Source organism: Campylobacter sp. 107 (genome assembly GCF_002383835.1).
GTDB classification, from domain to species: domain Bacteria; phylum Campylobacterota; class Campylobacteria; order Campylobacterales; family Campylobacteraceae; genus Campylobacter_D; species Campylobacter_D jejuni.
In genome coordinates this window covers 1-57283 of sequence record NZ_NXBA01000042.1, presented here as the reverse complement: position 1 = coordinate 57283, position 57283 = coordinate 1, and the positions used below count along the sequence as shown (strand labels likewise).

The 57283-nt window shown below is 30.3% G+C and carries 63 protein-coding genes and 2 pseudogenes; 53 read left to right on the top strand and 12 right to left on the bottom strand.

Going from position 1 to position 57283, the window contains the following annotated elements; genetic code table 11:
- The first annotated feature begins 118 nt into the window (after positions 1–118).
- From BGS40_RS06045 to cydB, 3 genes are read left to right on the top strand one after another with little or no spacing between them, the layout of a single operon-like run.
- Positions 119–352 (top strand): DUF4492 domain-containing protein, encoded by a 234-nt coding sequence (locus tag BGS40_RS06045; RefSeq protein ID WP_002851632.1) that lies wholly within the window; start codon positions 119–121, stop codon positions 350–352.
- Positions 353–1915, top strand: a complete 1563-nt coding sequence (locus tag BGS40_RS06040) for a cytochrome ubiquinol oxidase subunit I (protein ID WP_069176487.1) — start codon at positions 353–355, stop codon at positions 1913–1915. It begins immediately after the preceding gene.
- Positions 1915–3039, top strand: a complete 1125-nt coding sequence (gene cydB / locus BGS40_RS06035) for a cytochrome d ubiquinol oxidase subunit II (RefSeq protein WP_052794145.1) — start codon at positions 1915–1917, stop codon at positions 3037–3039. Before BGS40_RS06040 ends, cydB begins: the two co-directional genes overlap by 1 nt.
- A gap of 193 nt (positions 3040–3232) precedes the next feature.
- Here cydB and BGS40_RS06030 read toward each other — a convergent pair whose 3' ends face one another.
- A complete protein-coding gene (locus BGS40_RS06030; protein ID WP_096738507.1) occupies positions 3233–3928 on the bottom strand; it encodes an aspartate/glutamate racemase family protein in 696 nt (231 codons plus the stop codon).
- Positions 3929–4049: 121 nt separating this feature from the next.
- The gene (gene ung, locus BGS40_RS06025; RefSeq protein WP_052782298.1) at positions 4050–4745 is read right to left on the bottom strand and encodes a uracil-DNA glycosylase; all 696 of its coding nucleotides are present in this window, start codon (positions 4743–4745) and stop codon (positions 4050–4052) included.
- A 271-nt stretch (positions 4746–5016) separates the two neighbouring features.
- Between ung and aspA the strand changes: the two genes are divergently transcribed.
- The 38 genes and pseudogenes from aspA to BGS40_RS09915 form a co-directional block, all read left to right on the top strand.
- Positions 5017–6423, top strand: a complete 1407-nt coding sequence (gene aspA, locus BGS40_RS06020) for an aspartate ammonia-lyase (protein WP_002851742.1) — start codon at positions 5017–5019, stop codon at positions 6421–6423.
- Between the two features lie 15 nt (positions 6424–6438).
- Positions 6439–7776 (top strand): anaerobic C4-dicarboxylate transporter, encoded by a 1338-nt coding sequence (locus tag BGS40_RS06015; protein ID WP_002859768.1) that lies wholly within the window; start codon positions 6439–6441, stop codon positions 7774–7776.
- 105 nt (positions 7777–7881) lie between these two features.
- Complete coding sequence (locus BGS40_RS06010; RefSeq protein ID WP_096738506.1) at positions 7882–9243, top strand: COG3014 family protein; 1362 nt, start codon at positions 7882–7884, stop codon at positions 9241–9243.
- 9 nt (positions 9244–9252) lie between these two features.
- A complete protein-coding gene (locus BGS40_RS06005) occupies positions 9253–9621 on the top strand; it encodes a YcfL family protein (protein ID WP_002857767.1) in 369 nt (122 codons plus the stop codon).
- A gap of 23 nt (positions 9622–9644) precedes the next feature.
- Positions 9645–10268, top strand: a complete 624-nt coding sequence (gene lpoB, locus BGS40_RS06000; RefSeq protein WP_002851945.1) for a penicillin-binding protein activator LpoB — start codon at positions 9645–9647, stop codon at positions 10266–10268.
- An 82-nt stretch (positions 10269–10350) separates the two neighbouring features.
- Positions 10351–11687 (top strand): annotated as a pseudogene (locus BGS40_RS05995) (DUF6844 domain-containing protein).
- Between the two features lie 9 nt (positions 11688–11696).
- Positions 11697–12899, top strand: a complete 1203-nt coding sequence (locus BGS40_RS05990; protein ID WP_096738505.1) for a CsgG/HfaB family protein — start codon at positions 11697–11699, stop codon at positions 12897–12899.
- Between the two features lie 158 nt (positions 12900–13057).
- On the top strand, positions 13058–13366 hold the full coding sequence (gene rplU, locus BGS40_RS05985; RefSeq protein WP_057991250.1) for a 50S ribosomal protein L21: 309 nt from the start codon (positions 13058–13060) through the stop codon (positions 13364–13366).
- Between the two features lie 10 nt (positions 13367–13376).
- Positions 13377–13631 carry a 50S ribosomal protein L27 gene (rpmA, locus tag BGS40_RS05980; RefSeq protein ID WP_002800974.1) on the top strand — a complete coding sequence of 85 codons (255 nt, stop codon included), beginning with the start codon at positions 13377–13379 and terminating at the stop codon, positions 13629–13631.
- 106 nt (positions 13632–13737) lie between these two features.
- Positions 13738–14775: a GTPase ObgE gene (gene obgE / locus BGS40_RS05975; RefSeq protein WP_096738504.1), complete on the top strand. Its 1038-nt coding sequence runs from the start codon at positions 13738–13740 to the stop codon at positions 14773–14775.
- A 122-nt stretch (positions 14776–14897) separates the two neighbouring features.
- The gene (proB, locus tag BGS40_RS05970; protein ID WP_002851769.1) at positions 14898–15653 is read left to right on the top strand and encodes a glutamate 5-kinase; all 756 of its coding nucleotides are present in this window, start codon (positions 14898–14900) and stop codon (positions 15651–15653) included.
- A gap of 73 nt (positions 15654–15726) precedes the next feature.
- Positions 15727–16644, top strand: coding sequence for a methionyl-tRNA formyltransferase (gene fmt / locus BGS40_RS05965; protein ID WP_002859775.1), 918 nt, complete (start codon positions 15727–15729; stop codon positions 16642–16644).
- A complete protein-coding gene (locus BGS40_RS05960) occupies positions 16607–17260 on the top strand; it encodes a biotin--[acetyl-CoA-carboxylase] ligase (RefSeq protein WP_002858812.1) in 654 nt (217 codons plus the stop codon). Before fmt ends, BGS40_RS05960 begins: the two co-directional genes overlap by 38 nt.
- Positions 17257–18042: a ParA family protein gene (locus BGS40_RS05955; RefSeq protein WP_002851697.1), complete on the top strand. Its 786-nt coding sequence runs from the start codon at positions 17257–17259 to the stop codon at positions 18040–18042. The genes BGS40_RS05960 and BGS40_RS05955 overlap by 4 nt, the downstream gene beginning before the upstream one ends.
- Positions 18043–18047: 5 nt before the next feature.
- Positions 18048–18884, top strand: a complete 837-nt coding sequence (locus tag BGS40_RS05950; RefSeq protein WP_096738503.1) for a ParB/RepB/Spo0J family partition protein — start codon at positions 18048–18050, stop codon at positions 18882–18884.
- A 60-nt stretch (positions 18885–18944) separates the two neighbouring features.
- Entirely contained in the window at positions 18945–19370 is a 426-nt protein-coding gene (locus BGS40_RS05945; RefSeq protein ID WP_002859779.1) for a FoF1 ATP synthase subunit B', read from the top strand.
- A 10-nt stretch (positions 19371–19380) separates the two neighbouring features.
- A complete protein-coding gene (locus tag BGS40_RS05940; RefSeq protein ID WP_052794155.1) occupies positions 19381–19893 on the top strand; it encodes a F0F1 ATP synthase subunit B in 513 nt (170 codons plus the stop codon).
- Positions 19894–19895: 2 nt separating this feature from the next.
- On the top strand, positions 19896–20417 hold the full coding sequence (locus BGS40_RS05935) for a F0F1 ATP synthase subunit delta (protein WP_052794156.1): 522 nt from the start codon (positions 19896–19898) through the stop codon (positions 20415–20417).
- Positions 20418–20430: 13 nt separating this feature from the next.
- On the top strand, positions 20431–21936 hold the full coding sequence (atpA, locus tag BGS40_RS05930) for a F0F1 ATP synthase subunit alpha (protein ID WP_052794157.1): 1506 nt from the start codon (positions 20431–20433) through the stop codon (positions 21934–21936).
- A gap of 8 nt (positions 21937–21944) precedes the next feature.
- Positions 21945–22829, top strand: a complete 885-nt coding sequence (gene atpG, locus BGS40_RS05925; protein WP_052794158.1) for an ATP synthase F1 subunit gamma — start codon at positions 21945–21947, stop codon at positions 22827–22829.
- 24 nt (positions 22830–22853) lie between these two features.
- Positions 22854–24251 carry a F0F1 ATP synthase subunit beta gene (atpD, locus tag BGS40_RS05920; protein ID WP_052794159.1) on the top strand — a complete coding sequence of 466 codons (1398 nt, stop codon included), beginning with the start codon at positions 22854–22856 and terminating at the stop codon, positions 24249–24251.
- A gap of 3 nt (positions 24252–24254) precedes the next feature.
- A complete protein-coding gene (atpC, locus tag BGS40_RS05915; protein WP_002885351.1) occupies positions 24255–24644 on the top strand; it encodes an ATP synthase F1 subunit epsilon in 390 nt (129 codons plus the stop codon).
- Complete coding sequence (locus BGS40_RS05910) at positions 24644–25198, top strand: MotA/TolQ/ExbB proton channel family protein (RefSeq protein WP_002885353.1); 555 nt, start codon at positions 24644–24646, stop codon at positions 25196–25198. Before atpC ends, BGS40_RS05910 begins: the two co-directional genes overlap by 1 nt.
- Before the next feature lie 8 nt (positions 25199–25206).
- Positions 25207–25596 (top strand): ExbD/TolR family protein, encoded by a 390-nt coding sequence (locus BGS40_RS05905; protein ID WP_002866730.1) that lies wholly within the window; start codon positions 25207–25209, stop codon positions 25594–25596.
- A 2-nt stretch (positions 25597–25598) separates the two neighbouring features.
- Positions 25599–26378, top strand: coding sequence for a TonB C-terminal domain-containing protein (locus BGS40_RS05900; RefSeq protein ID WP_096738502.1), 780 nt, complete (start codon positions 25599–25601; stop codon positions 26376–26378).
- A 9-nt stretch (positions 26379–26387) separates the two neighbouring features.
- On the top strand, positions 26388–27596 hold the full coding sequence (gene tolB / locus BGS40_RS05895; protein WP_096738501.1) for a Tol-Pal system protein TolB: 1209 nt from the start codon (positions 26388–26390) through the stop codon (positions 27594–27596).
- 76 nt (positions 27597–27672) lie between these two features.
- Positions 27673–28170 (top strand): peptidoglycan-associated lipoprotein Pal, encoded by a 498-nt coding sequence (gene pal / locus BGS40_RS05890; RefSeq protein WP_002851617.1) that lies wholly within the window; start codon positions 27673–27675, stop codon positions 28168–28170.
- 3 nt (positions 28171–28173) lie between these two features.
- Positions 28174–29121 carry a tetratricopeptide repeat protein gene (locus tag BGS40_RS05885; protein WP_002851738.1) on the top strand — a complete coding sequence of 316 codons (948 nt, stop codon included), beginning with the start codon at positions 28174–28176 and terminating at the stop codon, positions 29119–29121.
- Between the two features lie 13 nt (positions 29122–29134).
- A complete protein-coding gene (locus BGS40_RS05880) occupies positions 29135–29695 on the top strand; it encodes an FKBP-type peptidyl-prolyl cis-trans isomerase (protein ID WP_052797973.1) in 561 nt (186 codons plus the stop codon).
- A gap of 47 nt (positions 29696–29742) precedes the next feature.
- The gene (locus tag BGS40_RS05875) at positions 29743–30615 is read left to right on the top strand and encodes an ACP S-malonyltransferase (protein ID WP_257841713.1); all 873 of its coding nucleotides are present in this window, start codon (positions 29743–29745) and stop codon (positions 30613–30615) included.
- Positions 30612–31301, top strand: a complete 690-nt coding sequence (pfs, locus tag BGS40_RS05870; RefSeq protein WP_002860591.1) for an aminodeoxyfutalosine nucleosidase — start codon at positions 30612–30614, stop codon at positions 31299–31301. Before BGS40_RS05875 ends, pfs begins: the two co-directional genes overlap by 4 nt.
- Entirely contained in the window at positions 31298–32053 is a 756-nt protein-coding gene (locus BGS40_RS05865) for a tRNA 2-thiocytidine(32) synthetase TtcA (RefSeq protein WP_002866734.1), read from the top strand. Before pfs ends, BGS40_RS05865 begins: the two co-directional genes overlap by 4 nt.
- A 4-nt stretch (positions 32054–32057) precedes the next feature.
- On the top strand, positions 32058–32579 hold the full coding sequence (locus BGS40_RS05860; protein WP_052782311.1) for an isochorismatase family cysteine hydrolase: 522 nt from the start codon (positions 32058–32060) through the stop codon (positions 32577–32579).
- Entirely contained in the window at positions 32579–33193 is a 615-nt protein-coding gene (recO, locus tag BGS40_RS05855; protein ID WP_052794164.1) for a recombination protein RecO, read from the top strand. Before BGS40_RS05860 ends, recO begins: the two co-directional genes overlap by 1 nt.
- Complete coding sequence (gene ybeY / locus BGS40_RS05850) at positions 33190–33597, top strand: rRNA maturation RNase YbeY (protein WP_052794165.1); 408 nt, start codon at positions 33190–33192, stop codon at positions 33595–33597. Before recO ends, ybeY begins: the two co-directional genes overlap by 4 nt.
- A gap of 124 nt (positions 33598–33721) precedes the next feature.
- Positions 33722–33865, top strand: a complete 144-nt coding sequence (locus tag BGS40_RS09925) for a hypothetical protein (protein WP_192866058.1) — start codon at positions 33722–33724, stop codon at positions 33863–33865.
- On the top strand, positions 33841–34293 hold the full coding sequence (locus BGS40_RS09920; protein WP_374220166.1) for a Cj0814 family flagellar-dependent secreted protein: 453 nt from the start codon (positions 33841–33843) through the stop codon (positions 34291–34293). Before BGS40_RS09925 ends, BGS40_RS09920 begins: the two co-directional genes overlap by 25 nt.
- A gap of 406 nt (positions 34294–34699) precedes the next feature.
- A pseudogene (locus tag BGS40_RS09915) lies at positions 34700–34947 on the top strand (Cj0814 family flagellar-dependent secreted protein); the annotation flags it as partial.
- 23 nt (positions 34948–34970) lie between these two features.
- Here the strand turns inward: BGS40_RS09915 and BGS40_RS05825 are convergent.
- Genes BGS40_RS05825 through bamA form a run of 7 tightly spaced genes read right to left on the bottom strand, consistent with a single transcriptional unit; the run spans position 34971 to position 41487 of the window.
- The gene (locus BGS40_RS05825; protein ID WP_087704541.1) at positions 34971–35897 is read right to left on the bottom strand and encodes a tRNA dihydrouridine synthase; all 927 of its coding nucleotides are present in this window, start codon (positions 35895–35897) and stop codon (positions 34971–34973) included.
- Positions 35894–36880, bottom strand: coding sequence for a hypothetical protein (locus BGS40_RS05820; protein WP_002851806.1), 987 nt, complete (start codon positions 36878–36880; stop codon positions 35894–35896). Before BGS40_RS05820 ends, BGS40_RS05825 begins: the two co-directional genes overlap by 4 nt.
- Entirely contained in the window at positions 36870–37232 is a 363-nt protein-coding gene (gene dksA / locus BGS40_RS05815; protein WP_002851949.1) for a molecular chaperone DnaK suppressor DksA, read from the bottom strand. The genes BGS40_RS05820 and dksA overlap by 11 nt, the downstream gene beginning before the upstream one ends.
- An 11-nt stretch (positions 37233–37243) precedes the next feature.
- Positions 37244–37693, bottom strand: coding sequence for a 23S rRNA (pseudouridine(1915)-N(3))-methyltransferase RlmH (locus tag BGS40_RS05810; RefSeq protein WP_002867813.1), 450 nt, complete (start codon positions 37691–37693; stop codon positions 37244–37246).
- A 1-nt stretch (position 37694) separates the two neighbouring features.
- Positions 37695–38537 carry an acetyl-CoA carboxylase, carboxyltransferase subunit beta gene (gene accD / locus BGS40_RS05805; RefSeq protein WP_002857277.1) on the bottom strand — a complete coding sequence of 281 codons (843 nt, stop codon included), beginning with the start codon at positions 38535–38537 and terminating at the stop codon, positions 37695–37697.
- Between the two features lie 8 nt (positions 38538–38545).
- A complete protein-coding gene (locus BGS40_RS05800) occupies positions 38546–39268 on the bottom strand; it encodes an inositol monophosphatase family protein (RefSeq protein ID WP_052834619.1) in 723 nt (240 codons plus the stop codon).
- On the bottom strand, positions 39268–41487 hold the full coding sequence (gene bamA / locus BGS40_RS05795; RefSeq protein WP_096738499.1) for an outer membrane protein assembly factor BamA: 2220 nt from the start codon (positions 41485–41487) through the stop codon (positions 39268–39270). The genes BGS40_RS05800 and bamA overlap by 1 nt, the downstream gene beginning before the upstream one ends.
- A 76-nt stretch (positions 41488–41563) precedes the next feature.
- Between bamA and BGS40_RS05790 the strand changes: the two genes are divergently transcribed.
- From BGS40_RS05790 to BGS40_RS05740, 11 genes are all read left to right on the top strand, one after another.
- Positions 41564–42391: a prephenate dehydrogenase gene (locus BGS40_RS05790; protein ID WP_096738498.1), complete on the top strand. Its 828-nt coding sequence runs from the start codon at positions 41564–41566 to the stop codon at positions 42389–42391.
- Positions 42392–42470: 79 nt separating this feature from the next.
- Positions 42471–43844: a M23 family metallopeptidase gene (locus BGS40_RS05785; protein WP_002866742.1), complete on the top strand. Its 1374-nt coding sequence runs from the start codon at positions 42471–42473 to the stop codon at positions 43842–43844.
- The gene (gene lpxC, locus BGS40_RS05780) at positions 43844–44728 is read left to right on the top strand and encodes a UDP-3-O-acyl-N-acetylglucosamine deacetylase (protein ID WP_002851689.1); all 885 of its coding nucleotides are present in this window, start codon (positions 43844–43846) and stop codon (positions 44726–44728) included. The genes BGS40_RS05785 and lpxC overlap by 1 nt, the downstream gene beginning before the upstream one ends.
- 38 nt (positions 44729–44766) lie before the next feature.
- Positions 44767–45168: a tRNA threonylcarbamoyladenosine biosynthesis protein TsaB gene (locus BGS40_RS05775; protein ID WP_002851789.1), complete on the top strand. Its 402-nt coding sequence runs from the start codon at positions 44767–44769 to the stop codon at positions 45166–45168.
- Positions 45169–45176: 8 nt separating this feature from the next.
- Positions 45177–46055, top strand: a complete 879-nt coding sequence (gene thrB / locus BGS40_RS05770; protein ID WP_002851909.1) for a homoserine kinase — start codon at positions 45177–45179, stop codon at positions 46053–46055.
- A gap of 24 nt (positions 46056–46079) precedes the next feature.
- On the top strand, positions 46080–46337 hold the full coding sequence (locus BGS40_RS05765) for a DUF448 domain-containing protein (protein ID WP_002859353.1): 258 nt from the start codon (positions 46080–46082) through the stop codon (positions 46335–46337).
- The gene (gene infB / locus BGS40_RS05760) at positions 46324–48939 is read left to right on the top strand and encodes a translation initiation factor IF-2 (RefSeq protein WP_096738497.1); all 2616 of its coding nucleotides are present in this window, start codon (positions 46324–46326) and stop codon (positions 48937–48939) included. The genes BGS40_RS05765 and infB overlap by 14 nt, the downstream gene beginning before the upstream one ends.
- Positions 48936–49298 carry a 30S ribosome-binding factor RbfA gene (gene rbfA / locus BGS40_RS05755; RefSeq protein ID WP_002778650.1) on the top strand — a complete coding sequence of 121 codons (363 nt, stop codon included), beginning with the start codon at positions 48936–48938 and terminating at the stop codon, positions 49296–49298. Before infB ends, rbfA begins: the two co-directional genes overlap by 4 nt.
- Complete coding sequence (rimP, locus tag BGS40_RS05750) at positions 49288–49710, top strand: ribosome maturation factor RimP (RefSeq protein WP_002857456.1); 423 nt, start codon at positions 49288–49290, stop codon at positions 49708–49710. Before rbfA ends, rimP begins: the two co-directional genes overlap by 11 nt.
- A 47-nt stretch (positions 49711–49757) precedes the next feature.
- Complete coding sequence (locus BGS40_RS05745) at positions 49758–52052, top strand: McrB family protein (protein WP_096738496.1); 2295 nt, start codon at positions 49758–49760, stop codon at positions 52050–52052.
- Positions 52045–53376: an McrC family protein gene (locus BGS40_RS05740; RefSeq protein ID WP_087704536.1), complete on the top strand. Its 1332-nt coding sequence runs from the start codon at positions 52045–52047 to the stop codon at positions 53374–53376. Before BGS40_RS05745 ends, BGS40_RS05740 begins: the two co-directional genes overlap by 8 nt.
- Here the strand turns inward: BGS40_RS05740 and BGS40_RS05735 are convergent.
- The 3 genes from BGS40_RS05735 to BGS40_RS05725 are packed head-to-tail and all read right to left on the bottom strand — an operon-like array spanning position 53365 to position 55918.
- Positions 53365–54168 (bottom strand): metal ABC transporter permease, encoded by an 804-nt coding sequence (locus BGS40_RS05735; protein WP_087704535.1) that lies wholly within the window; start codon positions 54166–54168, stop codon positions 53365–53367. The genes BGS40_RS05740 and BGS40_RS05735 overlap by 12 nt on opposite strands.
- Positions 54161–55015, bottom strand: a complete 855-nt coding sequence (locus BGS40_RS05730) for an ABC transporter ATP-binding protein (RefSeq protein ID WP_087692011.1) — start codon at positions 55013–55015, stop codon at positions 54161–54163. The genes BGS40_RS05735 and BGS40_RS05730 overlap by 8 nt, the downstream gene beginning before the upstream one ends.
- 12 nt (positions 55016–55027) lie before the next feature.
- The gene (locus BGS40_RS05725) at positions 55028–55918 is read right to left on the bottom strand and encodes a metal ABC transporter solute-binding protein, Zn/Mn family (RefSeq protein WP_096738495.1); all 891 of its coding nucleotides are present in this window, start codon (positions 55916–55918) and stop codon (positions 55028–55030) included.
- 247 nt (positions 55919–56165) lie between these two features.
- Here BGS40_RS05725 and BGS40_RS05720 point away from each other — a divergent pair.
- A partial coding sequence (locus tag BGS40_RS05720; RefSeq protein ID WP_219350339.1) for a PDC sensor domain-containing protein occupies positions 56166–57283 on the top strand: 1118 nt, incomplete at its 3' end.

Genomic DNA, 57283 nt, shown 5'->3' with positions numbered 1-57283 from the left:
TACATTAAAAACCTTAAATATGTATTTAAATTTTTAAGAAAATAATAACATAAATTTCATTATAATTTCCCGCTTTTTAAAAATGTTTTATTTTGTTGTTTTTAAAGGTAGAATTTACATGTATCTTAAACACTTATATTTTAGCATCTCTCAAATTTTTAATTTTTACAAAGAAGGTTTTAAAAATTTAACTCTTGGAAAGACCCTTTGGAAAATTATTTTTATCAAACTTTTTGTTATGTTTGTGATTTTAAAACTTTTTGTTTTTGATGTAAATTTTAATTCTATTTTTAAAAGCGACAAAGAAAAAAGCACTTTTGTACTCAAAAATCTTACACTCGAAGGAAAATAAATGAACGAACTTAGTAGCGTTGATTGGTCAAGAGCGCAGTTTGCTTTAACTGCACTTTATCATTTTTTGTTTGTGCCTTTAACCTTAGGCTTGTCTTTTATGATCGCTATCATGGAAACCATCTATGTAAAAACTAAAAATGAAAGATGGAAAAAAATCACCAAATTTTGGCTTTCATTGTTTGCTATAAATTTTGCTATCGGTGTAGCTACAGGCATTATAATGGAATTTGAATTTGGAACAAACTGGGCAAATTATAGCTGGTTTGTGGGTGATATTTTTGGTGCACCTTTGGCGGTTGAAGGTATTATGGCATTTTTTTTAGAGGCTACTTTTTTTGCAGTTATGTTTTTTGGCTGGGATAAAGTAAGCAAGGGTTTTCACTTACTTTCAACTTGGTGTGTGGCTATAGGAAGTAATCTTTCTGCTTTTTGGATTTTAGTGGCAAATGGTTGGATGCAATATCCTGTAGGAATGAGCTTTAACCCTGACACAGCAAGAAATGAAATGCAAAGCTTTTTTGAAGTAGCACTTTCTCCTGTAGCTATTTCAAAATTTTTACATACCATAGGCAGTGGTTATGTGATTTCAGCTTTATTTGTAATGGGAATTTCAGCTTGGTTTATGTTAAAAGGACGCCATATTATCGAGGCTAAAAAAAGCTTAGTTGTAGGAGCTAGTTTTGGTTTGGTTTGTTCAATCTTTTTGTTTTTCAGCGGAGATGAAAGCGCTTACCGTGTAACTCAAACTCAACCTATGAAACTTGCAGCTATGGAAGGGGTTTATCAAGGTGAACATCGTGCAGGACTTGTACCTTTTGGAATTTTAAATCCTAAAAAAACCATAGATAATAACGAAAGTGTGTTTTTATTTGACATTACTATACCTTACGCTCTTTCTATATTAGGAAACCGTGATCCAAATTCTTTTGTTCCAGGAATTGAAGATTTGATCTATGGAAATGAAAGCAAAGGGATAGAACCTATGCAAAATCGTATCGATAGAGGAAAAATCGCTATACAAGCTCTAAAAGACTATAAACTTGCTAAAGAAAACAATGATACAATAGCTATGGCAAATCACAAATCCATTTTAGAAACTCATTTTAAAGATTTTGGTTATGGATATTTAGAAAAACCAAGCGATACTATTCCACCTGTGGCTTTAACTTTTTATAGCTTTCATATCATGGTTGCTTTAGGAAGTTTTTTCTTTTTACTTTTCATCGTTACGCTTTATCTTACTATGGCAAATAATATTGAGAAATTTAGAAAAGTACTTTGGGTGTGTTTATTATCCATTCCATTGGGTTATATCGCCGCTGAAGCAGGTTGGATCGTTGCTGAAGTAGGCAGACAACCTTGGGCAATTCAAGACTTGCTTCCTGTACATATCGCAGCAACACAACTTGGAAAAGTCAATGTTCAAATTTCATTTTGGATTTTTGCAGTACTTTTTACAGCCTTATTGATTGCAGAAGTTAAAATCATACTTACTCAGATTAAAAAAGGTTTTGATGCACATGCAGGGCATACTCCACTTATGGGCAAAGGAGAAAAATAATGTTTTTTGGTTTAGAACTCGAAGGTTTGCAAATTTATTGGTGGTTGATTTTAAGTTTACTTGGCGGACTTTTAGTTTTTATGTTTTTTGTTCAAGGCGGACAAACTTTAATCGATGAGCTTAGCAAGGATGAGCTTGAAAAAACTATGCTAGTTAATTCTTTAGGGCGTAAATGGGAGCTTGGTTTTACAACTCTCGTACTTTTTGGCGGAGCAGCTTTTGCAGCTTTTCCACTTTTTTATAGTACAAGTTTTGGCGGAGCTTATTGGGCTTGGCTTTGTATTTTATTTTGTTTTATTTTACAGGCTGTGGCTTATGAATATCGCAAAAAAGAAAATAATGTTTATGGCTCTAAAACCTATGAAATTTTTCTTAAAATTAATGGTTATTTAGGTGTGTTTTTAATCGGAGTTGCAGTAAGTAGTTTTTTTAGCGGTTCTGAATTTATCTTAAATGAGCATAATTTTGTTTCTTGGCAAAATCCTTTGCACGGCTTAGAACTTTTACTTAATCCTTTTAATTATCTCTTAGGCTTAGCTTTAGTATTTTTAGCAAGGCTTTTAGGCGCAGCGTATTTTATGAACAATATCAATGATGAGAATATCAAAATAAGAGTTATGAAAAAACTCATGATCAATAGTATTTTATTTTTACCTTTTTTCTTAGGTTTTTTAGTGTGGATTTTCTTAAAAGATGGTTTTAGTGTAGATGCAAATGGAGTTGTAAGCATGAGTGCGAATTTATATTTATATAATTTCTTAAATCAAATGATTTTTGCTGTTTTGCTTGTTATTGGTGTGATTTTAGTGCTTTTAGGTATGGTTCAAGGAGCAAAAGGTTGCTCTAAAGCTATTTTTACCCTAGGACTTGGAACGGTTTTAACAGTTTTTGCTTTATTATCAAGCATTGGTTTAGGTCAAAGTGCTTTTTACCCATCTTTAAGTGATTTACAAAGTTCTTTAACTTTAAAAAATGCAAGTTCAAGCTATTATACTCTAAGCGTCATGGCTTATGTGTCTTTACTTGTACCTTTTGTTTTAGCTTATATTATCTATGTTTGGAATGCAATGGATAAAGTAAAAATCACACGCGAAGAAATCGCAAACGATGATCACGCATATTAAGGAAAAAAAATGTTACATGCTTTGTTTTTATTGGCTTGGCCTTTAGTAATTTATCTAAGCTATAAATTTATCATGCTAAATATCAATCAATTAGAAAAAGATAGCAAATTATAAAGCAAGATAAGATTTAAACCGATATAAGTATAAATCTTTTCAAAATATTGCAATTTGCCCATTTTTGGGCATCTTTTAATTATAAATCTTTTAAAGCTTCATTAGCAGCATCAAGGGCGTGAATAAGACTTGTGTCAAAAATTTTGATATTTGTATCATTTTTGGATATTAATAAACCAATTTCAGTGCAAGCTAAAAGCACTCCCTTTGTCCCTTTTTCTTGTAGTTTTTTTATAATATTTAAATATTTTTCTTTAGATTCTTGCTTGATTTCGCCTTTACAAAGCTCATTAAAAATAATATCATTAACGATTTTTATATCTTCATCGCTAGGAATAATAACGCTAATATTTTCTTCAATAAGCACTTTTTTATAAAAATCCTGAGTCATTGTGTATTTAGTACCCAATAAACCAATTTTTTGCATGTTTTCTTGTTTTAAAGCCTTAGCAGAACTTTTTGCAATATGTAAAATAGGGATATTTATGTTTTGTTGAATTTTGTCAAAAACCTTATGCATAGTATTAGTTGCAATTATTATAAAACTAGCCCCTGCAAGCTCTAATTTTTTAGCACATTGAGTTAAAATTTGTGCAGCTTCTTGCCATTTATCTTGGCTTTGTAAATTTTCTATTTCTTCAAAATTAACACTGTAAAGTAAAATTTTTGCAGAATTTAAAGATTTTAATTTATCATTTATAGCTTGATTTATTGTTTTATAATAAGTAATAGTGCTTTCAAAACTCATTCCGCCTATAATACCAATGGTTTTCATCTTTTTCCTTAAGAATTAATTTTTTGAGTTGTTTTATTGGAATATGTTTCTATAGGAATACGATTTATTTTTAAATAAATAAATATATTTTAATATTTTTATTAAAATTTAAAATAATTTTTTAAACTATTTTCCAATCTATAGGAATTTTACCAACTTTTTTTAAAAATTCATTAGCCTTTGAAAAATGCTTACAACCTAAAAATCCTATTCTAGCTAAAGGGCTTGGGTGAGCTGCTTTTAAAATCAAATGCTTAGTATTATCAATCAAAATCTCCTTGCTTTTTGCGTAATTTCCCCAAAGCATAAAAACAAGCCCTGATTTTTCATTACTTAATTTATGTATTATAGTATCACTAAATTCTTGCCAACCCCACGAACTATGGCTAGCTGCTTTATTTGCTTCAACGCTAAGAATAGAATTTAAGAGCAAAACCCCTTGTTTTGCCCAAGAGCTTAAATCTCCGCTTTTTGCTGGAGTGATGTTTAAATCATTTTGCAATTCTTTAAAAATATTATTAAGACTTGGTGGGATTTTTACATTTTTTGGAACCGAAAAACTAAGCCCCATTGCTTGATTTGGTTGATGATAAGGATCTTGTCCTAGGATAATAATTTTAATTTCTTTTAAAGGACATAAATTAAAAGCATTAAAGATTAAATTCGCAGGCGGATAAATAATTATATTTTGATTAATCGCATTTAGGTATTGTTTTTTGATTTCTAGAAAATATTTTTTTTGAAATTCGTCTCTTAGAAATTCTTTCCAGTCATCATTTATTTTAATCTTATCTATGTTTATTGTAATTTCTTCCATATTATCCTTAATTATTTAAATTATTAAAAATTTTATTCTAACAAAAAAGCTTACAAAAATATATTAATTTTTTTTTAAAGTAAATAAAATTTTTTATATTAATAAAAATTAAATATAAAGACATAATAGGATATAAAAATACTTAATTTATCGTATTTGAAAGCAGTTTACTTATTAATCAATTATTAACTAAAAATGCGATATCATTATTTTATGATTTAAATCAAAAATTTTTGATTTAAAATTAAAATACTTTTATGAAAGGTTCAAAATGGGAACAAGAAAAGAACATGATTTTATTGGGGAATTGGAAATCTCTGATGAGGTTTATTATGGAGTGCAAACTTTTAGAGCTGTTGAAAATTTTGATATTTCTCATGATAGATTAAAAGATTTTCCTCGCTTTGTTAGGGCTTTGGCTAGAGTAAAAAAAGCTGCAGCTATGGCAAATCATGAATTAGGTCTTTTGGATAAAAATATCCAAGATGCGATTATTAAAGCGTGTGATAAAATTTTAGAAGGTGGGTATTATGATCAATTTGTAGTAGATATGATCCAAGGAGGTGCTGGAACAAGTACAAATATGAATGCTAATGAAGTTATAGCAAACATAGGACTTGAACTTATGGGTCATAAAAAAGGTGAATACCAATATCTTCATCCAAATGATCATGTTAATTTAAGCCAAAGTACTAATGATGCTTATCCTACAGCTTTACACCTTGCCTTGCATGATTATTTAAGTGATTTGGCAAAAGCTATGGAACATCTAAAAAAAGCTTATGAGAGAAAAGCTGAAGAATTTAAAGATGTTCTTAAAATGGGTAGAACCCAACTGCAAGATGCTGTACCTATGACTTTAGGTCGTGAATTTAAAACTTTTGCCGTAATGATAGGTGAAGATATACAAAGAGTATTAGAAGCTAGAAAATTGATTTTAGAGATCAATTTGGGTGGAACTGCTATTGGAACAGGAATTAATTCTCATCCTGATTATCCGAAGGTTGTAGAAAGAAAAATAAGAGAAGTGACAGGTTTTGAATATACTGTGGCTGAGGATTTAATCGAGGCGACTCAAGATACGGGAGCTTATGTACAAATTTCAGGTGTTTTAAAACGTGTTGCAACAAAACTTTCTAAAGTATGTAATGACTTAAGACTTTTAAGTAGTGGTCCAAAATGTGGTCTTAATGAGATTAATCTTCCAAAAATGCAACCAGGTAGTTCTATCATGCCAGGTAAGGTAAATCCTGTTATTCCTGAAGTAGTTAATCAAGTTTGTTATTTTGTTATTGGAGCAGACGTAACTGTAACTTTTGCTTGTGAGGGTGGACAATTACAACTTAATGTTTTTGAACCAGTTGTAGCATATAGCTTATTTAATTCTGTTGTAATGCTAGAAAAAGCAATGTATACTTTAGCTGATAAATGTATAGATGGTATTACCGCAAATGAAAAAATTTGTTCAGACTTTGTCTATAATTCAGTAGGTATAGTAACAGCTTTAAATCCTTATATTGGTTATGAAAATTCAGCTTCTATAGCCAAAGAGGCAATGAACACTGGAAAAAGAGTGGCTGATATTGCGCTTGAAAGAGGGCTTTTAAGCAAAGAACAAATTGATGAAATTTTAACTCCATCAAATATGCTAAATCCTCACATGGAAGCTAAAAAATAGCACTTAGGATTTAATATGGATATAATGATAATTTTGCAAGTAATTGTCCTTCTTGGGGCGATTTTTATCGGTATTCGCCTAGGTGGTATTGCTATAGGTTATGCTGGAGGATTAGGTGTAGTTATATTAGGGCTTGTTTTAGGTATGAAACCTGGTAATATTCCTTGGGATGTTATTTTAATTATTGCCGCAGCTATTGCAGCAATTTCTGCTATGCAACAAGCAGGTGGACTTGATTACATGGTAAGGGTGACAGAAAAAATTTTAAGATCAAGTCCTAAATTTATAAATTATTTAGCTCCAGCTTGTGGGTGGTTGCTTACAATTTTAGCAGGAACAGGAAATGCGGTATTTTCTTTAATGCCTGTTGTAGTTGATGTTGCAAAATCTCAAAACATAAAACCTAGTGTTCCACTTTCATTAATGGTTGTTTCTTCGCAAATTGGAATCACTGCTTCTCCTGTAAGTGCAGCTGTGGTTTATATGAGCGGAGTTTTAGAGCCACTTGGATGGAATTATCCAACTTTAATTGGAATTTGGATTAGCACAACTTTTGTAGCTTGTATGCTTGCAGCTTTTATAGTGAGTTTAATCACTCCTATGGATTTGAGTAAGGATAGTGTTTATCAAGAACGATTAAAAGCAGGACTTGTAAAGGATGCAGGAGCTGTTTTGCATGGCGAAGATAAACCAGGTGCTAAACTTTCAGTGGTAATTTTCTTGATCACTGTTTTGGCAGTTGTACTTTATGCAACTGCAATTTCAAGTAATATTAAATGGATTGATCCTGTTGTGGTTCCAAGAGATGCAGCTATTATGAGCTTTTTACTTACTGCAGCAACTTTGATCACTTGGCTTTGTAAAGTTGAACCAGGTAAAATTCTTGACACTAGTGTATTTAAAAGCGGTATGACTGCTTGTGTTTGTGTTTTTGGTGTAGCATGGCTTGGAAATACTTTTGTTGCAGGACACGAAGCTTCTATCAAAGAAGTAGCAGGCGACTGGGTTAAACAAACCCCTGCTATGTTAGCAGTTGCATTTTTCTTTGCAAGTATGCTTTTATATTCTCAAGCAGCAACCGCAAAGGCCATTGTACCTGTAATTATCACTGCTTTAGGAATTTCAGCAGCAAATCCGCATGATTCTTATATGCTTGTAGCTTGTTTTGCAGCAGTTTCAGCACTTTTTGTACTTCCAACTTATCCCACTTTGTTAGGTGCAGTGCAAATGGATGATACAGGAACGACTAGAATTGGTAAATTTATATTTAATCACTCATTCTTTATACCAGGGGTTTTAGCTATTGCAATTGCTGTAGTATTAGGCTTTGTATTAGCTCCTATGCTTATTTAAATCAAACCCTAGGTTTTTCTCCTAGGGTTAAATTTTTTTCATTAGTTTTTAAGTATATACTACGTTATAATATTCATTTTCAATTTTCTTTAAGAAAGGAATTTAATGAAGATAAAAGTTGGGTTGATTTTTTCAGGTATTGTTTGCCTTTTTTTAACAGCTTGTGTTAATCAGGTTAAACAAAATACAATATTTGAAAATACTTTAACACAAAAATATTGTGGTGATGATTTTTTCAATCAAAATTTAGAAAAAATTAAAAAAAATGATGATGTCATTTATACAGGATTAAATGCAGGTTTGATTGCTAGAAATTGTGGTGATTTTAATAAAAGTAATGTATTTTTTGATGCTGTAGAAGAATCTTATAAATATGATGTGGATTTAGAAAATGTAAGCCCTAAAGCAGCTAAATTTATTGGTACAACCTTGCTTAATGATAATATAGTAGATTATGATGGTTCTTTATATGAAAGAATTATGGTTAATATATATAAAGCTCTAAACTATATGGAAGAAGATGATTATGAAAATGCAAGAGTTGAGTTTAATCGTGCTTTAATGCGTCAAGATAAGGCAAAAGAATATTTTGCTAAAGAAATTGAAAAAAATCGTGCTGATTTAGATAAGGCAAAAGAAGATAAAAATTATGATAAAAATATGAATGAAAATTCAAAAGTTATAGAAGCGCAATATGACAACTTATTTAAAGAATTTGATACAACAAAAAATTTCATAAATCCTTATGCGACTTATCTTGCTTCAATATTTTTCTTTATGGATAAAGATTATAGAAAAGCTGCAGATTTATTTAGAGAAGTATCTATTATTTATCCAAAAAACAAAACTATCAAAAAAGAGGCTAAAATTTTTAAAGAATATGCTACAAAAATAAAAGTCAAAAAAGCTAAAAAATATGTTTTTGTAGTTTATGAAAATGGATTTGGTGTAGTTAAGGATGAATTTGCTTTAACCTTACCTTTTATAGTGGATAAAAAAATTATTAGCACAAATATTGCTTTACAAACCTTGAAAAAAAGGGAAGCTTCTTTTGCAAATTTAAATATAAATGGTCAAAATACAAATGATTTTGTAGATTTAGACAATATTGTCGCTACTGAATTTAAAATAAATATGCCTGCAATGATTGCTAAAGCCTTAGCTCAAACTATAGTTAAAACCACTTTAAATGTAGCTGTTGCAAATAATGACTCTACAGGTGGATGGCTAAGTCTTGCAACAGCAGTAGCAACTGCTGTAACCAACAAAGCTGATGTGCGTTCTTGGAGAGGTTTACCAAAAAGTATTGCTATAGCAACAATAGAAAACGACGGAAATTTAGAAATTAAAGATCCACAAGGCAATATTTTGTTTCAAAAATCATTAGATAAAAATAAAAATGCTCTTGTTGTAGTGCGTTCTTTTGCTCTGTATTTACCCGCAAGTGTTGCTATCATGGAAAAATAAGGCTAAAAGATGAAAAAAATTATTTTATTTATTTTAATGTTTTTACTTAGTGCTTGTGCACCAAGTTATCAAATAAATTCAAATCAAAATACTGTAATTTTAGGTTCAAATTTACCAAAAAGTTTAGTAAAACAATTTCAAAAGCGTATAAATAGCAATGGTTATTTAGAATTTGAAGTGATTTTACGCAGTACTTTTGCTAAAGATGTAATTTATAAAGTAGATTGGTTAGATAAAGATGGTTTTGTGTTAAGAGATGTTTTAAATGAGGACTATCAAGCCCTTAGAATTCCAGCAGGACAAGAGGTGATTCTTCGTAAACTTGCATCTGATATAAGAGCGAAGGATTTTAGGCTAGAAATTAAAGCAAAAAATTAATCTCATTTTAGGAAGGATAAATCATGAAAAAAACAAAAATTTTAGGAACAGCTCTTATTGGAGCTTTGCTTTTTAGTGGTTGTGCACAAACAGCTTATACAGATGGAAAGGCAAGTCAGGTAAAAAAAGGTGATGCTTTAACCTTGGGTCTTGATAGACAAGATTTTGAAAGTGCAGCTGAAACTATGATAAATAGTATGTTAAGCGATCCTGCTTTTGCAAATATTAAACCAGGTACAAGAAAGGTTATTGCTATTGGTAGGGTTGTGAATGATACCCCACAAAGAATCGATACTGAAAAACTCACCGCAAAAATCACTTCTGCATTAAGAAAATCAGGTAAATTTGTTCTAACTTCAGCAGTTGCTGCAGGTGGAGCACTTGATAGCATGAGTGAAGATGTAAGAGAATTAAGAGATAATGATGAGTTTAATCAAAAAACCATAGCAAAAAAAGGGACATTGGTATCGCCTGATTTTTCTCTTGCGGGTAAAATTAGACAAGATAATGTAAAACTTAGCAATGGTAAAACTCAAGTAGAATACTTTTTCTTACTAAGACTTACTGATCTAACATCAGGTTTAGTTTATTGGGAAGATGAGCAAACTATTGATAAAACCGGTTCTAGTAAATCAGTTACTTGGTAAAATAAAAATTAATTTATGAATAAAATTTTTTAGCTCAAGTATTTAGCTTGGGCTTTTTTTATGATTTTTAAAAGGATATGAAATGAAAAAAATATTATTTATCGGCTCTTTAGTTATGGCAAGTTTACTTTATGCACAAGGTTCCCAGCCTGTAAAAATTACACAACAAGATATAAATATTCAAAATGAAATGTCTGACGCAAGTACTAAGGATATTACCCCAAAATCAATTGAAGATTTTTTTGAAGAATTTGCGGATAATTTCGGTATAGAATATGGTATAATCAAAGATGGAAAAACTTTTTATACAGGAAAAGGTACTGTTGCTGTAAATGATACTGATCCACAATTTGCACAAGCTTTACAAAATGCTTATCAAAAAGCAATGTAAATTTACAAAGCGAATTTATAAGAGATGCTTTTGGAAGAATTGCTACAAGCAAAATTCAAAATTATGAAGCAGATAATTCTACTAATGCTAAGGAATTTGATGAATTGCCAAAAGATGATAAGGTTGATCAAATTTTAAATAAACTTACGCAATTAGCTGGCGCTCAGCTTGATAAGGCATTAAAAGATTTAGGTATAGATACAAATTCTTTAAGCGAAGACAGAAAAAAGACTTTATTAAAGCAAGAATTTCTTAATAAAACTATGACAAATGCCATAGGTTTTATGAGTGGACTTGTTCCTGTGCAAACTATAGTTACACAAAGAAGAGGTGAGTATGATGTAGGTGTTATTGCTGTTATTTCCAATAAAACTCGCCAATTAGCAAAAGATATGGCACTAGCAAGACAGAGTGCTATTAAGGGTAAAGGCAAGGCAATAAGTGAGTATCTGCCAAAAGATACAAAAGGCTTTTTAAATGAATATGGAATTCGCTTAGTTTATGATGAAAATGGTGCGCCTATTATTTTAAGTTATGGAAACTGGGGTTATGTAGCAGATCCTAGCAATGCTAAAAAAACAAATATTTTAGAAGATAGAGCCAAAGAAACAGCACTTACTATGGCTGATGCTGCTATTATAGAGTTTATTAATACAAATTTAAGTCTTAAAGATGAAAGAACAACTGGTGATACTTACGAGGAAATCATCAAACAAAGTATTAATGTTAATGATAGTTCCACTCAAGAACAAACTCAAAACATAACAAATATTATTGACAAAGTAAATAGTAAAATAAAAGCAAGCACAAGCGGTAAAATTCGTGGTATTCGTACTCTTAAAAAATGGAGCTATACAAGTGAAAATGGTATTGAACACGTAGGAGCTGTGAGATTTTATTCTTATGAAAATTTAGCCAACACAAATGAGGCTTTAAATTCAAAGTCAAATACAACAAAAAATGAAGCTAAAAAATCTTCTAGCATACAAAGAAGCTCTAATGTTGTAAATAGCATGGATGATTTTTAAAGGTAAAAGATGAAAATAATTAAAATTCTTTTTTTAGGCTTATTTTTAAGCCTAAGTCTTAATGCTAAAGTTATAACCACAACTTCAACAAAATCAAACACAGGTGAAGGCACAGGCTTGACTAGGGAAGATGCGATAAACAATGCCATTATAGAGGCTATAGGAAAAATGAGCGGAGTAAGCATCAATTCTCTTAAGAAATCTAACACTAGCGTTTCAACTAATAATTCAGATTCAAACATACAAGATAATTACAGCGAGCAAATTTCAAAAGCTACCAAAGGTAGAGCCGATACTTATGAAATCAATAGTGTTGAACAAGATGCAAATGGTAAATATGTAGCCAATGTAACGATTTTTAAAACCACAACAACAAAAAAGTATCAAGCTCTAGGTTTAAGTGCAGATAATAGAAGAAGTATTACTGTTTTTGATTCTACTCCAGATGCTGCCAAAAGAGGCATAGGCTCAGCTTTGCAACAAAAAATCATTTCTGATTTATTGCAAAGTCGTAAATTTAATGTTTTGGACCGTGATTCTAGTGGCTATTATGAAATGGAAAAAGCTTTAATTAAAAGTGGCGACGCAGCTAGTGATGAAGTTTATAAACTTAAAAATGTGTTAGCAACAGATTATATTTTATTGTTTTCTATTTCAGGACTTGAAGGTAAACAAAAAACAAGCAATTTAACAGGAAAAAGCAAAACTGAAATTGAAGTTATCATAGATTATCGTGTGCTTTTATTTGCTACAAGACAAATTAAATTTTCTAATACTTTAAGCATGAAAGTCAATCTTACAGACAATAGTCTTAGTGCCAATGAAACCGCACTCAAACAAATTGCAAATCGTATAGCAGGAGATATTTTAAACGCAATTTATCCTTTGAAAGTTGCAAGTGTTGAAAACAATGAAGTAATATTTTCTCAAAGCTTAAATCAAGGTGATGTTTATGAATGTTTTGCTCTTGGGAAGGTTGTAAAAGATACTTATACAAAAGAAAATACAGGAAGAGTAGAAAGCAAAACAGGAAGTATTGAAATCACTCGCACAAGCCCTAAATTTTCTTATGCAAAAATCACAGAAGGTAGTGTAAAAGTGGGCGATATTTGCAGACCTTTAAGTAATACTGGTAGTGGAAATGGCTACACTATAGGTCGTGATACAAATTATGAAACCCAAGAAGGTGGCGGAGTAAATCTAGGCTTTTAAATTTTTAGAGTTTGATTTTTCTCAAACTCTAAACTCTTTCTTAAATTCATCAAAAATTAAAGAAAAATTTTGTAAAATCGAAATTTTATTAAACCACTAAAGCTTTTAAATCCGTTATTACGGTGCTTTATGGTACTACCAATTTATAAGGAAAAGCAATGTATGCTATTATCAAACACAGCGGAAAGCAATACAAAGTAAGTGTTGGCGATGAGCTAAAACTAGATCACTTTGAAGCTGAAAGCAAAGCAAGTATTGAAGTAAGCGAAGTTCTTGCTATCAATGATAAAGAATTAAAGGTAGGTGCGCCTTTCGTAGCAGGTGCAAAAGTTGTTTTGGAAGTGATCAATCACGGAAAAGATAAAAAAGTTGTGATTTACAAAAAAAGACGCAGAAAAGATTCTAAACTCAAACGCGGTTTTAGAAGACAATTTACTCGCGTTGTAGTAAAAGATATCAAAGTTTAAGGAGTAAAGAATGGCACACAAGAAAGGTCAAGGTTCAACTCAAAATAACCGCGATTCCATAGGTCGTCGTTTAGGTGTTAAAAAATTTGGTGGCGAGTTTGTTAGAGCTGGAAATATCATCATCCGCCAAAGAGGAACTGCAACTCATGCAGGTAACAATGTAGGCATGGGAAAAGATCATACTATCTTTGCTCTAATTGATGGTTTTGTAAAATTCGAAAGAAAAGACAAAGATAGAAAAAAAGTTTCTGTATATCCTGCATAAGTTTTTAGGACGCTTTTTAGCGTCTTGAAAACTTTAAATTTATAAATTTAACTTCTTTTATGTACTCAAATTTAGCTTTATAAATTTAAAGTCAAAGGCAATTTAAATGTTTATTGATAGTGTTAAAATTACTTTAGCTTCAGGCGATGGTGGCAAAGGTGCTGTAAGTTTTCGCCGTGAAAAACATGTTCCACTCGGTGGCCCTGATGGAGGAGATGGTGGAAATGGTGGTGATATTATTTTCGTATGTGATAATAATACCCACACTCTTGTAAATTTCAAAGGCAAAAGAGAATTACGCGCGCAAAATGGTGCTGGTGGAATGGGACGCAATAAAAATGGCAAAAAGGGTGAAAATTTAGAACTTATAGTGCCCGAAGGAACGCAAGTTATCGATGTACAAACCAATGAAATTTTACTTGATCTTACCAAAGAAGGACAAAGAGAGCTTTTTTTAAAAGGTGGAAAAGGTGGACTTGGCAACACCCATTTTAAACACGCCACCAATCAACGCCCCGATTACGCACAACCTGGTATAAAAGGAGAAAGTCGCTTAGTCAGACTTGAACTTAAACTTATTGCCGATGTAGGGCTTGTGGGCTTTCCAAATGTGGGAAAATCTACTCTTATAAGCGTTGTTTCAAATGCAAAACCTGAAATTGCAAATTATGAATTTACCACCCTTACTCCAAAACTTGGACTCGTAGATGTAGATGAGGATAATTCCTTTGTTATGGCTGATATTCCAGGGATTATCGAAGGAGCAAGTGGGGGTAAAGGCTTAGGACTTGCCTTTTTAAAGCACATAGAAAGAACGAGCTTTTTACTTTTCGTGCTAGATCCTGTGAGGCAAATGCCTTTAAAAGAACAATTTATAGTACTAAGAAAAGAACTTGAAAAATTTTCCAATGAACTTTTTGGGCGTAAATTTGGCATCATGATTTCAAAAAGTGATAGTGTTCGTTTAGGAGAGGAATTTGCTGAGCAAATTGCTTTAAACATTAATGAGTTAGACAATTATCTCAAAGAAATAAATAATCCACAAAGCTTTTTAATCAAAGTCTCAAGCCTTGAAAAAACAGGACTTAAAGAACTTAAATTCATGCTTTTAGAAGAAATTAAAACTTTAAGAAATAACAAATAAAAATTTTAACAATCTAGGAAGTGTTTTATATTAAAAATTTCAAACACTCCCTATTTTTTCAAAAAATAACTAGTTTATATGAAATTTTGGCTAAAATTATAAAAATTTTTCAAGGAATAAGCATGAAAAGAATAGTTGTTAAAGTGGGTTCTCATGTGATTAGCGAAGAAAACACTTTAAGTTTTGAGCGTCTTAAAAATTTAGTCGCATTTTTAGCTAAACTCATGGAAAAATATGAAGTAATTTTAGTAACCTCGGCTGCTATTTCGGCAGGACACACCAAACTAGATATCGATAGAAAAAACCTTATTAATAAACAAGTTTTAGCTGCTATTGGACAACCTTTTTTAATCAGTGTTTATAACGAGCTTTTAGCCAAATTTAACAAACTAGGCGGACAAATTTTACTTACAGGCAAGGATTTTGACTCTAGAAAAGCTACCAAACACGCAAAAAATGCTATCGATATGATGATAAATTTAGGAATTTTGCCTATTATCAATGAAAATGACGCTACAGCTATAGAAGAAATTGTCTTTGGTGATAATGATAGTTTAAGTGCTTATGCTACGCATTTTTTTGATGCGGATTTGCTTGTGATTTTAAGCGATATTGATGGATTTTACGATAAAAATCCTAGTGAATTTAGTGATGCAAAGCGTTTAGAAAAAATCACTCATATTAAAGAAGAATGGCTACAAGCAACCATAAAAACAGGTAGTGAGCACGGAACAGGTGGTATAGTAACCAAACTTAAGGCAGCTAAATTTTTACTTGAACACAATAAAAAAATGTTTTTAGCAAGTGGCTTTGATTTAAGTGTGGCAAAGACATTTTTATTAGAAGATAAACAAATAGGTGGAACTTTGTTTGAGTGATTAATTTATTAAATTCTCTTTTAAAATCAAATAAGCTATAATTAAAACTTTTAATTTCACACAAAGCGAAAAAATGAAAAAAATTATTTTTATGGGCACTCCATCTTACGCAACTTGTATTTTAAAAGCACTAGTAGAAAATGAAAATTTTAAACTCGTAGCACTTTTTACTCAGCCTGATAAAGCCGTAGGTAGAAAGCAAATTTTAACTCCAAGTGATACTAAGGCTTTTTTAAGTCAAAATTATCCTAGTATTCCTATTTTTACTCCAAGTTCTTTAAAAGATAAAAATATTATAAGAGAGATTAAGGATTTAAATCCTGATTTTATCGTGGTTGCTGCCTATGGAAAAATTTTACCTAAAGCCATTTTGGATTTAGCACCTTGTGTGAATTTGCACGCTTCTTTACTTCCAAAATACCGTGGTGCCAGTCCGATCCAAAGTGCAATTTTAAATAAAGATGAAAAAAGTGGAGTTTGCACCATGCTCATGGAAGAAGGGCTTGACACAGGTGCTATACTTGAAAGCTTAGAATGTGATATAAAAGATAAAAATTCAAGTGAAGTTTTTGAACTTTTAGCAAATTTGGCCGCTAAGCTGATCCTCTCTACTCTTTTAAATTTTGATAAAATCACCCCTAAAAAACAAGAGGAAAGTCTAGCAACGCTTTGTAGAAAAATCAAAAAAGAAGATGGGCTTATAAATTTGCAAAATGCAAGAGAACTTTATCAAAAATATCTAGCTTTCACCCCTTGGCCTGGAGTTTTCTTGGAAAATGGACTTAAATTCTTAGAACTTGAACTTGTGGATGAATTAAAACAAAATGCTAAGATGGGTGAAATTTTAGAATTAGAAAAAGAAAGTTTTTTGCTTGCTTGCAAACAAGGAGTTTTGCGTATTAAAAAACTTCAAGAAAGTGGAAAAAAAGCTCTTGATGGTAGGACTTATTTAAATGGAAAAAGGCTTAAAAGTGAAGATAGTTTGTGTTGAAAGTATAGACTCAACTCATCTTTTTTTATGCAAGCAAATACGCAATGGAAAGATTGATGAAAATTTTGCTATTTATGCTTTAGAACAAATAAATGGAGTTGGAAGTAGGGAAAATTCTTGGCAGAGCTCTAAAGGAAATTTACATCTTTCTTTCTGTATTAAAGAAGAAGACTTGCCAAAAGATTTACCTTTAGCTTCTGTGAGTATTTATTTTGCTTATTTACTTAAAGAAGTTTTACAAGAAAAAGGTTCTAAAATTTGGCTTAAATGGCCTAACGATTTATATTTAGATGATAAAAAAGCTGGAGGGGTTATAAGTGCTAAAATTTCAAATTTTATCATAGGCGGTATGGGTTTAAATCTGAAATTTGCACCCCAAAATACAGCTTTATGCGATATAGAAATTTCGCTTAAAGATTTAGTGAGTGAGTTTTTGCAAAAAGTAGAAAAAAAAATTTTATGGAAGAATATTTTTAGCAAGTATATGTTAGAATTCGAAAAATCAAGAAAATTTAGCGTCCATCATGAAGGTAAAGTTTTTTCACTTGAAAATTCTTTTTTGTATGAAGATGGTTCAATTTTACTAGGCGATAAAAGGGTGTATAGTTTAAGATGAGCGAAATTATTACAATAGCAAATCAAAAAGGTGGAGTAGGAAAGACTACAACAGCAGTAAATTTAGCCGCTTCTTTGGCTGTGGCTGAAAAAAAAGTACTTTTGATTGATGTTGATCCGCAAGCTAATGCGACTACAGGACTTGGTTTTAATCGTAATAATTATGAGTATAATATTTACCATGTTTTTATAGGAAGAAAAAAGCTTTCAGATATTATTTTAAAAACAGAATTGCCACAACTTCATTTAGCTCCTTCAAATATAGGTCTTGTAGGCATAGAACAAGAGCTTGCTAAAGGTGAAAATAATGAGAAAAAAATGTTGCTTAAAAATCAAATTCAAGAAGTGATTGATGAGTATGATTTTATTATTATTGATTCTCCACCTGCTCTTGGAAGTATTACTATAAATGCTTTTGCAGCAAGTGATAGTGTAATTATCCCTATACAGTGTGAATTTTATGCGCTTGAGGGTGTAGCTATGGTTTTAAATACAATTAAAATTATCAAAAAAACTATTAATTCTAAACTCAGGGTTCGTGGATTTTTACCGACAATGTATAGCTCTCAAAATAATCTTTCTAAAGATGTTGTAGATGATTTGAAACAAAATTTTAAAAAACAACTTTTTACTATCAATGGGAACGAAGATGATTTTATTGTGATCCCTCGCAATGTAAAACTTGCAGAAAGTCCAAGTTTTGGAAAGCCTATAATTCTTTATGATATTAAATCACCAGGTTCTGTTGCTTATCAAAATTTGGCGTATTCTATATTAGGATAATTATAATGGGGTTAAATAAAGATAGGGGTTTAAGTAGTTTAATCAGTGATATGGATACTGTTTATAGTAAAGAATTGGGTTTTGATAAAAATCAAAGCACTATGATAGAAATTGATCAAATTTCACCTAATCCATTTCAGCCAAGAAAGAATTTTAATCAAGAAGCTTTAGATGAGCTTGCTAATTCTATCAAAGAATTTGGACTTATTCAGCCTATTATTGTATTTAAAAAAAATAATAAATTTATTTTAATTGCTGGAGAACGTCGCTTAAGAGCAGTAAAAGCATTAGGAAAAAAAGAAATTCTAGCTTTTATTGCTGATATTGATGAGAATAAACTTAGAGAATTGGCTCTTATTGAAAATATACAAAGAGAGAATTTAAACCCTATTGAACTTGCTAATTCTTATAAGGATTTGATGCAAGTCCATAAGATTACTCAAGAGAATTTAGCAGAACTTATTCATAAGTCTCGTACTCAAATAACAAATACTTTAAGACTTCTGAATTTAGATATTAGAACTCAAGAGTTGATTGCTTCTGGAAAAATTTCTCAGGGTCATGCTAAAGTTTTGGTTGGTTTAGATCAAAAAGATGAAAAAATGTTGGTTGATAGCATAATAGGTCAAAAACTTAATGTTAGAGATACTGAAAAAATAGTTAAAAAAATAAAAAATAATGAAAGCTTACCTAATCAAGAATTTGAAGATGAAATAAAAAAATTAAAACAAATACTAAATCGCTTTGGATTTGACTGCAAAAATAAAAATAATGATTTTGTAATTCATTTAGAAAATATTGATAAAATTAAAAAATTAATCAAAATGCTTGAAAAGTTTTAACCAAAATCTTAGCTTTTTTATGGTAAAATAGTCCTTCAAAAATTCTAACCAAGGAGAATTATGTTTGAAGATATGCATCCTTCCATAATGCTTGCTACTATAGCTATTTTTTTGGCTATGATAGTTATTTTAAATAGTATGCTGTATAAGCCGCTTTTAAAATTTATGGATGAAAGAAATGATTCTATAAAAAATGATGAGAATAAAGTAAAAGAAAATTCTCAAGAAGTTTTATGTGTGAATGATGAATTAGAAGTTATTCATATTAACACTAGAGAAGAAATTCAAAAAATCAAACAAAGTGCTATAGCTGCTGCTAAAGAAGAGGCAGAGCAAATTCTTAGAAGCAAGAAAGAAGAATTAGAAAGAAAAATGGCCAGCTTTTATGCAGATTTAGCTATTCAAAAAAAAGAGTTACAAGAACATTTAAACATACATTTACCTGAGCTTAAGCAAGCTTTGCAAAATAACATAAAGAAAATTTAAGAGGAGAGAAATGAGTAAGTTATTATTTATTATATTTTTGCTACCTTTGTATGCTTTTGGTGCATCAAATGATAGTGGAGAATATGATATTATTCCAAGGACTATTAATTTTCTAATTTTTGTGGGTATATTGTATTATTTTGTTGCAACTCCATTTAAAAATTTTTACAAAAACCGTATTGTAAAAATTTCTTCTAAGCTTGATGAAATTCAAAAAAAACTTTTAGAAAGTAAAGCTAAGAAATTAGATACGATGAAAAAACTTGAAGAAGCTAAAGCAAATGCTGCTGCTGCTTTAGTTACAGCAAAAAAAGAAGCTGAAATCTTAGTTAAAAATATTAAGAAAGAAACTCAAGATGAGTTGGATTTACTTCAAAAACATTTCGAGGAACAGAAAGATTATGAATTTAGAAAAATGGAAAAAGAATTAGTATCAAATACTTTAAATGAAATTTTTTCTGATCCAAATATGACATTAAAACAGAGTGAAATAATAGAACTTATGATGAAGAAGGTATCTTAAATATGGAAAATATAATTGCAAGAAGATATGCAAAAGCGATAGCTTCAAGAGCTGATATAAATGATTTTTATCAGAATTTGTGTATTTTAAATTCTGCTTTTGTTTTGCCAAAATTTAAAAATATTATAGAATCTAATGAGATTAAAAAAGAAAGAAAAATGGAATTTCTTGATTCTTTTTTTGATATTAAAAATTCTAGTTTTCAAAATTTCTTAAGACTTTTGATTGAAAATTCAAGATTAAAATGCATTCCTCAAATAGTTAAAGAACTTGAAAGACAGAAAGCTTTTAAAGAAAATATTTTTGTTGGTATTGTGTATTCTAAAGAAAAATTAAGTCAAGAAAATCTTAAAGATCTTGAAGTAAAACTTAACAAAAAATTTAATGCAAATATTAAATTAAACAATAAAATCAGTCAAGATGATAGCATTAAAATAGAATTGGAAGAATTAGGTTATGAACTTTCTTTTTCTATGAAAGCTCTTCAAAATAAGCTAAATGAATATATATTGAAAATTATCTAAGGAGAAAAAGTAAATGAAATTTAAAGCTGATGAGATCAGTTCAATAATCAAAGAAAGAATTGAAAATTTTGATTTAAATCTTGAAATTGAAGAAACAGGAAAGATTATTTCTGTAGCTGATGGTGTTGCTAAGGTATATGGACTTAAGAATATTATGGCTGGAGAAATGGTAGAATTTGAAAATGGTGATAAAGGAATGGCCTTAAACCTTGAAGAGTCGAGTGTAGGTATTGTTATACTTGGAAAAGGAGAAGGTTTAAAAGAAGGTGCTTCTGTAAAAAGACTTAAGAAATTACTTAAAGTTCCAGTAGGTGAGGCTTTGGTTGGTCGTGTTGTAAATGCTTTAGGCGAGCCAATTGATGCTAAAGGTGTGATCAATGCTAATGAATATCGTTTTGTTGAAGAAAAAGCAAAAGGTATTATGGCGAGAAAAAGTGTTCATGAACCTTTACATACAGGAATTAAAGCTATTGATGCGCTTGTGCCAATTGGTCGTGGTCAAAGAGAGCTTATCATAGGTGATAGACAAACAGGTAAAACTACTGTTGCTGTTGATACTATTATATCTCAAAGAGGTCAAGGAGTTATCTGTATATATGTTGCAATTGGTCAAAAGCAAAGCACAGTGGCACAAGTGGTTAAAAGACTAGAAGAACATGGTGCTATGGAATATACTATTGTTGTAAATGCTGGTGCTTCAGATCCTGCGGCTTTACAGTACTTAGCTCCATATACTGGCGTAACCATGGGTGAATTTTTTAGAGACAACGCAAAACATGCTTTAATTGTTTATGATGATTTGAGCAAGCATGCTGTAGCTTATCGCGAAATGTCTTTGATTTTACGTCGTCCCCCGGGTCGTGAAGCTTATCCAGGCGATGTTTTTTATCTTCATTCAAGATTGCTTGAGAGAGCAAGCAAGCTAAATGATGAATTAGGTGCTGGTTCTTTGACAGCATTGCCGATAATTGAAACACAAGCAGGAGATGTTTCTGCTTATATTCCAACTAATGTTATTTCAATTACAGATGGACAAATTTTCTTAGAAACTGATTTATTTAACTCAGGAATTCGTCCTGCAATTAATGTTGGTTTATCAGTATCTCGTGTAGGTGGGGCTGCTCAAATTAAAGCTACAAAACAAGTTTCAGGCACATTAAGACTTGACCTTGCTCAATATAGAGAGCTTCAAGCTTTTGCGCAATTTGCTAGTGATTTAGATGAAGCAAGTAGAAAACAACTTGAACGTGGACAAAGAATGGTTGAACTCTTAAAACAACCACCTTATTCTCCGCTTAGTGTTGAAAAACAAGTAGTTGTAATTTTTGCAGGAACCAAAGGTTTCTTAGATGATATTGCTGTTTCTAGAATTAAAGAATTTGAAGATGGAATTTATCCTTTTATTGAGGCAAAACATCCAGATATTTTTGAGCAAATTCGCTCTAAAAAAGCTTTAGATTCTGATTTGGAAGAAAAACTAGCTAAAGCCATTAATGAGTTTAAAGCAAATCATTTATAAGGTCTTTTATGTCTAATTTAAAAGAAATTAAAAGAAAAATTAAAAGTGTTCATAACACTCAAAAGACTACAAATGCTATGAAGCTAGTTTCTACTGCTAAGTTAAAAAAAGCAGAAGAAGCAGCTAAAAGATCAAAAATTTATGCACAAAAAATTGATGAAATTTTAAGTGAAATTTCATTTCAGATCAATAAAATTGTTCACAATGAAGATGATGTGCGTTTATCTTTGTTTCATAAAAAAGAACAAATTAAAACCGTAGATTTAATATTTATTACTGCAGATAAAGGCTTATGCGGTGGTTTTAATATTAAGACTTTAAAAACAGTAAGTGAAATGCTAAAAGAATATGAAGCAAAAAATATTAATATTCGTCTTAGAGCTATAGGTAAAACTGGGATTGAATATTTTAATTTTCAAAAAATAGAATTGTTAGAGAAATATTTCCATCTTAGTTCTAGTCCTGATTATGAGAAAGCATGTGAAGTAATTCATGCTGTTGTGGATGATTTTTTAAATGGAAATACAGATGAAGTGATTTTAGTTCATAATGGTTATAAAAATATGATTACCCAAGAACTTAAAATTAATCATCTTATTCCGGTTGAACCAAAGAGTATTAAACAGACTCATAATTCTCTTTTAGAGCTTGAACCAGAAGGAACTGAGCTTTTAGAAGATTTAATGAAAACATATTTTGAGTATAATATGTATTATGCGTTAATTGATTCTTTGGCGGCAGAGCATAGTGCAAGAATGCAAGCTATGGATAATGCAACTAATAACGCAAAGGCAAGAGTGAAACAACTAAATTTAGCTTATAACAAAGCAAGACAAGAATCCATTACTACTGAGCTTATAGAAATTATCAGTGGTGTTGAATCAATGAAATAGTAAATTTTAAGGAGAAGATAAATAATGCAAGGATTTATTTCACAGGTATTAGGTCCGGTTGTTGATGTAGATTTTAACGACTATTTACCTCAAATTAATGAAGCAATTGTTGTAAATTTTGAAAGCGAAGGAAAAAAACATAAACTTGTTTTAGAAGTAGCAGCTCATTTAGGAGATAATAGAGTTAGAACTATTGCTATGGATATGACAGATGGTTTGGTAAGGGGCTTAAAAGCTGAGGCTTTAGGTGCTCCTATTAGTGTTCCTGTTGGTGAGAAAGTTTTAGGAAGAATTTTCAATGTTACTGGAGATTTGATCGATGAAGGTGAAGAAATTTCTTTTGATAAAAAATGGGCAATTCATAGAGATCCGCCAGCTTTTGAAGATCAAAGCACAAAAAGTGAGATTTTTGAAACAGGGATTAAAGTTGTGGATTTACTTGCTCCTTATGCAAAAGGTGGTAAAGTAGGTCTTTTTGGTGGTGCAGGTGTTGGTAAAACTGTTATTATTATGGAGCTTATTCACAATGTTGCATTTAAACATAGCGGCTATTCTGTATTTGCAGGTGTAGGTGAGAGAACTCGTGAAGGAAATGACCTTTATAATGAAATGAAAGAAAGTAATGTTTTAGACAAAGTTGCTCTATGTTATGGACAAATGAATGAACCACCAGGGGCAAGAAATCGTATTGCTTTAACAGGTTTAACAATGGCTGAGTATTTTAGAGATGAAATGGGTCTTGATGTGCTTATGTTTATTGATAATATCTTTAGATTTTCACAATCAGGTTCTGAAATGTCAGCACTTTTAGGAAGAATTCCATCAGCTGTGGGTTATCAACCAACCCTAGCAAGTGAAATGGGTAAATTCCAAGAAAGAATTACTTCAACTAAAAAAGGCTCAATCACTTCAGTTCAAGCTGTTTATGTTCCAGCTGATGACTTGACCGACCCAGCTCCAGCAACTGTTTTTGCTCACTTAGATGCTACAACAGTTTTAAATAGAGCTATTGCTGAAAAAGGTATTTATCCTGCAGTTGACCCACTTGATTCAACTTCAAGAATGCTTGATCCAAATATCATTGGAGAAGAACATTATAATGTTGCTCGTGGTGTTCAATCAGTACTTCAAAAATACAAAGATTTACAAGATATCATTGCCATTTTAGGTATGGATGAGCTTAGCGAAGAGGATAAACTTGTAGTTGAAAGAGCAAGAAAGATTGAAAAATTCTTATCACAACCATTTTTCGTTGCAGAAGTTTTCACAGGTAGCCCAGGAAAATATATAAGCCTTGAAGATACAATAGCAGGATTTAAGGGAATTTTAGAAGGTAAATATGATCATTTACCAGAAAATGCTTTCTATATGGTTGGAAATATAGATGAAGCTATTGCAAAAGCGGATAAATTAAAAGGTTAATTTATGAACGATTTGATTAATTTCGAGATAGTTACGCCTTTGGGTGTAATCTATCAAGGAGAAGTAAAATCTGTTACTTTACCAGGTAGTGAAGGAGAATTTGGTGTGCTTAAAGGACATGCTGCTTTGGTTTCTTCTTTAAAATCTGGAGTAATTGATATTGAAAAAGCTGATTTAAATCATGAGTTAGTTGCTATTGATGCTGGACATGCAAAGGTAGATGAAGATAAGATTTGCGTGTTAGCAAAGGGTGCGATTTGGGTTTGTGGAAGTGATGAAAGTGAGATTGAAAGAAATCTTGCTCAAGCAAAAGATTTGATTAAATCTATGAGTTCTGATAATGCAGCTTTAGCAGCAACTTTTTCAAAACTTGATAATGCAAGGATGCATTAATGAATTTTGAAGCTATATTTCATTTTTTCAATAGTTCAAGTATTATTACTTATATAGTTTTATTATGGCTTTCTTTATATTTTATTTTAGCATTTAGTATTTTGTTTGCTAGATTGACTTATTTGGCTACATGGAGAAACAAGGAGAAAGAAAGTTTAGAAACTTTGCTCTTGGGTGAGAAGGATTTAAGTCGTACTGATTCGATTTTAAGAAAATGTAATGATACAACTTCAAATCATTTAGAAATCTATAAAAATTTAGCAAGTCGCCGCGCTTCTGCTGGGCTTACTTGGCTTAGTATTATTGCTTCAACTTCACCTTTTATAGGTCTTTTTGGGACAGTTATTTCTATACTTGAAACTTTTGGTGGGCTTGGAACTCAAAATTCTTTAAGTCTCATAGCTCCTAAAATCAGTGAGGCTTTAGTTGCTACAGGTTGTGGTATTTTAGTAGCAATTCCTGCTTATACATTTCATCTCATCATTAAAAGAAAAGCTTTTGAACTTTTAAGCATTATTGATAGCGAGATTAAAGTTATAAGTTCGAGTAAATAAGGTTAAAAATGCCATTTGATGATGAAAAACCTGAACTTAATATCACACCTTTAGTAGATATTATGCTTGTATTGCTTGCGATTTTAATGGTAACAGCTCCAAGCATTACTTATGAAGAAAAAATTAATCTTCCACAAGGTAGTCAAAAAAATACTAGCGCTCCAACTGTTAAGAGTTTAATTATTAGTATTAATGCAAAAAAAGAAATTTTTTTAAATCAAGAAAAATACGATTTTATAAGTTTTGCTGACAATCTTGCTCAAAGAAAAGCACAATTTAATACCGAAGATCCGGTTTTTATACGCGCTGATAAAAGCTTAAAATATGACGATGTTATTTCAGTCTTAAGAAGTGTAAAAAATTTAGGATTTAATAAAGTTGCTTTACAGACTGAATAATCATGAAAAATTATGGTTTGAGTAATTTAAATTCGTTTTTACTTGCTTTAGCAATATATATTGGTATAGTAATTCTTGTTTTTTTTAGACTTGTAAGCGAGGTTGAACCTGCTATACAATATACCGATATAAAAGATAGTTTTGTAGATATTGAACTTACTGAACCATCAAAACAAGTTATTACTCAAAGCAACACTCCTAAAGAAATACAAAAATCAACAGAGCAAATTGATATAGAAAAGCTTTTTGCTCAGACTACAAATAAAACAGTTAAAACTGAAGATATTGACCAAAAGGCAAGTAATTTTAATGAGCTTTTTGGAAATATTAAAGAAATACAAGAAGAAAAGACTACAAAAATTCAATCAAGTGCTAAATCAGGAATTTCTAGTGCCCCAAAACCTCAAGCTTCTGAACTTGTAAAACAACTTAATGATAGTTTACTTCAAGAAGAAAGTTCAACGCAAGGCGAAAGCACAAAGGCGCAAAAGATTGGAATTTATGATGAATTTTTAGGGAAAGTTGTGCGTATTATCACTCAAAGATGGACTCAGTATTATCCAAATAGTGAAAAAATTTCTGTTAAGGTAAAAATTTTTATTGATGAAAATGGAAAATTTGGCTATACTTCAGTTGAAAAAAGTGGGAATCCTTTATATGATGCTAAAGTGGCTGAATTTTTAGAAAGTCAAAAAGGTAAATTTATTACTTATCCTCCGCAAAATAAAAATATAAGCATTACCATGAATTTAAGAGATGAAGTAAAAGTTAAAAATGATTAGGAGAAAAAAATGAAAAAAATTGTAGCAATTTTTTTAGTCTTTTTAGGAAGTCTTTGGGCAGAAGATCCAGTGATTGATGTTGTTAATTCTGGTGTAGTTTTACCAAAGATTATTGTTAAAGACAATTCAAATTTAAGTGATGAGAAATTAAAGAAAAGCTTTTATAATATCATTGTGAATGATTTGAAAGTAAGTTCAAACTTTGAAGTTGTTGCTAATGCAACTGAGACAAGTAATTATACTTTTGAATACACTTTAAATAAAAATGGTAACACTTTGAGTTTAAATGTAAAAATAAAAGCTGGCGGTTCTGATAAGTCAGAGCAAACTTATACTTTAAATGGTTTAGAGCAATATCCATTTTTGGCACATAAAAGCGTCAAAGCTTCTGTAAATGCGTTAGGACTTGCACCTGTTGATTGGATGGATCATAAAATTTTGATCGCGAGAAATTCTAGCTCTAAAAAAAGTCAAATTATTATGGCTGATTATACTTTAACTTATCAAAAAGTTATTGTTGATGGTGGACTTAATTTATTTCCAAAATGGGGAAATAAAGAACAAACTCTATTTTATTATACAGCTTATGATCATGATAAGCCAACTTTATACCGTTATGATTTAAATACCAATAAAGCTAGTAAAATTTTATCAAGTGGCGGTATGGTTGTAGCAAGTGATGTGAATGTAGATGGAAGTAAACTACTTGTTACCATGGCTCCAAAAGATCAGCCTGATGTTTATTTATATGACTTAAATACCAAAAATCTAACACAATTAACTAATTATTCTGGTATTGATGTTAATGGAAATTTTATTGGCTCAGATGATAGTAAAGTGGTATTTGTAAGCGATCGTTTAGGATATCCTAATATTTTTATGCAAGATTTAAATAGCAATAGTGCTGAACAAGTTGTTTTTCATGGTAGAAACAATTCGGCTGTTTCGACTTATAAAGATTTTTTGGTTTATTCAAGTCGTGAACCAAATCAAGCAGGTGTTTTTAATATTTATTTGATGTCAATTAATAGTGATTATATTCGTCAACTTACAGCAAATGGAAAAAATTTATTTCCAAGATTTTCTAGTGATGGTGGAAGTATAGTATTTATCAAATATTTAGGTGCGCAAAGTGCTTTGGGTGTTATTCGTGTAAATGCAAATAAGACTTTTTATTTTCCTCTTAGGGTTGGAAAAATTCAATCAATTGATTGGTAAAAATTTCAATTTTAGGTTAAAATTAATTAAAAATTAGATATAATAATAAGAATTTATTAACTTTGAAAGGTCATAAATGAAAAAAATTCTTTTTACTTCAATTGCAGCTCTTGCAGTTGTTATTAGTGGTTGTAGCACAAAAAGCACTAGCGTAAGCGGTGATAGTAGTGTTGATTCAAATCGTGGTTCAGGTGGAAGTGATGGTTGGGATATTGATTCAAAAATTTCTCAACTTAATGATACTTTAAATAAAGTATATTTTGATTTTGATAAATTCAACATTCGTCCTGATATGCAAAATGTTGTAAGCACAAATGCTAATATTTTTAACACTGAAGTAAGCGGTGTAAGTATTACTGTTGAAGGAAACTGCGATGAGTGGGGAACCGATGAATATAACCAAGCTCTAGGTTTAAAAAGAGCAAAAGCTGTAAAAGAAGCTTTAATCGCTAAAGGTGTAAATGCTGATAGAATTGCTGTTAAAAGCTATGGAGAAACAAATCCTGTGTGCACTGAAAAAACTAAAGCTTGCGATGCGCAAAATAGACGTGCTGAATTTAAATTATCAAGATAATTAATGAAAAAAATATTCACAGTAGCTCTTCTTGGAGCTACTTTACTTTATGCAGAAAGCTCAGCTTTTGGTGCAGGAGATATAACAAGCAATTCTTCTTATGGTTTAACTTCAAATGAAAAATTATTTAAAGAAAAGTTAGATAATTTAAATAATGAAAATATACAAACAAATGCTAGAATTAATGAAATTAACGAAAGAATCGAGGGTTTACAAAGCACTTTAGAAGGTATAAATTCTCAATATGCCAAATCAAATTCTAGATTAAGTCAAGTTGAAGAGAATAATCAAAATATTGAAAATAATTTTACTAGTGAAATTCAAAAATTAAAGGCTTATGTTGAAGAAAGTAGAAAAATTCAAGAAGCTAATAATAAGCAAGTAAAAAAAGTTTTAGCCGAACTTAGTTCTTTAGTAGATGCTATTAATGCAAATTATGTTTCTAAAAACGAATTAAATGATGCAAATTTAAGCGTTAAAACTATTACACCTAGTGTTGTTGTTTCAACTACAGATTCAAATAGTACCATTGAAAACAATAATACTCAAAATACCCAAGATGATAAAGCAAAACAAATTGATGAATCTTGGAAAAAGAAAAAAAATAATGAAATTTTAGAATTAGCGATAAAAGATGTTGATAAAAATGCTTTTGAAGATTCCAAAGCAAAATTAAATTTTCTCATAACAAAGCAGTATAAACCTGCAAGAGCAAATTTTTGGTTAGGGGAGATCGAGTATAAACAAAAAAATTATAACAATGCTATTGTTTATTATAAAAAAAGTTCTTCTTTGAGTACAAAAGGGGATTATTTCCCAAAACTTTTATATCATACTGCCATTTCATTGGATAAAACAGGTGATACAAAAACAGCAAATGGTTTTTATAAAGCTTTAAAAACTAATTATCCAAATTCACCCGAAGCAAAAGCTTCACCTAATAGAAAATAATTAAGGAGATAAAATGGCTATAGAAAAAAATAGTGTAGTTTCAATGTTTTATGAGTTAAAAGATGCAAATACAAATGAAGTTTTAGAATCAAATTTATATTCTCAACCTATTTCTTTTATTTTAGGCAAAGGTCAGATTTTAGAAAGCTTAGAAGAAGAAGTGATGAAGCTTGATTGCCCTAGCAATGCTGATGTGGTAATTAAAAAAGAAAAAGGTTTAGGCGAATACGATGAAAATGCCGTTCAAACTTTACCAAAAGAGCAATTTGCAGGTATTGATTTAAAGGTAGGCATGGAGCTTTTTGGCGAAGGTGAAAATGGCGAAACCGTTCGTGTAACTGTAAAAGAGATTGGCGAAAATGATGTGACAATTGATTATAATCACCCTTATGCAGGTCGTGATTTGCTTTTTTCTTTAAATATCGTAGACGCTAGAGCTGCAAGTGAAGATGAAATTCTTACAGGTATTATCGCAGGAAGTCATAGTTGTGGTTGTGGAAGTGGGCATGGGCACGATCATCATCACGGACATGGTGGTGGCGGTTGCTGTGGTGGCGGTTGCGGTTGTCATTAATGAAGACTGCGTTTATATTTCCAGGTCAAGGCTCACAAAGTCTTGGCATGGGAAAAGATTTTTATGAAAACTCTATAAAAGCCAAAGAACTCCTTCAAAACGCAAGTGATTTTTGTAAGATTGATTTTAAACATTTGCTTTTTGAAGAAAACGAAAAACTCAATCAAAGTGAATTTACTCAACCCGCCATCGTTTTAAATTCCTTAATGGCTTATAGTGTTTTACTTGAAAAAAAACCTGATTTAAGTTCGAAATTTGCTTTAGGGCATTCTTTGGGAGAATTTTCAGCCTTAGCTGTCAATGGTGCTTTTGATTTTTTAGAGGCTCTTTCTTTGGTCAATAAAAGAGGGCTTTTTATGCAAGAAGATTGTGCAAAAGTTGAAGCGAGTATGATGGTTGTTTTGGGACTTGATGATGAAAGAGTTGAAGAGCTTTGTCAAAAAGCACAAAAAGAAAACAAGCAAATTTTCGCTGCAAATTATAACTGCGATGGACAAATCGTTGTAGCAGGTTTAAAACCTGATTTAGCAAGTTATGAAAGTGTATTTAAAGAAGCAGGAGCTAAAAGAGCTATGCTTTTAAATATGAGCGTGGCAAGTCATTGTCCTCTTTTGGAAAATGCTTCAGCTAAGCTTTGTGTGGAGCTTGAAAAGGTGTTAAAACCAAATTTTAAAGCCGTAATTTCTAATGCAAATGCCAAAATTTATACAAGCAAAGAAGAAGCCCTTGAACTTTTAAAAGCACAAATTATCTCTCCTGTGCTTTATAAACAAAGTATCAAGGCATGTGAAAATGAAGTAGATTATTTCATAGAATTTGGTGCAAGTGTGCTTAAGGGTTTAAATAAAAAAATCACTTCAAAAGAAACTTATGCTTTAACAAATATGAATGATATTGATGAATTTTTAAAGGTTATATGATGAAAATAGCAATTTTAGGAGCCATGAGTGAAGAAATCACTCCTTTACTTGAAACACTTAAAGATTATACGAAAATAGAACACGCTAACAATACTTATTATTTTGCAAAGTATAAAAATCATGAACTTGTTTTAGCGTATTCTAAAATCGGCAAGGTAAATTCTACTCTTAGTGCTAGTGTGATGATAGAAAAATTTGGCGCACAAGTGTTGCTTTTTACGGGTGTTGCAGGTGCTTTTAATCCTGAACTTGAAATTGGCGATTTGCTTTATGCAACAAAATTAGCTCAATACGATCTTGATATTACCGCTTTTGGGCATCCTTTGGGTTTTGTTCCAGGTAATGAAATTTTTATCAAAACCGATGAGAAATTAAACAATCTTGCTTTAGAAGTTGCTAAGGAATTAAATATCAAACTGCGTGCAGGTATTATTGCAACGGGTGATGAGTTTATTTGCGATGAAGCAAAAAAAGCAAAAATCAGAGAAATTTTCAATGCTGATGCTTGTGAAATGGAAGGCGCAAGTGTGGCTTTGGTTTGTGATGCTTTAAAGGTGCCTTGTTTTATCTTAAGAGCTATGAGTGATAAAGCAGGGGAAAAGGCTGAATTTGATTTTGATGAATTTGTGATCAATTCAGCTAAAATTTCAGCCAATTTTGTGCTTAAAATGTGCGAGAAATTATGATAAATCTTAGCAAAAAACTCATACGCCAAGTTGCACAAGCTAATGCTAAATTTGGACTTATTAAAGATGGAGATAGGGTTCTTTTAGGGCTTAGCGGCGGAAAAGATTCTTTGGCTTTAGCCCATCTTTTAAATCGTATGCAAGCTCACGCTCCTTTTAAATTTGAACTTGAAGCGGTAACTTTGAGTTATGGCATGGGCGAGGATTATTCTCATCTTCATGCACATTGTGAAGAACACGGCATTAAACATAGCGTGCTTGATTCAAATATTTATGAAGTTTCAGGCGATACCATAAGAGAAAATTCAAGTTTTTGTAGTTATTTTTCGAGAATGCGTCGTGGAGCTTTATATACTTACGCTCTTGAAAAAGGTTTTAACAAGCTTGCTATAGCTCATCATTTAGATGATGCAGCAGAAAGCTTTTTTATGAATTTTATTCATAATGGAGCTTTAAGAACCTTAGCGCCTATTTATCAAAGCAAACGCGGTGTAACTGTGATACGCCCTTTGATTTTTGTGCGAGAAAGACAGCTTAGGGATAATGCTACGCAAAATGAACTTAGCGTGATAGGAAATGAATTTTGTCCTGGTATGAAACTCAGCGAAAAAAATGTAAAATTCCCCCACGCTAGAGAAGAAGCTAAACAGCTTTTAGCAAATTTAGAAAAAGATCATCCTAAGCTTTTTACAAGTTTAAAAACCGCTTTTGCCAATTTACACACGGAGAGTTTTTGGCTTCAAAAGGCATAAAAGCATGAAAAAAGCTTTTGTTTTAGTGGACTATCAAAATGATTTTATTGATGGAAGTTTAGGTTTTGATAAGGCTTTAAAAATCAAAGAAAATATTCTTAAAGCCTTAAATCAAATCGATTTTAATAACACGCATTTGCTTTTAACCTATGATACGCACGATGAACATTATCTACAAAGCAAAGAAGGTTTAAATTTACCTGTAAAACATTGCATTAAAGAGAGTTTAGGTTGGCAAATGCCAAAGGAATTTAAACCTTTTTTACAAAAAGCTCATAAAATTTTTTATAAAAATACTTTTGGTAGCTTAGAATTAGCTAATTTCATACAAAAAAGTGATTATGAAGAACTTCATTTTGCAGGGCTTGTTTCTCATATTTGTGTGTTTTGTAATATCATTTTAGCTTTTGGTGCTAAGCCTAATGCAAGGATAATTTTACACCAAAATTTAAGTGCAAGTTTTGATGAAAATTTAGAAAAATCCGCTTTTGATATACTTAGGGCTTATGGTATTGAAATTGTTTAATGCAAGGCTTTATACTTCATACTCAAAAAGTTAAAGATGAGGATTTGATCGTTTATATTTTAAGTCCTAAAATGCTTATTAAGGCTTATCGTTTTTATGGACTTAGACATTCTAGTATTTTAAGCGGCTATAAAATTGATTTTGCTTTAGAAGAAAATCCTAGTTTTTTACCAAGACTTAAAGATGTATTGCATTTGGGATTTTTATGGATTATGCAAAGGGATAAAATGCTTATTTGGCAAGAGTTTATCCGTCTTTTATATAGGCATTTAAAAGATGTGGAAGAGCTTGATGGTTTTTATTTTGATTTACTTGATGAGTGTGTGAAAAGGTTTGAAAAACAAAATCCAAAGCGTGTTATTGTTGATGCTTATTTAAAAATTTTGGAATTTGAAGGAAGATTGCATAAGGATTTTTTTTGTTTTGCCTGTGATGAGAAAATTCAAAATTCCATTACATTACTAAGGGCTTTTTTACCTTCGCATTCTCAATGCGCTTTAGGATTTGAGTTTGAAGAGAAAAAACTAAAACAATTTTATAGCAGTAAAAATTGTGCGATTTTTGATGATGAAGAAATAGAAAATTTATATCATTTGATTAAGGAAGGTTTATGATATTAAGTGATGAAAAATGTGATTTTTTAGAGTCTATAGCAAGTTTTTTAAGTCCTAAAGATGTGGAGCTTGTTTTTGTGGATAGTAAAGAAATGCAAGAAATTAACTTAGAGCAAAGAAAACAAGATAAAACCACTGATGTACTTTCTTTTCCGCTTGAAAATATCGATGAGAGTTTGCCTTTGGGTTCTGTTGTGATCAATGTGGATTTGGCAAAAGAAAAGGCTAAAGAGTTAGGGCATAGCTATGAAGAAGAAATAAGCTTGCTTTTTATCCACGCTATGCTTCATTTACTAGGTTTTGATCATGAAAATGATAATGGAGAAATGAGAGAAAAAGAGAAAGAACTTATAGATCATTTTAATTTGCCTAAAAGTTTGATTGTAAGGACCTTAGAAGATTAAGTAAGAATTTTTTCTTCGAGTGTTAGAAGGTTTTATATTATATATTTTAATTATGAGTAGATATTTTAAGAAAAAATTATTTTTACCGATTTATCTTATAATTTTATTTACAAGGAAGGCAAAAATGATTAATGGTATAAATTCTTATTCAAACTACAATTACACAAATACTTTTAGTAATACTACTTCAAATACAAAATCATCTAATGCTATAAATGAAGCTTCAAACCTTGTAAGTGATAAATCACAAGCGGTAATAAAATTTTAGGCTATGGCGTAGATAAAGAGGGCTTTTTTACAAGTGATTTTAACGAAGCAGCAGGCTTGCCAAAAGATTATAAGATTTATGCTAAAGGTGCTGAAAATTTAGCTAGTTATATAACTAACCTTAATTTTAAATCTTTTACCAATATAGATATTGCCAAAAGTTTAGGTAATGCTTACAAGGTATTTTCACAGTTTGTTGATGAACCGAGTGGAAATTTTACTACTGAAGATTTAAGCAAAATCCCTTTAGGGTTTTCTTATGACAAAAAAAGTTTTCAAGTAACTAATATCTATCAAACCCAAAAAGAGTTTGATAGTGCTTTAAGTGCAAATAATGATTTGCAAATCTATCAAAGTTCTAAACAGTTGGCATTAAGTTTTCCAAGTTGGAATGAAAATTCTCCTAACGATTATACTAAAAAAGAATAGCGATATATTTGCTCCAAGTTCCCATATAGATATTGGAGCATCATTTTATAAAAATGATAATGGCACTATAAGTAAAGGCGGTGTTTTAATGGCATTTTTTGCGGGTATGTCAGGACAAAATCCTCTTATGGAAGGTGAAACAACCATATCAGGAAAACTTAATGGCTATGATAAAAATATGAGTCAAAATCAAGTGGAAGATTTGAATGAATTTATAAAACAAAATCCTATTAAATACGGCATAACAGGAGATATAGGAACAGATTTTACAAATATTTTAAAACTTAAAAACAATATTAGCGATATAGAAGAATTTAAAAAACAATGGCTAGAAATGAAAGCCAAAAGTGATAAAATGGGAGAAGTATATCAAACCGAGATAGCAAACAAAAAAGAAGTTGTTTCATCGCAAGAAACTTCAGAAGAAGACAAAAAAAGCCATTTAAACCTATACAAGCGCAAAGTTCAAGCGAAACCTATAAAGATGATAATAAAATGAATGAGCTTGTAAAAAAGCTTTTAGAAACTAAATTTGGCACAAGCGATGAGTTAGAACTTCTTTTTGGTATGAAATTTAGTGATGATAACACAGGAGAATTTAATAAAATTCTTTCTTTAAATTCTACACCAAAAGGTATAGATATTAAGGCTTAAGGTTTTTTAATTATAAAAATCGATCAAGCTAAACTAAAAAATTCTTCTATTTTTTTTCGCATTTTTTCTGTATTGTCGATACGATTGACTTCATCTCTAAAGGCTGAAGCGTCTTTGTGTCCTTTAGAATACTCGTGTAAATGCTTGCGAAATATACTTACGCCTTGATCTTTGTAGTGTTTTATCATTTCATCAAAATGAGTGAGTATGATTTCTTTTTTGAGTTTTTCATCTACACTTTTACCGCTTTTGATTTCATAAAATATCCAAGGATTTCCTACGCTTGCACGCCCTATCATGAGTCCATCACATTTTGTGATTTTATAAACTTCTTTAGCGTTTTGTGCGTTAATATCGCCATTTGCAATCACAGGAATTTTCACGCTTGCTTTAGCATTGGCAATGGATTCATAATCGGCTTTTCCGCTATAAAGCTGTTTTCTTGTGCGTCCATGAATACTTACAAAATCCACCCCCAAGCTTTCGCAAATTTTAGCCATTTTTTCAGGATATTTTTCATTAAATCCTAGTCGAAATTTCACACTTGTAAGGCTTTTTTTATTGTTTTCTTTAATCACTCCTACAAGATTTTTAAAAAGCTCTAAATTTTCTAGCAAAGCACTGCCAGCACATTGTTTAATAACTTTATTTACAGGGCAACCGCAATTAAAATCGATCCCATCTACAAAATCCATTTCATTTAGCATTTGCACTGCTTTTTTTAGCACTTCTTTATCTCCACCTGCAATTTGGACTATATAGGGATTTTCTAATTCAGCTCTTTCTAACATATGTAAAGTTTTAGAACTTTCATAAACTAAGGCATTAGAACTTATCATTTCACTTATGGTAATATCAGCACCAAATTTTTTTACTACATTACGAAAAGGCAGATCTGAAAAACCTGCCATAGGGGCTAAAAACAGGGGTTTTTTGCTAAAATCTATCATTGTATGAGTTGATTTAGATCGATTTTGATATTTTTTTCACGCAAGGCTAAAAAGGCTTTAAAATCATTAAATTTTTTATCATCATTGTGAATTTGTTCTCTTAACTCATCTAAAAGTCCAAATTCAGCCAAAAGATATAAATATGCTCTTAAAGCTTCGCTTTTTTCATTTTTAATTTTGTTAAAAATTCCTAAAATAGCATCAGGATTTAAAAGTTTAGTACTTAGTTTTGCTGCGTTAAGATAGTCTTTTTCGCTTAATATGTTGTGTGAAAGTAAAACTTCATATTCTGCTACACTAAGTTCTAAATTTCCTTCTTTAAAACGCTTGATAAGTGTGAGAACTTCAGAAGGCTTTTTAGGGATTTTTACATTTTTAATTTGCTCATAACTAGCTTTTTCTATAAGAGTGTTAAAAGCAATTTCTTCAAATTCATCTTTGATTTCATTAAGGTTTTTAAGTTTGTTATAGGCATAATTTGCATCATTTTTGAGATGATTTTTTTCATTTTGCAAATATAAAACATTGTTATTTTCGAGTTTAAATTTGCTAAGGTTAAAAAATTCGTTTTTATTTAAACCATCAATAAGATCTAAAATTTCATTGATTTTATTTGAGTGTGGAATTTTTTCATGTGTTTTTATGGTTTTAAAAAGTTGTGCTACAGATCTAAATTCTTTTGTTTGAAAAGTGGTTTTAAGATCTTTTTCAAGGAGTAAATCTTGAGTATAAGCTTCAAATTTAGCTGCATCTTTAAAAAAATGCTTAAATTTTAAATAACGCAAAAATCCATAAAATGCTATGTGTAAAACGGCTAAAATCATATAAATAAATAAAGGAATAACAAGCCATATCATAATAGGTAGTTCAAAGGTATAAGTGCTGATATTTAGAGTATAGCTTCCTAGTTCTAGATGCCAAGCAAAGGCAAAAATAAGTGCTATATAAATAAAACTTGCAAGTAAGAAGAGTTTAATTTTCATGTTTTTTTCCTTGTTCTGCAATTTGACGGCAAGTGATACAATATCTTGCGTGAGGTTTGACTTTTAGTCTTTGAGAGTCGATTTCATCATCGCAAGATTCGCAAATTCCATAAGTGCCGTTTTTGATTTTATCTAAAGAATCTTCGATTTCTATAAGTTCTTCTTTGAGATTGGTGCTGATAGCAAAGTCAATTTGAGAGCCTGTTTCTATGACAGAAAAATCTACACTATCGCTTGGGACGCTATTGTGAAGAGCTTCGATTTCATTTGAATTGCTTTGCAAATTTTCTAAGATGGCTTTTTTTCTTTCTTCTAAAATATTTTTGAAATTTTGTATTTCATTTTTTTTCATTTTAAAACTTTCTATTTGTGATAAGGGTGATTGTTGTTGATGCAAAATGCACGATAAATTTGTTCTAAAAGTAAGGTTTTAACAAATTGATGTGCTAAAGTAAGTTTGCTTAATGATAGTCTAAAATCCAAACTTTGATTAAATTCTTCTCTTAAACCATAAGCACCGCCTATAAAAAAACTTAATTCATTTTTATCTTGGATGAGTTTTGCAAATTCTATACTTGTAAGTTCTTTTCCTCTTTCATCAAGAGCGATACAATAGCCTTTTTTATAAGGCATAAAAGCTTCTTCATAGCTTTTTTTTGCTTCTATGGCATTTAAATTTTGAGCTAAGGCTATTTTTTTATTAAAAACATTTATTTCTTTTAAAGTGGCGTATTTGGAGATGAGTTTAGAGTATTTCTCACTCCAAGTTTTAAATTCATCACTTTTTTGAATACAAAAGATATTAACTTGCAAATTATTTTCCACTAAAAAATTTTAGTACATCGCTAAGATATTGTTTTTGTTCTCCTCTTTCAACTATGGCATCTATAAGTCCATGTTCTAACAAGAACTCTGCTTTTTGAAAACCTTCAGGCAAATCTGCTCCTATGGTTTGTTTAATAACTCTTGCACCAGCAAAACCTACTAAAGCTTCAGGTTCAGCGATGATTAAATCTCCAAGCCAAGCAAAAGAAGCACTTACACCGCCCATAGTAGGATCAGTTAAAATGCTAATATAAGGAAGTTTTTCTTTGCTAAGAAGTTTAAGCGCGGCGCTAGTTTTGCTCATTTGCATTAAAGAATAAGTACTTTCTTGCATTCTAGCTCCACCGCTTGCACTTACGATGACAAGAGGGGTTTTGCTTGTGATGGCTCTTTGTATAGCTCTAACGATTTTTTCTCCTTCAACAGAACCTAAAGATCCACCCATAAAAGAAAAATCAAATACAACAAGTTGGGTTTTTAAACCATTGATTTCACATTCTCCACTGATGACAGAACTTTTTCTACCTGTTTTACTTTCACCTTCGCTAAGGCGTTTTTTATAGGATTTGCTATCAACAAATTTTAAAGGATCTATAGCTTCTAAATTTGCATCATACTCAATAAAACTGCCTTCATCGCTTAAAAGTTTAATACGTTCATCAGCTGAAATTCTCATGTGATAATTGCATTTAGGACAAACATTAAAACAAGATTCTATTTCTTTATAATACATCAAAGCATGACAACTTTGGCATTTTACCCAGTGATTTGGAGCTTCTTTAATACTAGGTTGTTGTCTTCTTATTTTTGAAAAAATATCTGCAAAATTCATATATTCACCTAATTATTTTTTAAAAATTCCAAGATTATATCAAAAATTTTCTTGTCTTGGCTTAGGAGAAGGAAATTTTCATTTTTTTCTATATATAAATTTTGATGAATTGTTAAAGCAGCTACTGTATCAAAAATTCGTGTTTTTCCAAGAATTAATACAAAACTAAAATACGAAGCATAAGCGAGACTTAAGGCTGTTGCACCCAAAGAGCGAAATTTTAATTGATTTTTTGTTAAAAAATCGAGAAGTTCTGGATAAAGTGAAATTTTTTCAACTATACCTATTTTAGAAAATAGATTAGGTGTTAAGGGTGAGTATTTTGGATCGGAAAGATTAGATTTAAAAGCTTGATTGTTATTAAAAGCAAAAATTTCTTGATTGACAAGATTGCAAACAAAAGCGCTTTTTGCCTGATCTTTTTCCATGAGAGCTACAGAAGTTCCATAAAATGGTATTTTAGAAACAAAATTTGAACTTCCATCCAAAGGATCAAGAATCATTTGTTTTGGGCTAGCTTTTCCGATCAATCCGCTTTCTTCAGAAAAAATTTGTCCAAAACAACTAAGATATTTTATGAAAATTTGTTCACATTTTAAGTCAAGCTCATAGCCTTGATTTTTATCATAGCCTAATTTAGAGCAAAGTTTAAGATCATTTTGTGGGATATTGTTTAGATACTTGCGTATTTGCAAATTTGCATTCAAGCAAGCATCTAAAAATTCTTTCATTAAAAGCGTGTTCCAAGATTAAATTCAAAACTATTAGTATCATCACCTTTTTTATCATTAAGAGGTTTGGCAAATACAAGCTGTAAAGGCCCAATTGGTGTAATCCATTCAATGCCTATACCTGTACTCATTCTTTTTATTTCATCTAAATTTTTACGTCCTATCATACCATAATCAAAAAACACGCTACCACGAAGTTTGATTCTATCAATCAAAGGAAAACTAAGTTCTACGGAATTGGCAAAAGCTATGGTTCCGCCTACTTCATCTCCCCATTGATTTTTTGGGCTTACCGTTCTGCTTTCAAAACCGCGTATTGATCTAATACCACCTAAATAAATTCTTTGATTAATTGGCAAATAGCCTTCATCCCATACTTTATAAAAACTCGCTTTATAGCGATAAATAAGATCATATCCTATATAGTCTTGCAAACCTTGATAAAAGTTAAATTTAGAGCTTGATGAAATAAATTCTTGATCTCCGCCAAGCCCAGCGTATTCTAAACTAGTTGAAGCAATGATACCTGATCGTGGCAGATAATAATCATCTGTATTGTTAAAGGTGATTGCTGGAGTTATAGAGCTTTTAATACTTTTGCCAAGTTCATATCCTGTTCTTAAAAGAGTTGGACTTAAGTGATATATATCGCTTTGTTCAAGATTATAAGTTAAGCTTACATTATAGTATCTTGCAAATTGGCGTCCAACTGTTATATCAAAGCCGTAATTTTTTTCTGAATAATTATCCCATTCATAGTCATTTGAATAAAGTGTTCCACCCAGACTATATTGACTATCAAGAACGCGTGGATTTATGAGACTAATCCTTCCTGATAAGGTATCATCGCTTTTATCTACGCTTACAGAGCTTTTTATTCCTGAACCAAAGATATTTGTATCTGATAAAGAAGCATTAAGTAAAATACCATCGCTTGATCCATAGCCAATACCTCCAGAAATAGCTCCTGTAGAAGCTTCTTTAACATCAACAATCAAATCAATATGTGTATCATCAACTTTTTCTTCTTTGATATTTACATCGTCAAAATAAGAAGTTCTTTTTAAAGCATTTTTTGACTCGCTTAAGTCTGTTCTATTGTATAAATTACCTTCTGTTATATATAATTCTCGGCGTATGACGCGATCTACAGTACGTGAATTTCCTGAAATAATAACATTTCTTATATAAACTTTATCATGAGGGATTACTTTAAATACAACGGTGGCTTCTTGAGTTTGATCATTTTTTTGAATATCAGGATAGACTTCTACAAACGCATAACCCAAATTAGCACTTTGTGTTTCTATGGTTTTAACATCTTTTCTAATGTCTTCGATATTGATAGTTTTGCCAGCGCTTGATCTTAAATCTTTTACGGTTTGTGCATTTTGCTTATCATCAAATAAAGGATTTTCTATGCTTATACTTTTAATTTTATAAGGCTTTCCTTCTTTGATAAAATAAGTCAAATTTGCTTGATAAGTATCTGTGTAGGTTTTAAGATAAGGCGAGGATACTTGAACATCTAAATATCCTTTTTTCATATATTCATCAGCAATTCTTGAACTATCGTTACTAAGTTCAAAAACTTTTAATTTTCCATCATTGCGTCCCCACATCCATCCCATAAATTCTTTTTCTTTGTTAACAACAGCAGGTTCTATATCAGAATATGAAAATTTCTTGGCTCCACTTAAATGAACATTATCAATAATGATATTTTCGCCACGATTTACTATAAATTCAAGCTCTAGTCCATCAGTATTTTCTAAAGTCTTTTTTTTGTATTCTACAATAGTATCAAAATAACTTTTTGCTTCATAATAAGCTTTAATGCGTTCAATAGCTTCTTTTATACTTCCTTCATCAAGTAGTGTGCCTCTTTTAATCCCTAAAATACTTTCAACTTGTTTTCTATCATTGGAAGCTATACCTGTTATACTAACCTTTGCTATAGTTGGTTTTTCAGTAACTATAATTTCCAAAATTCCATTGTTGTTTTCTACTGCAATATTTTCGAAATAATTTTGTTTATAAAGATTAAGAATAGCAGTGTTGATTTTTGCAGGATTTATTTCCTCGCCTATTTTAAGCCCCGCGATATTTATAGCGCTTGTGTTTGATAAATGATTTAATCCGATAAATTTAATATCTTTAATGGTTGCTGCATTGGCCATAGCAACTAAAGCACAAATACTAATAAGATGTTTTTTCATTGATTTTTTACCTAAAGCTTTATTAAAAGCTGTATAATAGCAAAAAAAATTTAACAAAAAAACTAAGGTAGAAAGTATGAAAATAGCAATTATAGGGCTTGGGCTTATGGGTGGATCTTTAGGGCTTTGTTTGAAAGAAAATAAGCTTATTTCTTGTGTTTATGGTATGGATTTAAGCAAAGAAAATGAAAAAGATGCCCTGCAATTAGGTCTTATTCATGAGCTTATAGAATTTAAAGATTTAGTTTTATGTGATATGATTTTTGTCGCAACTCCTGTTGATGCTATTATAGAAATTTTGCAAAAGTTAGTTGATTTGCCTTCTAATGTAACAATTATAGAGCTTGGAAGTACAAAAAGAAAAATTATAGAAAGTTTGCCTAAGAATTTAATCAAACAAACTCTTTTTGCTCATCCTATGACAGGAACTGAAAATTCAGGTCCAAAAGCAGCTTTTAAAGAGCTTTATAAAGATGCAGTTTGTGTTCTTTGTGATAGTGAAATAGCTGATGATTTACATCAAAAAAGAGCGGTAGAAATTTTTTCTCATTTAGGGATGAAAATTGTTTTTATGGATAGTAAAGCCCATGATCATCATGCTGCTATTATTTCTCATTTGCCTCATGTTATAAGTTTTTCTTTGGCAAATTTTGTAATGAAAGAAGAGGATAAAAGAAATATTGTTCATTTAGCCGGAGGATCTTTTAAAGGTATGAGCAGAATTGCCAAATCATCGCCACAAATGTGGGAAAGTATTTTTTTACAAAATAAAGATAACGTATTAAGTTCTATTGATTTTTTTCAACAAGAATTAGAGAGATGTAAACAAATGATACAATTAGACAAAAATGATGAATTAAGAGAATGGATGAAACAGGCTAATACTCTAAGAGAAATTTTATAAATTTGCTAGATATTTACTGAAAATATAATAGAATTTATACTAAAAACAACAAAAACATTGAAAATTTTTAAGGAAGGTTATGGCAAAAAGAAAAGGCAAAACTTATTTATCTGTTTTAATTTTAGTTTTAATAGCAATTTTGATTTTTTTTATTTCAAGATTAAGTATTTTTGAAAAAAATCCTCCTCAAATTTTAATGCCAGATGTTGTATATACTGATCTTAAAAAACCTATTTTAGTACATGTTAAAGATGATGAAAGTTCTATCAAAAATGTACAAATTATATTGCATAAAGACGACAATACTAGTGCAATGGTTATAGCAGATGAAAAGATTTCTAATTTAAAAGATATTACCTTACAAGTTGCTTTGCCAAAATTTGGTTACAAAGAAAATGTAAAATCTTTTGTTTTGGAGGTGATAGCTAAAGATTCTAGTTTTTGGAATTTTTTTAGTGGCAATGAAGCAAGAAAACAAATTGCGGTATTAGTAGATAATACGGCTCCAAAAATCAATATCATAAGCAATTCTTACCAAATCGAGCAAGGCGGTGCCGGGGCAGTTGTTTTTAAGGCTGATGATGCTAATTTAGATAAGGTGTATATAGAAACAAATAAAGGTAAAATCTTTAAAGTCACACCTTATGTAAAAGAAGGATATTATGCGGCTTTGATTGCTTGGGATGCAAGAGATGAGGAATTTCGCGCATTTGTTATCGCTACGGATAAAGCGGGCAATATTTCAAAAGAACGTATAAGGTATTATTTTGTTAATCGTAAATATCGTGTTTCAAATATCAATCTAACGGATAAATTTTTAGATGGAAAGATTGAGAATTTAGCAAATCAGTACGCTCCAAAAGATAATAATCTCAATCGTTATGAAAAATTTAAGTTTGTCAATGAAACTTTAAGAAATAGCAATGAAAAACTTATCCATGAAATCACTTCAAAAGTACCTGAGGAAAAAATTGATAATTTTGATTTGAATTTATTTTTACCTCTTAAAAATGGTATGAAAGTAGCGGATTTTGCTGATCATAGGTATTATTCTTATAATGGGCAATTTGTGAGTGATTCTTATCATATGGGGCTTGATCTAGCAAGCGTAGCACAAGCTCCTATCATAAGCAATAACGCAGGCAAGGTTGTTTTTGCTGCTGAAAATGGAATTTATGGTTTAAATTTAATTGTTTATCATGGTTTTGGAGTATATAGTCTTTATGGACACTGTTCTTCTAAAAATGTTGATTTAGATGAAATGATTAATAAACAAAGCATTATAGGCAAAACAGGAACAAGTGGTTTAGCCTTAGGCGATCATTTGCATTTTGGAGTTTTGGTTCAAGGGGTTGAAACGCGTCCTGAACAATGGCAAGATAAAAAATGGATAGAAAATAATATTTACAATGTTTTAAATGATGGTAAAAAGATAATTTTAGGAAAAAATTAATGAAACAATTAACTTTAGCAAAAACTGTCAAAGGCGTAGGTATAGGACTTCATAAGGGTGAACCCATAGAAATTACTTTAGAGCCTTTAGAAGCAAATAGTGGTATAGTATTTTTTAGAAGTGATCTTAATGCAAGCTATAAGGCAAGTCCTGAAAATGTGATCAATACTCAAATGGCAACTGTTTTAGGAGATGAAAGAGGGTTTATTTCTACAATAGAGCATTTAATGAGTGCGATTAATGCTTATGGAATCGATAATGTACGCATAGTTTTAAATGCAAATGAAGCTCCTGTTATGGATGGATCAAGTATTAGCTTTTGTATGATGCTTGATGAAGCAGGGGTAAAAGAACTTGATGCACCTAAAAAAATTATGGTAATTAAAAAGCCTATAGAAGTAAGAGATGGTAATAAATTTGTGCGTTTAACTCCTACTAAAGAACCCCGTATTAACTATACGATTAAATTTGACAATGCTGTTATAGGTGAACAAAGTTACAATTTTGAATTCAGCAAAAAAAATTATATAGAAAACATAGCAAGGGCTAGAACTTTTGGTTTTTTAAAAGATGTTCAAGCTCTTAGGAGTATGAATTTAGCACTAGGTGGAAGTTTAGAAAATACTATAGTGGTAGATGAAAATCGTATTTTAAATCCTGAAGGTTTGCGTTTCAAAGATGAGTTTGTAAGACATAAAATTTTAGATGCAATTGGAGATTTAACCTTACTTGGATATCGTGTTTTTGGAGATTATACTTCATATGCTGGGAGTCATCATTTAAATCATTTACTTACTAAAGAAGTTTTAAAAGATAAAGATGCTTATGAAATTGTAAGCCTTGAAAAAACAACCCAAAAAGCTTATGAAAAGGTATTTGCATAAAAACCTCTCTTTTGCTTAATGCTTTATCTAAGCCTTTAATGATCGGAATTTATCAAGATGATAAACTTATAAAAACTTATAAAAGTGAAGAAAAAGCAAGCGAATTTTTACCAAAAATTTTAGATGAATTGCTTAAAGAATATGATTTTACAAGTTTAATCTATGCTAATGGTCCAGGTTCTTATATGGGGATTAAAATTTCTTATGTAAGTTTGAGTACTTTAAGTATAGTAAAAAATATTCCTTTATTTGCGGTGAGTGCTTTTGAATTAAATGGCTATAAACCCATAAGTGCAAATAAAAATTTTTGTTTTGTATATAAGGAAGGTGAAATTTGTTTAGAGCAAAATATCCCAGCAGAGTTTTTTTTACCAAAAAATTTACAAGAGCTTAAACTAAATAATGATAATCTTCCCTTTTATTTTTTAGATGCAATTTAGGATGAAATTTGAAAATTTTAGTTCCCGCTACGAGTGCGAATTTAGGGCCAGGTTTTGATTGTTTAGGACTTAGTTTAAAGCTTTTTAATGAAACTCAAATCCAAAAATCAGGTGTTTTTAGCATTAGTATTGGAGGCGAGGGAAGTGATAATATTTTTCTTAAAAAAAACAATATATTTGTAAATATTTTTTATGAAATTTATGAAAAACTAAGCGGAAAAAAAGATAATTTTCGTTTTATTTTTCAAAATAACATTCCTCTTTCAAGAGGATTAGGAAGCTCTTCAGCTGTGATTGTTGGAGCTATTGCCAGTGCTTATTATATGAGTGGATTTAAGGTAGAAAAAGAACGTATTTTAGATGAAGCTTTAATTTATGAAAACCATCCAGATAATATCGCTCCAGCTACTCTTGGTGGTTTTGTGTGTTCTTTGGTTGAAAAAAATAAAGTTTATAGTATCAAAAAAGAGATTGATAAAGATTTAGCTGCTGTGGTTGTGATCCCAAATTTGGCAATGAGCACGGAACAATCACGCCAAGCTTTGGCCAAAAATTTAAGTTTTAATGATGCGGTTTTCAACCTTTCTCATGCTTCATTTTTAACCGCTTGTTTTTTGGAGAAAAAATATGAATTTTTAAAATTTGCAAGTCAAGATAAGCTCCATGAAATCAATCGTATGAAAAACTTACCCGAACTTTTTGAAGTGCAAAAATTTGCCTTAGAAAATAAAGCTTTAATGAGCACACTTTCAGGTTCGGGATCGAGCTTTTTTTCTTTAGCTTTTAAAGATGATGCTTTAGCTTTGGCAAAGAAAATACAAACAAAATTTAAAGATTTTCGTGTGCAATATTTAGAATTTGATGATAATGGCTTTGAAATTTGCTAAAAAATATAAAAAAAAGATATAATTTTGAAAAAACATATACCAATTAGAATGTGCATAGTGTGTAAAAACCGCTTTGAGCAAAATATGTTATTTAGATTTAAAGTTGTTTTAGGAGATATTGTGCCTAAAGCAGAACATGGAAGAAGCGGATATTTATGTCAAAATTGTATTGAGAGAGAAGATAAAGTCTTACAAAAAGCATTTTCTAAAATATGTAAAAATTTAAATACTAAAATTACTCAGCAAGGACTTAAGGAGATATTTTTAAATGGCAAAGATTAGAATTCATGAAATCGCAAAAGAATTAGGTTATGATAGTAAGGAAATTATTGAAAAGGCAAATGAATTAGGACTTGGAATTAAAACAGCATCAAATGCTGTAGAACCTGAGATTGCGGCAGCTATTTATGAGTATATACAAACAAGAGAAATTCCAGAAGCTTTTAAGAAAAATATCAAAACTCTTACGGCAAAAAAGCCTAAAAAAGAAAATATAAAAGAACAAGAAAAGCTAAATGAATCTGAAAAAAAAGAACCTAAAAAAGAAGAAAAGCTTAAACAAGAAGTTAAAAAAGAAGAATTAAAAACTGAAAAAGAAAATGCAAAAGAGGAAGAAAAACAAGAAATTATTGATGCTCATAAGCCACAAAGCCTTGCTAGTGCAACTTTAGCCAAAAGACGCGGACTTGTTATTGTTAAAAAGAAAAAAGACGAAGAAGAAATTCAAGTTAAAAAAGAAGAAGTAAAAAATTCAAATGATATATCTATCAATAATGAAGAGCGCTTAAGTTTAAAAACTATGTTTTCAAATGCTGATGAGAGTTTAAAGAAAAAGAAAAAAGAAAAAAAATCTTTTGTTGCGAGTAAAAAAGAAAGTACCGAAAAAATGAATTTTTTAGATGAACATGATTTTGGTGATATTTCTTTAGATGATGAAGATGAGGTAGTATTACCTGATTTTAGTATAAAAGAACAAGAAAAACCACAAAATATCAATAAAAAACAACCTAATTTTATAAGACAAGCTGTTGGAAATTCTGCGGGTTTTGGGCTTGAAGGTGGAATTCAAAGAAGAAGTCGTAAAAAACCATCTAAAAAGATTGAAAAAAAGGAAGTAGAAGAAGTAAGTAGCGTTGCTATTTCTAAAGAAATTCGTGTGTATGAATTCGCTGATAAGATAGGAAAAAGCACTAGTGAAGTGATTTCAAAACTTTTCATGCTTGGAATGATGACAACAAAAAATGATTTCTTAGATGAAGATGCGATTGAAATTTTGGCTGCTGAATTTGGTATAGAGATCAATATCATTAACGAGGCTGATGAGTTTGATTATGTAAAAGACTATGAAGAAGAGACTGATGAAAAAGATTTAGTGACTAGAGCACCTGTGATTACCATCATGGGGCATGTTGATCATGGTAAAACTTCTTTGTTAGATTATATTAGAAAATCACGTGTTGCAAGTGGTGAAGCAGGGGGTATTACTCAGCACGTGGGTGCTTATATGGTAGAAAAAAATGGACGTAAAATTACTTTTATTGATACTCCAGGTCACGAAGCTTTTACTGCTATGCGTGCAAGGGGTGCAAGTATCACTGATATTGTAATCATCGTTGTAGCCGCAGATGATGGGGTAAAACCACAAACTAAAGAAGCGATAAATCATGCTAAAGCAGCAGGTGTGCCTATTATTATTGCTATTAATAAAATGGATAAAGAAGCAGCAAATCCCGATATGGTAAAAACTCAACTCGCAGAAATGGAAATCATACCAGTAGAATGGGGCGGATCTTATGAATTTGTAGGAGTTTCGGCTAAAACAGGAATGGGGATTGAAGATTTGCTTGAAATCGTGCTTTTACAAGCTGATATTTTAGAACTTAAAGCCAATCCAAAAAGTTTTGCTAAAGCAAGCATTATAGAAAGTTCTGTGCAAAAAGGGCGTGGTGCGGTGGCTACTATCATCGTGCAAAATGGAACACTTACTGTAGGAAGTACCGTGGTTGCAGGCGAGGCTTATGGAAAAGTGCGTGCGATGAGCGATGATCAAGGTAAAGCCTTAAAAGAAATTAAACCAGGCGAATGTGGGGTTATCGTAGGGCTTAGTGAAGTAGCAGATGCAGGTGAAATTTTAATCGCAGTAAAAACCGATAAAGAAGCAAGAGAATACGCTAATAAACGCCACGAATACAATCGCCAAAAAGAACTTAGCAAATCCACTAAAGTTAGCATTGATGAGCTTGGAGCTAAGATCAAAGAAGGTAATCTAAAAGCTTTGCCTGTTATTTTAAAAGCTGATGTGCAAGGATCTTTAGAAGCCTTAAAGGCAAGTTTAGAAAAACTTAGAAATGATGAGATTAAAGTGAATATCATTCATAGTGGAGTAGGAGGAATCACGCAAAGTGATATAGAGCTTGCAAGTGCGAGTGAAAACTCTATAGTACTAGGTTTTAACATACGCCCAACAGGGGAAGTTAAAGAGCGTTCTAAAGATAAAGGCGTAGAAATTAAAACTTATAATGTGATTTATAATCTTTTAGATGATGTAAAAGCCTTGCTTGGTGGTATGATGAGTCCGATTATTTCTGAAGAGCAATTAGGACAAGCAGAGATTAGACAAGTGATCAATGTGCCAAAAATCGGACAAATTGCAGGTTGTATGGTAACCGAAGGGGTGATTAACCGTGGGGCTAAAATTCGCCTTATCCGTGATGGAGTTGTGGTTTATGAGGGAAATGTAAGCTCACTTAAACGCTTTAAAGATGATGCTAAAGAAGTGGCAAAAGGCTATGAATGTGGCGTAGGTATAGAAGGGTGCGATGATATGAGAGTGGGTGATTATATAGAAAGCTATAAAGAAGTAGAGGAACAAGCAAGTCTATGAACCCAAGTGAGATTAAAAAACTACGCACTGAAAGTATCTTAAAAGAGCTGATCCCTGAAGCTTTAGCAAATTTAGATGATGAAAATTTGAAAAATTTGTGTGTAGTGGATGTAGAGTGTAAAAAAGGCAGATATGATGCTTTTGTTTATCTTGATAAGATGTTTTTTAATGTTCATGAGCAAGAAAAAATTTTATCTTCTTTAAAAAAGGCAAGTAGAGCTTTACAAAATTACTGCATGAGTGAGCAGGGTTGGTATAGGTGTCCGAATTTTCATTTTAAATTTGATGATAGGCTTGAGTATCAAAACCATATGGATGCACTTTTTGAAAAAATAAAAAAGGATAAAAATGAATCTTGAAGCCCTTTGCAAAGAAGCAGAGCTTAGCTTTTATGATGATGAGCTAGTAAGTGAAAATGGCAGAAAAATTTATAGAATTTATGTGCAAAAAGAAGGTGGGGTAAATCTTGATGATTGTGCAAGGCTTAGTGAAATTTTATCGCCTATTTTTGATGTAGAGCCACCTGTAAATGGGGAGTATTTTTTAGAAGTATCTTCACCAGGACTTGAAAGAAAACTTAGCAAGATAGAACACTTTGCTAAAAGTATAGGTGAACTTGTGAAGATCACAACCAATGAAAAAGAAAAATTCGAAGCAAAAATCATTGCTGTAGATGATGAAAATATCACTTTAGAAAATTTAGAAAATAAAGAAAAAACTACTATAAATTTTAATGATATAAAAAAAGCTAGAACCTTTGTGGAGTGGTAGGAAATCTAAATATGATTTAAAAATAGCATAATTTAAGGATTTTTGTAATGTGGAATTTAGATGAAAAAAAATTACAAGAAATGCATGATGGCTTTTTAAATTTTCAAGAAGTATGGACTTTAGAAAAAGTTAAAAATATGACTCTTGAAGAATATACTAACATTAAAAAAGATAATCCAAATAGAGATGATTTTACTTTTTGGATAGAAAGTAAATTGGATAATCTAGGAAGTATTTGGGGTGGCTCAGCTTTTAAATTTGGTATATATAGAAGAAATGATGAAAGTCAGAAAGAATCTTCTAACGGTAGATTATATAGTCAAAATTATGCTTGGATTGCTAAATATGGCAATAATGAAAATGAAGCATTTAATAATATCAAAGAAAAAATCATACAAATAATACAAGCAAGTCAAGATAATAATTTAAAAGCTATAGAAAAAATAGATTTTGGGGATGCAATTAAATGGAAAATAGCTTTTCATTATCAAGATGTAAAGAATATAAAAATAGTTAATATTTTTTCTAAAAATGTTTTAGATTTAATATCTTTAAATGAATTTAAAGAAAAATTAAAAATATATCAAATACATAAAAAATTATTAGAGAATAAAAATTTATCATTAGTTAAAATGATAGAAAATATAGCTATTCCTTTATGGAATAAATATGGCATGAATAGCCAAAATTATATAGATAAAATGAAAAATTTATTTAGTGAATATTTAAATAAAAAGAAATTAGATAAAAATACTATAAATAAATATATTCAAGTTATAGAAAATATATCAAAAGAATTTTTAAAAGAAAATCTATATAGTTGTGATTTATTTAGTTTTGATCAAAATATAAATAAATTAAATAAAAATGAAGAATTTGAGTTAAAAAACAGCAATGGAAACAATATGTATTCTAGTGCATTGAATTATTATAGAGCTTTTTTGATTGATTATTATGAACAAGATATTTTTATAACTGAAAGAGTGCAATCTGAGGAATCAAATATGAAAATTATACCCTTAAATCAAATTCTTTATGGACCTCCAGGGACAGGAAAAACTTATCATACTATAGATAAAGCTTTAGAGATTATATCAAAAGAAGAAAAAATACAAATTCCAAGTGAAGATGATAGAATAAATAGAAAAAAATTATTTGATGAGTATGTAAAAAATGGACAAATAGTATTTACTACTTTTCATCAAAGCTATGGATATGAAGAATTTGTAGAAGGTATAAAGCCTATAATAGACAATGATGAAAATTCTCAAGAAGTAAAATATGAAATAAAAGATGGAATTTTTAAAGAACTTTGCGAAAAAGCTTTAGAAAATAGGGATAGTATAAAAAATTTTAATTTTTATATAGATAAATTAAAAGAAAAAGTAAAAATAGATGATAATAATCCAGAAAAATATTTTGAATTACCAAATACTAAATATTCTATTCAATATAGAAATGGAAAAACATTTAGAATTAAATTTGATGATATGAGTAAAAATCATAAAGATTATCCAGTAAGTATAGATAATATAGAAAAATTATATAAAACTTCTAATATAGATGAAATATATAATTCAGCATATGTTAGAGCTATATTAAATTATTTAAAATTGCAGGGTTTAGAAGATTACAAAGAAAAAGATGAAAAAGTAAATTTACCTTATATAATCATCATCGATGAAATCAATCGTGGTAATGTAAGTAAGATTTTTGGTGAGCTTATAACCTTGATAGAGCCTAGTAAAAGGATAGGTGAAAAAGAAGAGTTAAAAGTAAAATTGCCTTATAGTGGTGAAGAATTTGGGGTGCCTAAAAATGTTTATATTATAGGCACTATGAATACAGCCGATAGAAGCATAACTTCTCTTGATACAGCTTTGCGAAGAAGATTTGAATTTATTGAGATGATGCCTGATGTGAGCAAATTATCTATGGATTGCGAAGGTATTAATTTACAAGAATTATTAAAAGCTATAAACACTCGTATAGAATATTTACTAGATAGAGAAAAAACCATAGGTCATGCGTTTTTTATAGGTGTTGAAAATTTAAATGATTTAAAAAAGGTTTTTCAAAATAAAATCATCCCACTTTTGCAAGAGTATTTTTATAATGATTATGCTTTGATTAATGCGGTTTTAAATGATAATGGTATGATTTTTGAAGATAAAAAAGACGATAAATATCTTCAAAAAATAAAAAATCTAGATAGTGTTAATAGCGAGAGAAGTATTTATAATATTGCTTCATTTGATGATAAAATTTGGGATAAAATAGAAATATATCAAGCAATTTATAATGATGAAATAGCAAATAAATTAAAAAACGAAAATGAATAGTACTTTTTCCATCATCGAATACCAAGCTTTTTCTAAAGAAGATTTAAAAGAAATTTTCAAAGAAAAGGCCGAAGGGTTTTATAAAGAGCTAGAAGACTTTGCAAAAAATAATGAAAATCTTCTAGGCTTTAAAAACAAAAATTCCTTAAAAGCTAAAAATTATGTCGGCATTATACAGACTAAAAGCGGGGTTTTGGAGATTTTGCCAAAATGCACGAATTTAGATAGTTATAAAAAGGAAGATAGTTCTTCAAATCATGACAAAGAAAAACTAAGAAGATGTTATGAATTAGACAATATTTCTAAAAATAATGATTTTTATGAAAAAGATTTTAAATTTAATCCTAAAAATCTTTTGATAAATATGCTAAAAACCTTAAAAAACTCCCCCTTTAAAAAATCACAAATTTCATCTTTGCAAAGTTCTAAAATTCCTTTATTTGAAGTGTTTATCACTATGTTTTTAGATGAATTTGATAGCGTGTATAAAAAAGGCTTGATGAGATCTTATCTAAGTTGCGAAGAAAATAGGGCTTTTTTAAAGGGAAAATTGCTATTTAACGAGCATATCAAGCAAAATTTGATACACAAAGAAAGATTTTTTACAAGCAACGATGAGTTTGTTTTAGATATAGCACCCAATCGTTTGATAAAATCAACGCTAAATTTTTTAAAATCAAAAACAAGTTTGAATAAATTTAGACTTATAAAAGCCATGCAAATGCTTGATGAGGTAGAATTTTCTAAAAATTATGAAAAAGATTTTAGCTATAAAATTTCAAGACATTTTGATTATTATGAAAACTTGCTTTTGTGGTGTAAAATTTTCTTAAAAAATGAAAGTTTTATGCCTTATCATGGTAAAAATGAAGCTTTTGCTTTGCTTTTTCCTATGGAGAAAATTTTTGAAGATTATGTAGCTTATATGCTAAAAAAAGTAAATTCAACTCAAGATATTAAAGTCCAAAACAATGGAAAGTATTTAATCTCAAAAAATGATGAAAATTGTTTCATGTTAAAGCCTGATTTATATATAAAAAATAAAATGATCTTAGATACCAAATGGAAAATTCCAAATGATAGTGAAGATGAGAAAAAACAGGGTATAGCACAAAGCGATTTGTATCAAATGTTTGCTTATGCTTGCAAATTTAAAATTTATGATATTAAACTTGTGTATCCTTTATGTGAAAAAACTCAAGATTTACAAAGAAAAATCGCAGAAAAATTTTTTGTTTTTAAGGCGAGCGAACATTTGTATTTTAAAGAACAAGGGCAAAAAGATATAAAAGTCCAAGTATTTTTTGCACCTTTACCTTTTTAAAAATTTGCCTATCAAATGCACTAAAAAACCAAAACAAGCTATAGCTATGATGCAAGCACCGCTTGAGAGATTAAGATAATAGCTAAGTATAAGTCCTAAAACACAAAAAATCATACTTAAAAAACTTGCTAAAAGCATTATGCAACCAAGTCTTTTAGTAAAATTTTCAGCAATAAAGCTTGGGATGCTAAGTAAAGCCATAACCAAAATAAGCCCTACAAGGCGTATAGAAATAACTATACAAAAAGCCATAAGGGCGATTAAAAGATAATGAAAAAAACTTGTATTGATACCACGAACTTTTGCAAATTCCGCATCAAAGCTTAATGCTTCAAATTGTCTATAAAATAAAAAGATCAAAAGCACCACCACGCTATCAACCAAAGCCATAAGCCATAAATCTTGTGTTCCTACAGCCAAAATGCTCCCAAAAAGATAAGCCATTAAATCTGTGTTATAACTAGGGCTTAAATCGATTAAAATAATCCCAACAGCCATTCCAAAAGCCCATATTACAGCGATAATACTATCACTTCTGTGTTCATAGTGTTTAGCTAAAAAAGCTACTAAAAAAGCCAAAAATAAAGTAAATATTCCCGTGCTTAATAAAATAGGCAAAGAGAAATAAAAAGCTATACCTATACCACCAAAAGCCCCATGTGTTATACCTCCAGCCATAGAAAAAAGGCGATTTATCATCACCAAAGTACCTATGATCCCACAAGCTATACTGACTAAAATCGCTCCTAGTAAAGCGTTTTGAAAAAAGGTGAAATTTAAAATTTCAAGCATTATTTTCCTTTGAAAATTTTAAACAAAAATTTTCTTTTTTAAATTCTGTTTTTTTCAAATTTCTTCTTGTAAATTCTTGTTCGCATAGTTTTTTGCTATCGCAATTTTTTTCATCGCAAAAACAAGTATTTAAACTCATTTCTACATCACAAAAATGAGAGTGATTTTCGTATAAATGTTTTAAAAATGAACTTTTTTCTTTTTCTTTAGTGTTAGTATGCAAGAAAAGTTCTTTGTTTAAATGTGCAATTTTATCGCTATAAGCTAATACAAGGTTGATATCGTGACAAATGAGTAAAATTCCCATGCCTTTTTGGTGCAAAGAGCTTAGAAGTTCAAAAATTTGTATAGCAGACTTGTTATCAACGCTTGCGGTAGGTTCATCTAAAATAAGCATTTTGCATTCACTAGCTAAGGCTCTTGCGATAAAAACACGTTGCCTTTGTCCTCCACTTAGAGAATCAATGGTTTTGTTCCAAAATTTTTCCATTCCTACACTTTTTAAAGCTTGCATAGCTTTTTCTTTATCTTTTTTCCCATAAAAACCAAAAATTTTTTTACTTACAAGTCCCATAAGAACGATTTCAAGTACTCTTGGACAAAAATTAGGATTGGCTAGAGTGTGTTGAGGAACATAGCCTATTTCTTTTTTTTGAAGAGCTTTGAAATGGATTTCATTTTTGGATTTTAAAAGTCCTAAGATAAGTTTTACGAGTGTTGATTTTCCTGCGCCATTTGGACCTATGATAGAGAGAAAGTCTTTATTGTCATAGCTAAGATTGATGTTTTTTAAGATGATTTCATTATCATAAGCGTAGTTTAGATTGGAAATTTCAAAAAAAAGCATTAAAAAGCCTGATTATAAATTATGAGAAAAGGCATCAGCAGTTTTTAAAAGTTCATTTTCCCAATCATAAGATAAATGATCTATTTTGTAAATTTTTGCATCACATTCTTTGGCAAGTGTTTTTGCTGCATTTTCAGGGAAACCATTTTGAACAAAAATGACTTTTAAATTTTTATCTTTCATTAGAGTGATAAGTTTTTGCAAATCTTTACTTTTTGGTTCCTTACCTAAAATTTCTACAGGAATTTGCGTAAGATTATAGCGTTTTGCAAAATATGTCCAAGAAGGATGATAAACTATAAATTCTCTATTTTTTAATTTTTCTAATTTTGAGGCAATTTGTAAATTTAAACTATCCAATTCTGCTAAAAATTTATCTAAATTTTGTTTATATAAATTTTTATTTTGTGGATATTTTTGAATCAAGGTGTCATAAATATTTAAAGCCATAGTTTGGACTAAAATAGGATCTAGCCACGTATGAGGATCAAAATGTTCATGTTCGTGGTGTTCATGCTCATGAGAGTGTTTGTGTGTATCATGAATTTTAATCAAAGCTATGTTTTTTTGCATATTTATAACTTGAAGTTTTGGAAAATTTTGTTTAAATTTATCCGTAAAAACTTTTTCAAATTCTAAGCCTATGGTGAAATAAATATCACTTTTTTCAAGTTTTTTCATAGTACTTGGTTTAAATTCAAAATTATGCTCATTGCTATTTGGAGGCAAAATAACATTGACATCTAGAGTATTTGCAGCTATTTTTTTAACAAAAAATGCTTGAGGTGCTATACTGACACTAACTAAATTGCTGCTAGTATTTTGTTCTTGCTCTAAATTTTTAGCTTGTGTGAAAGTATAAAATATCCCTAAAGATAAGATAAATAATATAATTTTTTTCAAAATATTTCCTTCGATATAAATTTTTTAAATTATAACGATATTAAGCTTAATACATAGAATTTCTGAAGTAATATTACTTTAAATAAAAATAATAAATATAAATTAATTTAAATATTTATTAAATTAAATTTTTTATCACTTTTATATTTAAGTAAAAATTTAAATTTTTTAATTTATAATTCTTAAGAAAATTTATGTAGATACTTTTAATAAATTAATATTTTTTAGAAAGGAGCACTTAAATATAATGAAAAGTGTCAAATTGAAGGTTGCGCTGATTGCAAATTTAATTGCAGTAGTGTGTTTGGTAGTTTTAGGTATTGTAACATTTATGTTTGTAAAGCAAGTAATTTTTGAAGAAGTTGTAAAAGCTGAAACAAACTATGTTAAAACAGCTAAAAACTCTATGGAGTCTTTTAAGGCAAGAAATTCTTTAGCTCTTGAAAGTTTGGCTAAAAGTATTTTAAAACATCCTGTAGAACAATTAGATAGTCAAGAAGCTTTAATGCGTTATATAGGAAAAGATTTAAAAGATTTTAGAGATTCTGGAAGATTTTTAGCGGTTTATATCGCTCAACCAAATGGAGATCTTGTTGTAAGTGATCCAGATTCTGATGCTAAAAAAGTAGATTTTGGAATTTATGGAAAAGCCGATAATTATGATGCTAGAACAAGGGAGTATTATAAAGAAGCAGTAAAAACAAATAAGCTTTATATTACTCCATCTTATGTAGATGTGACTACGAATTTACCTTGTTTTACATATTCTATCCCTCTTTACAAAGATGGCAAATTTATAGGAGTTTTGGCTATAGATGTTCTTGTAACAGATTTACAAGTTGAATTTGAAAATTTACCAGGTAGAACTTTTGTATTTGATGAAGAAAATAAGGTGTTTGTTTCTACAGACAAAACTCTTTTGCAACAAGGTTATGATATTAGTACTATTGCAAATCTTGCTAAAACTAAAGAGGATCTTGAACCTTTTGAGTATACTAGACCAAAAGATGGTAATGAAAGATTTGCTGTATGCACAAAGGTTTCTGGAATTTATACTGCTTGTGTTGGGGAGTCAATAGAACAAATAGAAGCTCCAGTTTATAAAATTGCATTTATACAAACTGTGATTGTTGTTTTTGCAAGTATTCTTAGCATCATCCTCCTTTATTTCATCGTATCAAAATACCTCTCCCCACTTGCAGCTATCCAAACAGGTTTAACTTCATTCTTTGATTTTATCAACCATAAAACAAAAAATGTTTCTACTATAGAAGTAAAAAGCAATGATGAATTTGGACAAATCTCAAATGCTATCAATGAAAACATTCTTGCTACTAAAAGAGGTTTAGAACAAGACAATCAAGC

Excerpts from the sequence above, each read along its gene's own strand:
- dksA (WP_002851949.1), bottom strand. The coding sequence starts at position 37,232 with ATGAAAAAAAATGAAATACAAAATTTCAAAAATATTTTAGAAGAAAGA.
- fmt (WP_002859775.1), top strand. The coding sequence starts at position 15,727 with ATGAAAAAAATTATTTTTATGGGCACTCCATCTTACGCAACTTGTATT.
- BGS40_RS05790 (WP_096738498.1), top strand. The coding sequence starts at position 41,564 with ATGAAAATAGCAATTATAGGGCTTGGGCTTATGGGTGGATCTTTAGGG.
- ung (WP_052782298.1), bottom strand. The coding sequence starts at position 4,745 with ATGGAAGAAATTACAATAAACATAGATAAGATTAAAATAAATGATGAC.
- BGS40_RS06045 (WP_002851632.1), top strand. The coding sequence starts at position 119 with ATGTATCTTAAACACTTATATTTTAGCATCTCTCAAATTTTTAATTTT.
- BGS40_RS05950 (WP_096738503.1), top strand. The coding sequence starts at position 18,048 with ATGGGGTTAAATAAAGATAGGGGTTTAAGTAGTTTAATCAGTGATATG.
- BGS40_RS05825 (WP_087704541.1), bottom strand. The coding sequence starts at position 35,897 with ATGATAGATTTTAGCAAAAAACCCCTGTTTTTAGCCCCTATGGCAGGT.
- obgE (WP_096738504.1), top strand. The coding sequence starts at position 13,738 with ATGTTTATTGATAGTGTTAAAATTACTTTAGCTTCAGGCGATGGTGGC.
- tolB (WP_096738501.1), top strand. The coding sequence starts at position 26,388 with ATGAAAAAAATTGTAGCAATTTTTTTAGTCTTTTTAGGAAGTCTTTGG.
- BGS40_RS05885 (WP_002851738.1), top strand. The coding sequence starts at position 28,174 with ATGAAAAAAATATTCACAGTAGCTCTTCTTGGAGCTACTTTACTTTAT.
- BGS40_RS05730 (WP_087692011.1), bottom strand. The coding sequence starts at position 55,015 with ATGCTTTTTTTTGAAATTTCCAATCTAAACTACGCTTATGATAATGAA.
- BGS40_RS05785 (WP_002866742.1), top strand. The coding sequence starts at position 42,471 with ATGGCAAAAAGAAAAGGCAAAACTTATTTATCTGTTTTAATTTTAGTT.
- BGS40_RS06030 (WP_096738507.1), bottom strand. The coding sequence starts at position 3,928 with ATGAAAACCATTGGTATTATAGGCGGAATGAGTTTTGAAAGCACTATT.
- BGS40_RS05735 (WP_087704535.1), bottom strand. The coding sequence starts at position 54,168 with ATGCTTGAAATTTTAAATTTCACCTTTTTTCAAAACGCTTTACTAGGA.
- infB (WP_096738497.1), top strand. The coding sequence starts at position 46,324 with ATGGCAAAGATTAGAATTCATGAAATCGCAAAAGAATTAGGTTATGAT.
- atpD (WP_052794159.1), top strand. The coding sequence starts at position 22,854 with ATGCAAGGATTTATTTCACAGGTATTAGGTCCGGTTGTTGATGTAGAT.
- BGS40_RS06010 (WP_096738506.1), top strand. The coding sequence starts at position 7,882 with ATGAAGATAAAAGTTGGGTTGATTTTTTCAGGTATTGTTTGCCTTTTT.
- ybeY (WP_052794165.1), top strand. The coding sequence starts at position 33,190 with ATGATATTAAGTGATGAAAAATGTGATTTTTTAGAGTCTATAGCAAGT.
- cydB (WP_052794145.1), top strand. The coding sequence starts at position 1,915 with ATGTTTTTTGGTTTAGAACTCGAAGGTTTGCAAATTTATTGGTGGTTG.
- rbfA (WP_002778650.1), top strand. The coding sequence starts at position 48,936 with ATGAACCCAAGTGAGATTAAAAAACTACGCACTGAAAGTATCTTAAAA.
- BGS40_RS05800 (WP_052834619.1), bottom strand. The coding sequence starts at position 39,268 with ATGAAAGAATTTTTAGATGCTTGCTTGAATGCAAATTTGCAAATACGC.
- BGS40_RS05865 (WP_002866734.1), top strand. The coding sequence starts at position 31,298 with ATGATAAATCTTAGCAAAAAACTCATACGCCAAGTTGCACAAGCTAAT.
- BGS40_RS05940 (WP_052794155.1), top strand. The coding sequence starts at position 19,381 with ATGAGTAAGTTATTATTTATTATATTTTTGCTACCTTTGTATGCTTTT.
- recO (WP_052794164.1), top strand. The coding sequence starts at position 32,579 with ATGCAAGGCTTTATACTTCATACTCAAAAAGTTAAAGATGAGGATTTG.
- atpG (WP_052794158.1), top strand. The coding sequence starts at position 21,945 with ATGTCTAATTTAAAAGAAATTAAAAGAAAAATTAAAAGTGTTCATAAC.
- lpoB (WP_002851945.1), top strand. The coding sequence starts at position 9,645 with ATGAAAAAAACAAAAATTTTAGGAACAGCTCTTATTGGAGCTTTGCTT.
- proB (WP_002851769.1), top strand. The coding sequence starts at position 14,898 with ATGAAAAGAATAGTTGTTAAAGTGGGTTCTCATGTGATTAGCGAAGAA.
- BGS40_RS05990 (WP_096738505.1), top strand. The coding sequence starts at position 11,697 with ATGAAAATAATTAAAATTCTTTTTTTAGGCTTATTTTTAAGCCTAAGT.
- BGS40_RS05955 (WP_002851697.1), top strand. The coding sequence starts at position 17,257 with ATGAGCGAAATTATTACAATAGCAAATCAAAAAGGTGGAGTAGGAAAG.
- rimP (WP_002857456.1), top strand. The coding sequence starts at position 49,288 with ATGAATCTTGAAGCCCTTTGCAAAGAAGCAGAGCTTAGCTTTTATGAT.
- BGS40_RS05740 (WP_087704536.1), top strand. The coding sequence starts at position 52,045 with ATGAATAGTACTTTTTCCATCATCGAATACCAAGCTTTTTCTAAAGAA.
- BGS40_RS05900 (WP_096738502.1), top strand. The coding sequence starts at position 25,599 with ATGAAAAATTATGGTTTGAGTAATTTAAATTCGTTTTTACTTGCTTTA.
- BGS40_RS05880 (WP_052797973.1), top strand. The coding sequence starts at position 29,135 with ATGGCTATAGAAAAAAATAGTGTAGTTTCAATGTTTTATGAGTTAAAA.
- pal (WP_002851617.1), top strand. The coding sequence starts at position 27,673 with ATGAAAAAAATTCTTTTTACTTCAATTGCAGCTCTTGCAGTTGTTATT.
- BGS40_RS05910 (WP_002885353.1), top strand. The coding sequence starts at position 24,644 with ATGAATTTTGAAGCTATATTTCATTTTTTCAATAGTTCAAGTATTATT.
- BGS40_RS05820 (WP_002851806.1), bottom strand. The coding sequence starts at position 36,880 with ATGAAAATTAAACTCTTCTTACTTGCAAGTTTTATTTATATAGCACTT.
- atpC (WP_002885351.1), top strand. The coding sequence starts at position 24,255 with ATGAACGATTTGATTAATTTCGAGATAGTTACGCCTTTGGGTGTAATC.
- pfs (WP_002860591.1), top strand. The coding sequence starts at position 30,612 with ATGATGAAAATAGCAATTTTAGGAGCCATGAGTGAAGAAATCACTCCT.
- BGS40_RS05945 (WP_002859779.1), top strand. The coding sequence starts at position 18,945 with ATGTTTGAAGATATGCATCCTTCCATAATGCTTGCTACTATAGCTATT.
- BGS40_RS05875 (WP_257841713.1), top strand. The coding sequence starts at position 29,743 with ATGGGAAAAGATTTTTATGAAAACTCTATAAAAGCCAAAGAACTCCTT.
- atpA (WP_052794157.1), top strand. The coding sequence starts at position 20,431 with ATGAAATTTAAAGCTGATGAGATCAGTTCAATAATCAAAGAAAGAATT.
- BGS40_RS05745 (WP_096738496.1), top strand. The coding sequence starts at position 49,758 with ATGTGGAATTTAGATGAAAAAAAATTACAAGAAATGCATGATGGCTTT.
- lpxC (WP_002851689.1), top strand. The coding sequence starts at position 43,844 with ATGAAACAATTAACTTTAGCAAAAACTGTCAAAGGCGTAGGTATAGGA.
- BGS40_RS06005 (WP_002857767.1), top strand. The coding sequence starts at position 9,253 with ATGAAAAAAATTATTTTATTTATTTTAATGTTTTTACTTAGTGCTTGT.
- accD (WP_002857277.1), bottom strand. The coding sequence starts at position 38,537 with ATGAATTTTGCAGATATTTTTTCAAAAATAAGAAGACAACAACCTAGT.
- BGS40_RS05775 (WP_002851789.1), top strand. The coding sequence starts at position 44,767 with ATGATCGGAATTTATCAAGATGATAAACTTATAAAAACTTATAAAAGT.
- BGS40_RS05935 (WP_052794156.1), top strand. The coding sequence starts at position 19,896 with ATGGAAAATATAATTGCAAGAAGATATGCAAAAGCGATAGCTTCAAGA.
- aspA (WP_002851742.1), top strand. The coding sequence starts at position 5,017 with ATGGGAACAAGAAAAGAACATGATTTTATTGGGGAATTGGAAATCTCT.
- BGS40_RS05960 (WP_002858812.1), top strand. The coding sequence starts at position 16,607 with ATGGAAAAAGGCTTAAAAGTGAAGATAGTTTGTGTTGAAAGTATAGAC.
- rplU (WP_057991250.1), top strand. The coding sequence starts at position 13,058 with ATGTATGCTATTATCAAACACAGCGGAAAGCAATACAAAGTAAGTGTT.
- BGS40_RS06015 (WP_002859768.1), top strand. The coding sequence starts at position 6,439 with ATGGATATAATGATAATTTTGCAAGTAATTGTCCTTCTTGGGGCGATT.
- BGS40_RS05905 (WP_002866730.1), top strand. The coding sequence starts at position 25,207 with ATGCCATTTGATGATGAAAAACCTGAACTTAATATCACACCTTTAGTA.
- bamA (WP_096738499.1), bottom strand. The coding sequence starts at position 41,487 with ATGAAAAAACATCTTATTAGTATTTGTGCTTTAGTTGCTATGGCCAAT.
- BGS40_RS06040 (WP_069176487.1), top strand. The coding sequence starts at position 353 with ATGAACGAACTTAGTAGCGTTGATTGGTCAAGAGCGCAGTTTGCTTTA.
- BGS40_RS09925 (WP_192866058.1), top strand. The coding sequence starts at position 33,722 with ATGATTAATGGTATAAATTCTTATTCAAACTACAATTACACAAATACT.
- rpmA (WP_002800974.1), top strand. The coding sequence starts at position 13,377 with ATGGCACACAAGAAAGGTCAAGGTTCAACTCAAAATAACCGCGATTCC.
- BGS40_RS05860 (WP_052782311.1), top strand. The coding sequence starts at position 32,058 with ATGAAAAAAGCTTTTGTTTTAGTGGACTATCAAAATGATTTTATTGAT.